Genomic DNA, 57,671 nt, shown 5'->3' on the forward strand with positions numbered 1-57,671 from the left:
CGGCGGTCACGGCCCGCTTCACCGCCAGCGCATCGGTGGTGGTGGTTGGTGGAATGGAGTTCAACGGCATGTCAACGATCGTGGCGATGCCCCCGTAGGCGGCCGCCTCGGTGGCCGACGCGAAGCCCTCCCAGGCGGTTCGGCCCGGTTCGTTGACGTGCACGTGGCAGTCGACGTTGGCGGGCAGCAGGATCGCCTCGTCGGGCACGTTCACCACCAAGGCACCCGTGCTGGCATGCCCCGGATCCATCTGCGCGGCCGCATCGCGGGCCAAGGCCGCGGCATATTCGACACCGGTGCGCACCGCGACGATCGTGCCGGTCTCGGTGTCGACCTCGACACCCGCCGGCACCAACTGCGAACCGACCAGGGTGCGCTCGGCGCGAAAGATCTTACGCATGGGGTCTCCGCTCGCCGGTCAGCACGCTGCGCACCGCCGCGGTGAACGCCTCCACCGCCAGCCGCACGTCCGACATCGTCACCGCTTCAGTCGGGGCGTGCGAGATGCCGTCCTCGCAGCGGACGAACAGCATGCCGATGTCGGTGAGGTCGGCCATCACCATCGCGTCGTGCCCGGCCCGGCTGTACAGGCTGGGCACCTCGCCTAACCGGTCGACCCGGGAGATCGCCGCCTCGACCGCCGCCATCAGGTCGGGCGCGCAGGTCACCGCACGTGCCCGGTGTTCCTCCACCCAACTGAACTGCAGGTTGCGCAGCCGGCAGTTGCTCGTGACGGTGTCGAGAATCTCTGCCCAGCCGTCGTCGCGCTCCCGGTCGGTCTCGGCCCGCAGGTCGAGGCTGAACTCGGCGCGTCCCGGCACCACGTTCACCGCTCCCGGGTAGGCGTGCATGGCTCCGACGGTGGCGATGATGCCGCGTCTCTTGGCGATCGACTCAATCGCGAGCACCGCCTGGCTGGCGCCCACCAGGGCGTCCTTTCGCCGGTCGTACGGTGTGCCACCGGAGTGCCTGGCCTCGCCGGTCACCGTGAGCGCGAACCGGCGGGCGCCGGCGATCGAGGTGACCACGCCCAACGGTCGGCCCATGGCCTCGAGCAGCGGACCCTGCTCGATGTGTGCCTCCAGGTAGGCCACCACCTGTTCGGGACGCAGTGCCGCCTCGGTGACCCGGTTGGGGTCGAGGCCGAAGTCGCGAAACGCCTGCCGCAGAGTGGTTCCGCGTTGATCGGTCTGGTCCAGCCATTCGGGCTTCCAGTTGCCGGCAACCGGGTTGCTGCCCAGCAACGCACTACCGAACCGGGTGCCCTCTTCGTCGCTGAACGCGTACACCTCCAGCGCGCAGGGCATCATCGGCATGACCTCGCGAAGCAGCTCGACGGTTTCGATGGCGATCATCACGCCGAGCGGGCCGTCGTAGCGGCCAGCGTCCGGCACCGTGTCGATGTGTGAACCCAGGACCACCGCTGGAAGCCGCGCCTCGCGACCCTCGATGCGGCCGACCAGGTTGCCGGCGGCATCGATGCGGGTGGCCAGGCCGGCACCCCGCATCCACTGCCCGACCAGATTATTGGCCATCCGATGCTGCGGCGTCAGGTGCAGTCGCTGGATGCGTCCCCGCACCTCGGTGATCGCGGCGAGTTCGTCGCAGCGGTCGTAGGCCCGTCGTCCGGCGGCCTCGAACACCGCTGCCTGCAGCCGAGCCGAGGTGGCACTGGGCCCGTACGCCTCTGACCTCACTGCGCGTACACCTCCTTGGCGGCGCCGACCCCGGCACCGGGCGTCGGGTTGGTGCCGGCGGCGCGGAGCACCTGCTCAAGCGCTGCCAAGGTGAGCAGCACCGTGTCGTGCCGGGCGTTGTACCCCATCACGCCGACGCGCCAGACCCGTCCGTGCAGGGGGCCGAACGAGGTGCCGATCTCGATCGCGAAGTCGTGGAGCAGCCCCGAGCGCACGGCGTCGCCGTTCACACCCTCGGGTATGTGCACGGCGATCACGTTGTGCATGCGGTGGCTCTGGTCGCCGAACAGGCGCAGGCCGAGCGCGACCAGGCCCTCGGTCATGGCGCGACCGTGCAGCGCGTGCCGGGCGACGGCGCCGGGCAGGCTCTCGTCGACCAGCAACCGGGCGCATTCGCGGGCCGCGTAGAGCATCGAGGTGGCCTCGGTGTGATGGTTCAGCCGGCGCGGCCCCCAGTAGTCGAGGATCATGCCCAGGTCGAAGTAGTTGGACGCGATCCGGGTGCCGTGCTCCTCGTCATCGCGTTCGCGAATGCCGGCCTCGATGTGCCGGCGGGCCTGAATCACGTCGACCGCGGCGTCCGACAGGCTGATCGGAGCGCTGCCGGACGGCCCGCCCAGGCACTTCTGCAGGCCGGCGGAGGCGGCGTCCAAGCCCCAGTCGTCCATGACGAATTCATTGCCGCCCAGCGAGGCGGTGACGTCGGAATAGAGCAGCACGCCGCGATCGGCGCACAGGGCACCCAGCTCGGCCAGCGGCTGGCACATCGTGGTGGAGGTATCGCCCTGCACCATGGCCAGCACCTTGGGCCGGACCGCATCGAGGGCGGCCTCGATCTCGTCGGCACCGAACACGGTGCCCCACTCACGTTCGATGGTGTGCACCTCGGCACCGGTGCGCGCGGCAATCTCAGCGAGCAGGTGGCCGAAGCGTCCGAACACCGGCACCAGCACCCGGTCGCCCGGTTCGAGCAGCGACACCAGCACTGCCTCGATACCGGCCCGCGAGGTGCCGTCAACGAGTAGCGTCGCCTCGTTGGCGGTGCGGAAGACGCCGCGGTACAGCCGCTGCGTCTCGGCCATGTAGTCGGTCATCGCCGGGTCGTACTGCCCGACCAACCCGGCCGACATGGCCCGCAGCACCCGCGGGTCGGCATTGATCGGGCCGGGGCCCATCAGCAGCCGGTGAGGCGGGTGGATCGGCAGTGCGGTGGCACGCCCAGGCGCTTCCGGCCCGGTTGCCGTCAGGGACGTCGGCACGACGCACCTCCTTCGCTCGCGGAAACCATCGTTCCGGCATCGTGGTGGCGCATCATTGCAGCCGTGTTACATGCCCGTTTCCGCTGCGCTGGCGCAGGCGTCGTCCGTCCACATCGGGGTGGGGACGGAGCGGCTGGGTACGCTATCGTGCAAGGCATTTGGTCCGACCAACCTACCAATCTGACGATGGTTGTGCCACTTGTCGGGCGGCCCGCGGCGGTTCGGAACAGAGAGGAGCCGACGATGCAGCTCACCGTGCAACGGCCGCGGACGATCAGCGGTGACGTGGCCGCCCGGCTCGAGAAGCACATCGCCGAAGACCTGGCTCCCGGCGACCGGCTGCCGCCCGAACGCGAACTCTGCACCGCCTTCGGCGTGTCACGGGCCACCCTGCGTGAGGCGCTGCGCGCACTGGAGGACCGCCGGCTGATCGAGCGCCGACCAGGGCGAGGCACAGTGGTTCTGGCAGCGTCCGAAACACCCCTGCAACTGAACTTCGCCGCATTCGGCGACCAGGTCGACGACCACGTGGGCCAGGTGTCCGAACTGCGGCGCATAGTCGAGCCGCAAGTGGCCGAACTGGCCGCCCGCCGGGCCACTGATCTCGATCTCGCTGCCCTCGACGCGATCCTGCGCGAAAGCCATGCCGGGCTGACCGCGGAGGAGTCCCTGCGGCTCGACGTCGAGTTTCACCGCAGGCTCGCGGTGGCCACCGGCAATCCGCTACTGGTCGGGGTGTGCGAGGCGATGAACAACCTGGTGCACGAGGTGCGACTGCGTTCGCACTGGGCACGCGAGGGCCGGCGCAACTCGATCGAGGGCCACCGGCGGCTGTACACGGCACTCGCCGCCCACGATCCGGCCGCTGCCCGCGCCGTCATGGACGCCCATCTTGCCGAGGTGGGCGAACTGATAGACAAGCTGGACGAATTGCCGCGTTCCGAACCGGAGACCCGATGACCACGTGCATGACCGGCCCCGTGCTGCAGCGCGGCGAGGGTGAGATCGAGGGCAACCACTACCTGCCCGCAACGGTGGACGAACTGTTCTGGGGCCACCTGCCCTGCGCGACGGACGCCCCGGTGCTCAGCGTGGCCTCCGGCGAGACGGTGACCGTCGACACCGTGTCGCACGAGGGCCTGCTGGCCGACCAGGGCCGAGACCCAGTGAGTTTCTTCGGAGGCCACGGGGTCGCTGCCGAGCAGGTGCTGGCCGAGGCGGTCGAGTTGACCGCCTCGGGGCGTCCGCACACGCTGGGCCCGGACGGCCCGCACGTGGTTACCGGGCCGGTCGAGGTGCGCGGCGCGCGACCCGGCGACCTGCTCGCGGTGACCGTGCAACGGCTCGATCGCCGGGTGCCCTACGGGGTGATCTCAAACCGGCACGGACGCGGCGCATTGCCCGGTGAGCTGCCGGCCGGCCCCGGCACGGTGAGTGTCTTCTGCCCGGTGCGCAGCGACGCCGGCGGCGACTTCGGTGTGCTACCGCTGGTCGAGGGCGGCCCGGACGCGGTGCGATTTCCGCTGTCGCCGTTCCTGGGCATCATGGGGGTCGCGGCAGCCGGTGCGCAGCGTCCGCATTCGGTGCCGCCGGGCCCGCACGGCGGCAACATCGACATCAATCTGCTGGTCGAGGGTTCGACGCTGTATCTGCCGGTGCAAGTGCCGGGGGCCGGTTTCTACACCGGCGACCCGCACTTCGCCCAGGGCGACGGCGAGGTATCGCTGACCGCCCTGGAGGCGTCGCTGCGGGCCACGCTGCGGCTGGAGGTGGTGCCGGCGGCCGAGGCGTCCGAGCGGTTCGGCGAGCTGGCCGGGCCGCTGGCCGAGACGTCGGAGTATCTGGTGCCGACCGGAATGGACCCCGACCTCGACGTGGCGATGGCGAACTGCGTACGGGCGGCACTGGCGCTGTTGCAGGCCCGCTACGGCATGGACCGACACCTGGCCTATGCGTACCTGAGCGCGGCCACCGACTTCGACATCTCTCAGGTAGTCGACCTGGTGAAGGGTGTGCACGCCAGGATCAGGAAGGCGGACTTCGGTGGCTGATCCGCAGGTCGAGCGTGTCGAGACCCCGCCAACCCCACCGCAGGTCGAGCGTGTCGAGACCCCGCCAACCCCACCGCAGGTCGAGCGTGTCGAGACCCCGCCAACCCCACCGCAGGTCGAGCGTGTCGAGACCCCGCCAACCCCACCGCAGGTCGAGCGTGTCGAGACCCCGCCAACCCCACCGCAGGTCGAGCGTGTCGAGACCCCGCCAACCCCACCGCTGGTCGAGCTTGTCGAGACCCTGCGCGGGATGGCTCCCGACGCACCGTCCGGACTGCTCGAAGCGTTCGCCGACTACGAGTTGGCCCTGGGATCCGACGACCTTGCGGCGATGGACGAGCTGTTCGTCGACTCGCCGTCGACCCTGCGCGGCGACCCGGGCGGGTTACTGGTCGGGCATGAGTCCATTCACGACTTTCGTGCGGTGCGACGCGGCGCCCCGCCGCGCACGCTGGCTGAGGTGCGGGTGTACCCCCTTGCCCCCGACGCCGCCGCCGTGGTGGCGGTGACTGCACCGGCGCGTGGCGGACGGGGGCTGCAGACCCAGGTGTGGCAGCGTGGCAGCGACGACGCGTGGCGGGTGCTGACCGCTCATGTCGCCCCTCCCCCGCCCACCTTCGACCGTGCGGTGTGGCGGGTGGCCGGCGACCCGCTGGCCGGGGCTTTGGGCTGTGGCCCGCTCGACGGCGAGACGGTTGCCGTCAAAGACCTGTTCGCCGTGGCCGGCTACCCGATTGGTGCCGGCGTGCCAGCATTTCTGGCCGAGGCGACACCCGAATCGGCCGACAGCGCGGCCGTTGCGCGGTTGCGGATGGCCGGGGCTGCCGTCGCGGGGATCGCCCGCACCGATCAGTTTGCCTACAGCCTGGCTGGCGACAATCCGCACTACGGCACCCCGGTGAACCCGGTGGTGCCGGGCGGGTTGCCAGGTGGGTCGTCCAGCGGCTCCGCGACCGCCGTGTCGCTGGGCGCCGCCTCGATCGGACTGGCTACTGACACCGGCGGCTCGGTTCGCGTACCGGCGAGCTATCAGAGCTTGTGGGGGTGGCGTTCCACGCACGGTTCGGTTTCTTCCCAGGGGCTGTTGCCGCTGGCGCCCGACTTCGACACCGTTGGGGTGCTGACGCGCACCCCGGCATTGCTGCGGCGGGCGGCGTCGGTGCTGCTGGCCGATGCGGCGGCTGGTGCGGTCGGCGGCCTCGCCGTGGCGTCCGTGCTGCCTGCACTACAGACCGGGGTGGCTGACGCGTTCGAGGGCTGGTGTGTGACCCGCGACGCCGATTTCGGCGTGGTGCAACTGCCAGACCTGTCGGCAGCCGCCGAGGCGTTCAGAGTGCACCAGGCCTTTCAGGCTTGGCAGGTGCACGGCGCCTGGGTACAGGCCCATCCGGGTGCCCTGAAGGGGGCGGCCGGCCAGCGCTTCGAGGCCGCCGCGGCGATAACCGCCGCCGACGACGCCCAGGCTCGCACCACGTTGCTGCGGCTGCGGGCCGCCCTCGACGCCGCGCTGGTCGACACGGTGCTAGTGCTGCCCTCGGCCGCCGGCCCGGCCCCGAAGCTGTGGGCCTCGCCGGCCGATGTGGACGCCCACCGCCAGGCCACTTTCCGGCTCACCTGCATCGCCGGCATCACCGGACGTCCTGCGGTCGCCGTGCCCGCCCTGACCCTGCCGGACGGCCCGGTCGGGGTCTGCCTGGTGGGCCCGCGAGGCTCGGACCTGGCCCTGATCGAGCTGGCCGCGTTGCTGGCCGGATAAGAGCTCCCGCCAGTAGGCCATGCCTGCTACGCGACGCCCCGGTGGCGCCTCGCAGCGTTGTCGTCGCTCGACCGGCCACCGGCCCGACTCCCTCCTCCGACTTGCGAAGCATCCACCGGATGCGCCGCCCGCGACGGCAGCGCCTACTGGCGGAATCTCTCAAGGAGCCTCGCTCCCCCGATCAGCGGCGTCGACACGTGATTCCATCCGTTGGGGAAGATCGATCGCCGGCCCTTTCTGGGCCCGCCGAGAAATGTGCGTATTGATCTGCGTCAGTGGTGCGGATCATCCCCGCCGCGCCGAAATGGGCGTTATGGCCTCCCACTGCGGGCTGTATAACGATCGTCTCGGCGCACGGGGCTGGGCCTGCGGCGCCGGCCGGCGCCATAACCCACGAATCGCCGCGGGCGCCCTGCCTGGCACGATCGACACCTGCCCGGTGCACCAGCGCCACCCCGGCCGGAACTGCCCTGCCCGCTGCGCCTCGGCTCGCGACAACCGACGGTGTCGGCATCACCGCCGATAGAACCCGCTCGCAGCCACCCGCCCGCTCGTGTTACCGACACGCATCCAACCCGCGGAGCCTCTCAGTATCGATTCATAGGTCGGCGCCTCGTTTGGGCAGCCATGCCCGCAACGCCTCTTGCTCAGAAGCCCAGCCGGTTGAGGTATTTGGCGTTGCGTTGCCAGTCTTTGAGCACCTTGACCTTGAGGTCGAGATGCACCGGGGTGCCCAGCAGGGCGGACAGTTGGGCGCGGGCGGCCGTCCCGATGTCGCGCAGCACCGAGCCCTTGTGGCCGATCACAATGCCCTTCTGCGAGTCGCGCTCCACCACCAGCGAGGCGAACACGTCGAGCAACGGACGGTCCTCGGGTCGTCCTTCGCGCAGCCCGAGCTCATCGATGGTGACCGTGATCGAGTGTGGCAGTTCGTCGCGCACCTTCTCGAGCGCCGCCTCACGGATCAGTTCGGCGATCAGGGTTTCGGTCGGCTCGTCGGTCGCATCTCCCTCAGGGTAGTAGGCGGGCCCCTCGGGCAACTGGGCGATCAGCACGTCGGCGACCAGGTCTACCTGGTCGTTGGTCAGCGCCGAGGTTGGCACGATCTCGGCCCAGGTGATGCCGTGCGTCTGCTCGAGCGAAGCGATCCGCAGCAGATGCTCGGCCATGCGTTCGCGGCTGACCAAGTCTGATTTGGTGGCCAGCGCCACCAGGGTCGGGCGCTTGGGCAGTTTCGCGATCTCGGCCACCAAATACTCATCGCCTGGGCCGATGCGCTGGTTGGACGGCAGGCACACACCGATCACATCCACCTCGGCCCAGGTGGCATAGACCAGGTCGTTGAGCCGCTCACCCAACAGCGTTCGCGGGCGGTGCAGGCCGGGGGTGTCGATGATCACCAACTGCGCGTCGGCACGGGTGACGATGCCGCGCACCGCGTGCCGGGTGGTCTGCGGCCGCGACGACGCGATCGCCACCTTCTGCCCGACGATGGCGTTGGTCAGGGTGGACTTGCCGGCGTTGGGGCGTCCGACGAAGCAGGCGAAGCCGGAACGATGCATCAACTGGCCCGCCTCGCCGAATCGGATGCCAGTTGCGTCGCGGCCTTCACCCCGGCATCTACCGGATCGGCCTCCGTCTCTTCGACCAGCGAGGCAAGCACGGTGAGAATGTTGTTGCGCCGACCGATGCCGCGTTCGGCCACCAACTGGATGCCTTCCCACTCGATTACCGAACCTGGAATCGGCACCTTGTTGAGTTCTTTGCCCATCAGGCCGAGCACCGTGTCGACGTCGTCGTCGTCGACCTTGAGCCCGAAAAGTTCGCCCAGGTCGTCCACACCCAGGCGCGCCGAGACCCGGAACCGGTTGGGGCCGATCTCGACCGCAGGCGGCAGTTCCTGGTCGTGCTCGTCGACGATCTCGCCGACGATCTCTTCGAGAATGTCCTCGATGGTGGCGAGGCCGGCGGTGCCGCCGAACTCGTCGACCACGATCACCACATGCGAGCGGGTGAGCTGCATTTCGCGCAGCAGCTCGTCGACCGGCTTGGAGTCGGGGCAGAACGTCGGCTTGCGCATCAGCGACTCGACGGTTTCAGTGGCCTGGGCACGCGGATTGTCGTACATGCGGCGGATCGCATCTTTGAGGTAGAGCACGCCGCAGATGTCGTCGAGGTCGTCGCCGATCACCGGAATACGGCTGAAACCCGACCGAAGCGCCAGCGAAACCGCTTGTCGCACGGTTTTGCTGTGTTCGATGTAGACCATCTGGGTGCGCGGCACCATCACCTCTTTGACGATCGTGTCGCCCAGGTCGAAGACCGAGTGAATCATCTTGCGTTCGCCGGCCTCAATCACGTCGGACGCCTCGGCGAAGTCGACCAGCTCACGCAACTCGGCCTCGGAGCTGAACGGTCCGTCGGCGAACCCCTTGCCGGGGGTGAGGGCGTTGCCGATCAGGATCATCACCTGCGGAATCGGGCCGAGCACCGTGGTCAGCATCGCCAGCGGGCGGGCATAGGCGAGCGCGACGGCGTCCGCGTTCTGGCGGCCCAAGGTGCGCGGGGCGACGCCGAGCAGGATGAACGAGACCAGCACCATGATGCCGACGGAGTAGAGCACGCGCTCCCAGGTGGCCTCGAAGCGTCCGAACACGAACAGGGTGACCATCACGATGGCCACGATCTCGGCGAGAATGCGCATGAACAACAGGGTGTTCAGCGTCGGAGCAGGATCTTGAGTGATCTGCACCAGGGTCTGGGCCCCGCCACGCCCCTCGTCGAGCAGGCGATGCGCCCGGCTCTTCGAGAACGATTGCAGGGCTGCTTCACCGGCCACCAGCAAGGCGGCCACCAGCGCAGAAGCGGTGGCGACGGCCAACTCGAACCATTCGATGTCGGTCAACAGGGTTTCATCACTCGTTTCACGCAACGGCTTGTCGAGCCTGCAGTCTACGGCAGCCACCTCGGCTGAACCACCGGGGACGGTTCTCGCTGGTTCAGGGGACGGTTCTCGCTGGTTCAGGGGACGCGGTTCAGGGGACGGTTCCCGCCGGTTCAGAGGACGCGGTTCAGGGGACGGTTCCCGCCGGTTCAGAGGACGCGGTTCAGGGGACGGTTCCCGCCGGTTCAGAGGACGCGGTTCAAGGAACGGTTCCCGCCGGTTCAAGGAACGGTTCCCGCCGGTTCAAGGAACCGTCCCGAGAACCATCCGGATGAACCGTTCGGAACCGTCCCCTGAACCGTCCGGAACCGTCCCCTGAACCGCGGAACCGTCCCCGATCGCGGGATCCTCATCGATCCGGACGGCCCGGGCGTGAGACGCCCGGGCCGTTATAGTCGACATGACTATAATTACCGAATGAATTCGACTTCTCCCTCGAAGAGGGCGGCAACAGCAGCGCTCTTCGCGCTTGCCATCGGCAGTTTCGGGATCGGCATGACGGAGTTCGTCGTGATGGGCCTGCTGCCCGACCTGGCCAGGAACCTGCTGCCCAACACCTGGGCGTCCAGCACCGAGGATGCGATCGCACAGGCCGGCACACTGATCTCGCTGTACGCCCTGGGCGTGGTCATCGGCGCACCCACGATCGCCGGCTCGGTGGCGAGGTTTCCGCGGCACCGGGTGATGATCGCGCTGGCCCTCGCCTTGACCGTCTTCAATGCACTCACCTTCGTGGCCCCGAGCTTCGAATGGGTGGCGGCCTCGCGGCTGCTGGCCGGGCTGCCGCACGGAGCCTACTTCGGCATTGGCGCACTGGTTGCCGCCGACATACTCGGCCCCGGACGCCGCGCGCAGGGCGTTGCCTACGTGCTCGTCGGGTTGACCGTCGCGAACGTCGTGGGCGTGCCGGTGGGCACCTTTCTGGGCCAGCACTACGGGTGGCGCACCACCTTCATGGTGGTGACCGGCATCTTCGCCATCGCAACCGCCTGCATTGCGGCCTTCGTGCCGCACCACGAGGGCAGCCCCGAGCGGACCCTGCGCGCCGAACTACAGGTCTTTCGCATCGGCCAGGTCTGGCTGACGCTGGCGATCGGCGCCATCGGCTTCGGCGGCTTCTTCGCCGTGAACAGCTACGTCGCCCCGATGATCACCGAGATCGCCCACGGCCCGAGCTGGGCAGTTCCGCTGCTGCTGGTGGTCAGCGGCATCGGCATGACCATCGGCAACCTGGCTGGCGGGCGCCTGGCCGATCGTGAACTGCGCCGCACCATGCTGGGGGCGTTCCTGGGCAGCGCCATGGTGCTGGCCTTGATCGGCCTGCTGGCCCAGTGGCTGATCATGCTGGCCGTGCTGCTCTTCGCGCTCAACTTCGTCGGCTCGATTCTGGCGCCCACGATTCAGACCCGGCTGATGGACGTGGCACAAGACAACCAGTCGATTGCCGCAGCTCTGAATCACTCGGCACTCAACATCGGCAACAGCCTCGGCGCCTTCTTCGGCGGTGCCGTGATCGCCGCCGGCTGGGGCTTCGTCGCACCGGCGTGGGTGGGGGTCGCAATGGCGCTGGTCGGACTGGCGCTGGGCGCGGTCGGGTTCGCAATCAACCGCCACGCGCCGGCGCTCGAGCCGGTGGCCTGCTGACTTCCCCGTCGCCGCGGTGCCGGCTCAACCCAGGACGTCGACGCGCCGCGCCTTCCAGCCGGCGATGATCCGGTCGTTGAGGTCGAACATGACCTTCTTCTCATCCGGCTCGGCATGATCATGGCCGAGCAGGTGCAGCAGCCCGTGAATCAGCAGATAGTCGGCCTCTTCGTCGGGGGTGCGGTTCGACGCGGCCGCCTGCGCGGCGGTCACCGAGGGGCACAGGACGATGTCGCCCAGCATGCCCAGCGGCGGCTCCTCGCCGTCTTTGGGCGGGCGCAGCTCGTCCATCGGGAAGCTGAGCACGTCGGTCGGGCCGGGCTCGTCCATGTACTTCTCGTGGTAAGCGGCCATGGTCGGCTCGTCGACCAGCAGCACCGACAGCTCGGCCTGCGGGTGAATGCGCAAGGCGTCCAGGGCGAACAGGGCAAGCGCCACCAGGCGCTGCTCGTCGACGGGGACACTCGACTCGTTGTTGATCTCGACGCTCAACTCAGCGGTCTTTCTTCTTGGGGTCGCGGTCGATGGACTCGAACCGGTCGTAGGCGGCCACGATGCGGCCGACCAGCTTGTGCCGCACCACGTCGTGGTTGGTCAGTTGACAAAAAGCGATGTCGTCGACGCCATCCAGGATGCCCTGCACCATGCGCAGCCCCGAGCGAGTGCCGGTGGGCAGGTCGACCTGCGTGACGTCGCCGGTGACCACGACCTTCGACCCAAAACCCAGCCGGGTCAGGAACATCTTCATCTGCTCCATCGAGGTGTTCTGAGCCTCGTCGAGAATGATGAACGCGTCGTTGAGCGTCCGGCCACGCATGTAGGCCAGCGGCGCCACCTCGATGGTGCCCGCCGTGAGCAGCCGGGGCACCGACTCGGGGTCGACCATGTCGTGCAGGGCGTCGTACAGCGGCCGCAGGTACGGGTCGATCTTGTCGGTCAGCGTGCCGGGCAGAAAGCCGAGCCGCTCGCCGGCCTCGATCGCCGGCCGAGTGAGAATGATCCGGTTCACCTCTTTGGCCTGCAGCGCCTGCACCGCCTTGGCCATGGCGAGGTAGGTCTTGCCGGTGCCGGCCGGGCCGATACCGAAGACCACCGTGTGGGCGTCGATGGCGTCGACGTAGCGCTTCTGGTTCAGCGTCTTGGGGCGAATGGTGCGCCCGCGGGTGCTGAGAATGTTCTGGGTGAGCACCTCGGCCGGACGCAGCGTCTCGGCTTGCAGGGCGGTCATGCCGACCACCCGCTCGACGGCGTCGGCGGTGAGCCCCTGGCCGGTGCGCACGATCGTGATCAGCTCGGTCAACACCTCGGAGGCCACCGTGACATCGGCGGGATCGCCAGTGAAGGTGACCTCGTTGCCCCGCACGTGCACATCGGCGGTGAGTTCGCGCTCGAGAATGCGCAGAAACTCATCGCCCGGGCCGAGCACGCTGACCATGTTCACCGACGCGGGTACGGTGATCCGGCGCACGCCTGTTGGCTGGGTCACCTCACTGTCGGCTTTTCGCATGGTCCTCCTCGAGTCGAACGTTCGAATCCTAGCCCGGTGTCGCGGCACCCCGCGCGCGGGGTGCCGCTCCCCCCTCGGCGCCCGCACCTACTCCGTCCAGGCGGTAGGCCGCGGCCGGGAGTCCTGCAGCGGTGCGGCGGCGACGCTCGGCTGCGACGGCCACGCCGACACGTGTCCGGCCCGGATTCGGCCAACCCGGGTGCTGCCCTGGGCAAGCGCTGAACTTTCGCTGGTCGAGCTTGCCGAGACCTCGAACGGACTGCTCTCACGAGGGGTTTCGATAAGCCCAATCAGTGGTGGACGCGTTGATCAGCGCTTCCGTAGGCTCGCGGTGTGAGCGCCACGCCCTCCCCGCTGCCCTCGACCATCGCAGCGCGGGTGGAACACGAAATCGTGATCAAGAAGTCCCGGTTCATCGCAACCCTGGTCCCGGTGCGCAGCGTGGCCGCGGCGGATGCCGAAATCGCCGCGCTGCGCAAACGGCACTGGGACGCCGGTCACAACTGCACGGCACTGGTGGTGGGCACACAGGCCGATCAGCAACGCTCCAGCGATGACGGCGAGCCCGCCGGCACCGCGGGCGTCCCAATGCTTGAGGTGCTGCGGCACCGCCACCTCACCGACCTGGTCGCCGTGGTCACCCGCTACTTCGGCGGCGTCCTGCTGGGCGCCGGCGGCCTGGTCCGGGCCTACTCCGGCGCGGTCGCCGAAGCGCTCGACCGGTCGCAGCTCGTCCGTCGCGAGAGGCTGACCGAGGTGACCCTGGACGTCCCCCACGCCGAGGCCGGACGGCTCGACAACTGGCTGCGGGAGTGGGCCGCAAGCCACGGGTCGGTCTGGCAGGAACCGGTCTGGACGACCATGGTGCGCTTCCAGTTGCTGGTTCCGCCGTCCGCACTGCAGGCCCTGATCGACGATGCCGCGGCCTTCTCCGCCGGCGGGCTGGTGCCGATCGCGGGGAACAGCCGCGTCACCGATGTTCCTGGGTGACAGTGGTCGACCCGCCCGCTGCTGATCGGGCTTGTCTCGATCGAACCGCTGCCCGCATGCTGGTCGGGTGCCGATACCGACCCTGACCGTCACCGACGCCGTAGCTCGCGCGGCAGACCTCGCGGCCGGCGGCGGGCGCCGGTTGCTGGGTCTGGCCGGCCCTCCCGGAGCGGGCAAGTCGACCCTGTCGGCGGCGCTGCAGCAGCAACTCGGCACTTCGATGGTGGTGGTCGGCATGGACGGTTTTCACCTCGCCAATGCCGAGCTGATCCGACTGGGTCGGCGCGACCGCAAGGGCGCACCCGACACCTTCGATGTCGACGGGTACGTCACCCTGCTGGCCAGACTGGCTGAGCAGCGCGCCCCGCTGTACGCGCCCTGGTTCGCCCGTGACCTGGAGGAATCGATCGGCTCTGCCGTCCTGGTCGACCCCGGCACTCCGCTCGTGGTCACCGAGGGCAACTACCTGCTGCACGACGCGTTCGGCTGGGGCGCGGTTCGTTCGCTGTTGCACGAGGTGTGGTACCTGCGGCTGGACGACGACGAACGCCGCCGGCGCCTGGTGCGGCGCCGGCTCGGCCATGGCGACACCGCCGAACACGCCCAGCACTGGGTGGAGAACGTGGACGAACCCAACGCCCGGCTAGTCGCCGCTGGCCTGGAGCGTGCCGACCGCATCGTGACCATGTCGTAGCGGGATCGTGCCGATGGCGTGGCTGATCATGGGGTTGAGGCGGCCCCATTCCAGTGCCACCAGCCTCCCTGTACCACTCGCAGTGGGCTCGGCAGGTGGTGAAATACCAACTTCCGCGCTCGGTTCCGACCTGAAACGGTTCGGTCGATCGGATCGCCGGAATGGGCGCGGAAATTTGTATTTCAACTCGAGATGAAGCACTGGCCTCGGCGATCAACCATCGGTGGGCCGAAACCTTTTGGGGAAGCGCCGACAACGCCACTACCGCTGGATGAGCTTGAAACCCAGGCACAGTGGCACATCAGAGGTCTCAAAACGCTCGACCAGCGACAATCAGCGCTTCGCGCGGCGTCGCCGCAGAGATCTCGACAGGCTCGATCAGCGGTGGTCGGCCCCTTGGACCAGTGCCGGCGTGCGGTCATGAACGAAGCCGGCCAGCACCACGATGGCGAGCCCACCGGCGACGATCACGCTCAGCGCCGCCCGCAGGCCGACCAGCTCGGCCAGTGCGCCGATCAACGGCGGTCCGAAAAGGAATGCCGGCCACTCCCCCAGGCTCATCAGCGCGACGGCCTTGGCCGAGGGCACAGTGGGCTGGTTGCCGGCCAGGGTCACTACCGTGGGCACGATGCAGCCGCTCCCGATGCCCACGCAGGCGAAGCCGATCAGGGCCGCAGGCACGGTGCCAACCAGCAGTGCGATGCCCAGCCCGGCCGCAACCACCCCGCCGGATAGCTGCAGGAACGTCCGGCGCCCCAGCACGCCGACCAGCCGATCGCCGACCAGCCGCACCGTGGCGATGGCCAGCGAATAGCAGACCAGGGTCAGTGAGCCCAGCGCGATGCCGCCGCCCAGCGACACGGTGTACTGGGCGCTCCACTGGGTCGCTCCGCCCTCGTTGATCGAGGTGAGCAGGCTCATCAGCGCCAGCACCAGCAGTTGCGGCGTCCACGAGCGGGTGGACGGCACCGGCTGGTCCGGCAGCGTGGTGGCCGGCTCGTGCAGGGCGGGTGGGTCTTCGACCGGAGTGCGGGTGTCGGGCAGCCGGCGCAGGCTTGCGAGATAGACCCCGGCCAGCAGCAGGCTCGAGGTCGCTAGTTGGATCGACGGGGCCACGTACAACAACCCGGCGAGCACACCGAGCAGGCCGCCGGCGAACTGCCCGGCACTGAACCAGGCGTGAAATGACGAGAGAATGCTGCGCCCGTAGCCACGTTCGACCTCAACCGCAAGGGCGTTCATCGGGCCGTACAGCAGACCCGCGGCGACGCCCAGGGCGAGCAGGCAGGTCACCATCGCCGACGTCGTGGTGGCCGCGGCGGCCAGCGGCGTGATCGCCAGCATGCCTGCTGCACCGCACACGGCCGGGCGGCGGGCACCGGTGCGGGTGATCACCCGCTGCAACACCAGCAGCGAGACCAATACCCCCAGCGGCAGGGCCATCACGATCAGGCCCCACTCGCCGTCGCCGACCCCGAGTTGACTGCGAACCGACGGGATTCGCCCCGACCAGCCGCCCATCACCGTGCCGGCCAGCACGAAAAGCACCGAAACAGCCACGCGTTGCCGTCGCACTGCAGTCGGCGGAACAAGAGTCACGACGTAGGCACCTCATGGTTGGTTCAGGCCCCGAGTGGACCGTCGATCACACTATCGCCGGATGATGGCTGGCACGGGTTTGCGCCCGGCAACTGGTCGAACTCGGCCGCGACCCCGTCCGCCGAGGACCACTGGGGAAGTACTGATCAATGCGCCTGCCGCTGATTGAGCGTCGAAACCCCTGGTGAGAGCACTCCGTTTGAGGTCTCGACAAGCTCGACCAGCGACTGAAAAGCCTCGACAAGCGAAAAATCAGCGTGTCCCAGATCACCTGTTCACTCGTCGAATGCCCCGGGCTGGGGTCAGTTGTCGTCGTCGTCCTCGTAGTCATCGATGATGTGCATGGCGGCCTCTTCGGCGCTCGCCGCGCCGCCGGCAATGCCCACTTCGTAGCCGACGCTCTCGGCCTCGTGATCGGGGAAGCCGTAACCGCCGTCGGCGTCGACCAGTCGTCCGGCCCGGTGGTGGCCGACCTGCCGGCTCTCGCTGGGGTCGTCCTTCCAGGGCGCGGTCACTCCAGCCAGGTCCGGCTCTTCTTGCAGGCAGCGCTGTTCGAGTGTCTCACCACGCCGCATCTCGGCGGGGGTGTTGCCGTAGCGCTGCGCCGGTGACCACTTCTCGGGTGCCGCGTACCCCTCGTCAAGCACGTCGGCGACACCGCGGTCGATCAGCGAATCGTCGGGCTGCAACTGATCCAGTTGCTCGGACTCGTCGGGCATCGTGGGGTCGAAGTCGGTCATAGGCCTAGCCTGCCACCTCAGCACGCGCTGGGCGAGAACCACCTGAAACCCATGGGATCTCGTTTGCGGCTACGGACGTTCCGGCTGCCCGACGAGACGCCGCCACAGCCGCTGCCAGAAACTCGGCTGCCCGGACGGGGGCCGCGACGTTGCGGAGGTCGGCAGGAACGACCCGGGCTGCGGTGGCGCCAGCAGCGCATCGCGCAGCACGGTGCGATCGTCGGGAATCGAGGCCGCCGGCCGCGGCGAGCCCACCTCGGGGGCGACCGGCGCCGACCCCTCCAGCGGCGCGCCGCAGCGGGCACAGCGCGGGGCCGCCAAGGTTTGCTGCAGTCGGCAGGCCGGACACCTCAGGGCAGTCATGCTCTCAGTCTCCTCCCGTGACTACGGCTGCGCCACGGGCATCGCCACCGCTGCGACATGGAATCGCGAGTGCCCCGCCCAGGGAAACGCTGATTTTTCGCTGGTCAAACTTGTCGAGACCTCAAACAGAGCGCCATCACTAAGGATTTCGACACGCTCAACCAACGGCAGACGCATTAATCAGCACGTCCCGAGCATTCGACCCGTGGCCGACGCTTCGGGTCACGATGCGGTGAAGACCAGCGCCTTGGACTCTGGAGTACTCAGCGTGAGGGTGTCACCGTCGATGGCATAGCCGGTGACCTGGCCCAGAATGCCGAGCACGGTGGTCTCTTGCTTGCCCTCGTTCACATCGGCGCAGGCCTTACTGGTGGCCGCGATCGGATCGACGGTGAGTGCGGCGTCTCTGATTGTCACCGCTGCGCGAAAAGTATTGCAGGCTCGCCCGCTCAGCGCGTCGTCGGTGAAACTCAGGCTGACGGTGCTGCCAGCCACCGGCGACGAGGTACCGCCACCGGTCACGATGCCCGAGAGCGTCCAGCCGGTGCCGACCAGCGGCTTGGCACTGGCTTCGGGCTTCGGCGCCAAGGTGAGCACAACAGTGCCGCCCTCATTGAGCAACTCGGCGTGCTCGGACGACCCGCGCACCTGTTTCACCTGCCCGAGTGCCTCGACGAACGCCGCCTCCTGAGCGGTCAGCTTGGCGTCGGTGCAGGCCATCAGGGTGGTCGCCGGCTGGGCGATGGTCAGCGCGGCACCCGACTGGCTGAAGCCGGCAGAGTAGCGGTTGCAGGTGGCCAGCCCCGACACTAGGCCCCCGGCGAAGCCCATGGTCGGCTGGCTGTCGGCCTGCGTGTCAGCCCCCTTGACCTGGGTCACCACCCACTGAGTGCCCTCCAACGTGGGTGCGCTCGCCGACGTGGCGGTCGCGCAGGCCGTAACCAGCAGGGTGAGCAACAACGCCGGTAGCCAATGTCTGCGCATCAGCGCGTCCTCCCCATCGAGTCAGCCATGATCTGGCTTCGCGGTGCAGTCATCGTAGTAGAGAGATTCCACAGGTCAGCGACGTCGGTTGCCCGCCGCCCCAGCACCCACCTCAGCACCTCAGCAGTTTCTGGACGTGACTCCACCACGCCTGGTGCATCGGCAGCGCTGAGGCACGCACCGGAACGAGGCCCAACCCGACAACCCGCCCTGCGGAACCCCAGGAACTTCAAAGGAAGCTCTGACCGGCCCAACCACCGCTGGTTGAGCCTGTCAGAGCGACTGAGGTTGACCGCCAAACCCAACCCGGGGGCACATATCCGAGGTCTCGACACGCTCGACCAACGAGAAGCCACGCTCCCCGAACGAAACCCAACCGCTGCTGGTTGAGCCTGTCGAAACACCTAGTCAGAACACGCCGAGTGAGGTCTCGACACGCTCGGCCAACGAAACGCGGCGCTCCCCACGAGCGGCAAGGTCGCGACCACCGACCCGAGCAGGGTGTTCGGCGGGCTCCGCCGGCGTTGGCGTCACCCCTTGTCGCGTGCCAGCAACGAGGCCAGATTCAACCGGGCCAGCGGACGTCGCCAACGCGGCAAGGCGCGCACCATCGCCTGGCGCGCCGCGGCCACGGCGGTCCAGTAGTCGGCCACCCGCTCCTCGCCGATGTCGCCGGCACCGAATACCGCGGCATTGGCCCGCAGCGCGAGCTCGTGCACGTCGTCGCGGCCCAGGACGGCACTCTGCTCCAGCCGGGTGGCTCTGGACGGCACCGGGTGGCCGGTGTCGCGGGCAGTGTCGAGTACCTCGTGCCAGCCGCCGGCGATGCGGGTCGACAGCGCACCACGGGTTCGACGGCGTCGGCTGCGCAGCGCCTTGACGCCCAGAATCGTGCCCACGATCAGCACGATCACCCCCAGCGGCGGCCCCACCCAGCGGGCGACGGCCCAGAAGGCGCGCCAGAATTGGTCGGCGATCGGCAACTCTGCCCGGGCCGAGGCCGGGTCGGTGTCTTGCATCTCTTCGTAAGTTCCCGGCGGCGGTATGGGGTTGGGCGGCGGCACATTCTGCACCGACTCCTGGTTGTTGTTCTGCCGCTGGTTGGGGTCGGGGTGCTTGCTGCGGTCGGGGGTGAACACCGACGTGGGCACGGTGACCCAGCCGTGGCCGTCCACCGACAGCTCGACCCAGGCCTGCACGTTCTTGCCGCGAATCTCACCACCGACCGGCACCTCAGCCCCGAACACGACCCGAGCCGGGTAGCCGAGCCGGCTGGCGATCAGCGCGAAGACGGCCGCATACTGCTCGTCGCTACCGACGAACTGCTGACCGGTGACGAACTGGTTCAGCCGGTACTGGCCGTGCCCCGGCAGGTACTGCTCCTCACCGGCCCGGGTGCCGTCGCTCCACGCCCCCAGCTTCAGCGCCCGGGCCACCGCGCCCAGCTGCGTCCACTGCTCGGCGTCACCTGCGGCGAGCCGCTGAGTGGTCGGGCCGAGAAAGGCCGACGTGGCGTCGTCCTGCCGATCGCCGTCACCGGGCGCCGGGTTGCCGGTCACCGACGCGTACTGCGGCAGCGGGGCGGATGCCACTCTCAGCACGTCGTCGGTGCGCAGCCGGTCGGGCACAAAACCCTGGTCGGTGGTCAGGTTGAACCGGTAGTGGTCGCGGTGATCCTGCGCGGAGGAACCCTCGAAGCCCACCCCGGCCACCTCCCCCAAGCTCGGCACCCAGGCGTTCAGGCCTGCGTTGTTCGCGTAGTCGGCCAGCACCCGCACCCGGGCGTCGACCACACCGGCCAGCGGCGGGTTGGGCACCCGGGCGCCCAACCGCTGAAAACCGCTGCCGTCGACGGTGCTCTCACCCAGGCCGCTCCAGGCGGCCGACGACCAGCGGTCCAGCACCGCGAACCGCAGCAGGCTGCCGGCCACGACACCGTCGACCTGCAGCAGCGGCTTGTCCCAGTAGAGCTTCAGGTCTTGGCTCGAGAACGTACGAAAGCCAACCAGCGGGGTCGGGTACTGCCGCACGTCGATCGGCGGCTCCAGTGCGGAGCGCAGCACGGTGCGGGTGCTGCCGGTGCCGGGCAGCACCGGCGCCAGCGCGAACCCGACGGCCAAGGCGGCAGCCAGCATGCCGGCACCGAGCGTCAATTGCACCCGCCCCGGACGACTCGAGCCCAGCACGGTGCGCCGGCGCGGAAAGCGGAGGGCCAGCCAGCCGATCGCCAGTGCTGCGAACCCGAGCCCCTGCGCCACCAGCAGCGGCGCATCGAGCGTGCCCAGTGCGATCACCAGAATGAACAACGCCACCGGCACGATCAGCGCCACCCAGGCGACCCGTGAGCGGCGGGCGATGCACAGCCCACCGCTACCGGCCAGCAGGGCCAGGATCAAGGGCAGGGCAAGAAATCCCCCGTCTGCGTCGACCGGCGGCAGGGTGGTGAGAAACTCCATCCACCCGGTGACCAGCGACTGGCCCAGAAAGGCCAGTGAGGCCCCTGTGGGCACGAACCCCGACAGCGTCAGCCGCGAAACCGCCAGCGGGCCGCCGAGCACGAAGTAGGCCAGGCCGGCAAGGCCCAGCGCCGCCGCCAGCGGCCAGCGGAAGACGTTCGCTGCGTGCCCGGCCAGCAGCCCCACCACCAGGCCGATGCCAGCCGCCAGCAGAAACCGCAGATCGTCGAAGCCGGTCACGAAACCGGCCAGGGCCAGTGCGCATAGTGCGACCAGAAAGCCCGCGTCGATCAGGTCGTGGACGCTGGGCCGCAGCAGTTTCAACCGGGCGGTCAGGGTTCGTCCGGTGAGGGTGCCGGGCGTCGCCTGGGCATGAATCACCCTCATTGCACGCTCACCCCCAGCAGTACCCTTGGCAGATCGTTCAGGGTGCTGACGGTCAGCACCGTCATGCCGGACGCCTGCCGCAACGCCATCGTGCCGCCGCGTACGACGGTGATTGCGAACGTGTGCACCTCGGGGGCCAGGTGTGCCCGCGCCCGGGCGAACGCCGCAAAGCCGGACCTGGAGCCCGACACCAGAATCGCCACCGACGCGTCGGGCGCCAGTTGGTTGAGCCGTCCGGTGGACTGTGCCAGGGTCCACGGCCCGTAACCCGCGCGTGAGTAGGTGTCGAGCGCCAGCGACGGAATCGGCTTCTGGGCGGCGTGGTCGCCGCACACGATGGTCAGGTCCATCTCGTCGGCCAGGGCCCGCACCGCGACCGAAGCGCCCACCGAGATGGCCAGCTCGAACTCGGACGGATCGGCGTAGGCGGCCTCGTCGGCGTCGGTCACCACGGCGATGTGCGATCGGCGGGTGTCGAGAAACTGCTTGACCAGAAAGGTGCCGTTGCCCTGCGCCGATGCGACCTTGGCCGACGAGCGCCAGTGAATGTAGCGGCGGTCGTCGCCCGGTGCGTACTCGCGCAGGGTGTGAAAGGCCAGGTCGCTCATCGAGGTGTCCTGCGTGGTGTGCCCCTCCAGATCGCGCAGCAGACCCGAGCCGAGCGGCTCCAGTGGCACCCGGCGCGGGTGCACGAAGAGTTCCAGCCGTTCGGTCCAGGTGACCTCGCGGCGCACCAGCCCGAACGGGTCGCCACGCTGGGTGACCACCGGGCCGAGATCGATCACGCCCCGATGCTGGGTCGGAATAATCACGACTTCGTCATGGGAGGCATCGGCGCCCAGCGGCGGCAAGGTGAACCGGCCCACCGCGGCGCCGACCGGAAACTCCAGCCCGATCGGCAGGGCCGGGGTGCGCGCCAGATTGGTCACCCGCACCCGTGCCGCGGACGATTCGCCCACCGTCACCCGCATCGGGTCGGCATCGAGCTCGACCCGCAGGTTCATCCGTCCAATGGTGAATGCGCAGCCGATCGCAAATGCCGCCAACAGCACCGCCGCCGCCAGGCCCAGTTCACCCCAGCCGAACAGTACGGCCGGCAGCCAGCACAGCCCGGCCAGCGCGAGCACCGTCCAGCCGAAACCGGTGACGGCCGCGAACACCCTGGCAACGGTGGCCACGACCGGACGCAGCGCGGCGCGCACCGGTGCGACGGCCGTCCAGAGTTGCCGGACAGGTCTCGACAAGCTCGACCAACGAACTGCAACAGGTCTCGACAAGCTCGACCAACGGGCACGTAGACGGGCGCCCAGGGCGTCCGGCCGGTTCGGCGGACGCTCGGACGGCGCGGGGCGCGCGCGGGTGTCGGTCATCTGCTGCTGCCTTACACCGTCCGGTCGGCCGGGGCGTTGACGGCGGCGAGCAAGTCGTCGATCACCTGCTCGACGGTGACGCCCGAGAACTGCGCCTCGGCGTTGAGAATCAGCCGGTGGCTCATCACCGGCACCGCCAGGTCTTTGATGTCGTCGGGAAGCACAAAGGCCCGGCCCTTGCTGATCGCCCAGGTCTTGGCCGCCCGCACATAGGCCAGGCAGCCGCGCATCGACAGGCCCAACTTCACCCGTGAGTGACTGCGCGACTGCTCGGCCAGCCGGCTGATGTAGCCCAGAATGGCCGGTTCGACATGCACCTCGTTGGCGAAGTTCGACATCTGCGCCACCGCGTGCGCGGCGATCACCGGGCTGACCTGCGCCGAGCGGTCGCGGTTGGCGGCCTGCGCCATCAGCTCGATCGCCACCTCGTGATCGGGGTAGCCGATCGAGCTCTTCATCAGAAACCGGTCGAGCTGAGCCTCGGGCAGCCGGTAGGTGCCGGCCTGCTCGATCGGGTTCTGGGTCGCGATCACCATGAACGGACGCCCCACCGTGTGCCGAATACCGTCCACGGTGACCTTCGACTCCTCCATCACCTCGAGCAGGGCCGACTGGGTCTTGGGCGAGGCCCGGTTGATCTCGTCGGCCAGCACCACGGTGGCGAAGATCGGCCCCTTGTGAAACTCGAAGACCTGCTTGGCCTGGTCGTAGACGGTGACACCGATCACGTCCGAGGGCAGCAGGTCCGGGGTGAACTGAATGCGACTGTTGGTGCCCTGCACGGTGTTGGCCAGCGCCTTGGCCAGCAGGGTCTTACCGGTGCCCGGATTGTCTTCGAGCAGCAGATGGCCCTCGCTGAGCATGCAGGTGAGCGCCAAGCGAATGATGTCGGACTTGCCCCGAATGGCCAGTTCGACGTTGGCCACCAACTGGTCGAAGGTCTGGTTGAACCAGGCGGCCTGGTCGTCGGTGATGCTCATGCTGTCGTCCTCACGTGCTAGTCGGGTCGGTCGCCGTACCAGCGGTCGGTGATGCCGCCGCAGGTCACGGCGACCCATTCGCTGTCGGAGTGGTAGCCCCAGTACGCCTGCGTGATCTGCTCGCCGTTGCCCTGGTTCCACCGGGTGCTGAAGTTGGTGCCCGCGTCGTCGTGCACGTAGCACGACAGCGTGCCGGTGGCGCCGCTGATCCGAGCGCCGACGTAGCGGCAGTGGTTGGAGTAGTTGCACCCCGCCGGGTTGCTGGTGGTGTAACCACCCCAGATCAACGTCACCTTCGGGTCGGGCGGATCCTCCGAAGTCAGGGTGATGCTGCGGGTCTGGCTGCGGCTGGCGTCACTGACCGTGACCGTGAACGTGTGGCTGCGGCTGTAGCCGCCCAGGTCACGGGTCACCGCCCGGCTCCAGGTGCCGTCGCGGTCGTCGGTGGTGGCGATGTTCGAGCCGTCGACACTCACCTGCAGGGCGCGTCCGTTCGGGTTGACGGTCACGTCGAAGCTCACCGACGTGCCGCTGGCGGAGTTACGGCTCAACGAGAAGCTCTGAACCGGGCCAAAGGCGGTGGCGCTCGCACCGGTAGAGGCCGACCCGCAGCGTTCTTCGTTGCACACCTGCAGCGTGATCGGGTACGAAACCCCGTCGGCCGGCACCGTGACGGTACGGTCGATCGACTGCCCCCGTGCCGACACCGCCATGGTGGCCACGGCCGACCCGTTCGCCAGAATGCGCAGCGTCGACTGCTTGCCGCGCGAGTCGGGCGCAGTGCCCTGCACCCTGATCGTCCGGTCTTTGCCGGTGGCGCTCACCTGGGGGGCACCCGGACGCTCGGGCACGCCAACGGCCTGCCAGCTCGCCCGCGCGGTAGACGTCTTGCCGGCCCCGTTCTTGGCGGTGACCAGGTAACTGTGGGTGGAGCCGTCGTAGGTCACCTTGTCGTCGGTGCAACTGGTGCCGGACGTGCCCGAGCAGATCGTCTTACTGCCGTCGCGGACCACCGAGAAGGTCAGGTCGGCCGGGCCGTTCTTATCGGGCAGGTTCCACGACACCCGCAGCGCGGTGGCCGCCCCGGTGGCGGTGGCGGCAGTGAAGCTGGGTGCGTTCAGCCCCAGCGGCTTGCCCGCCGACTGGCCCTGGATGCGTGCGCTGGGCCCCACCGCCAGCTCGTTCTCGGCGGCCAGGGCGATGGTGTAGATCGTGTTGTTGTCGAGCCCGGTGATCACCTTCGAGGTGGCGCTGCCCGCCACCGCGATCTCACGACCGTCGACCACGATGTGGAAGAGCTTCACCGCGGTGCCCTCGAACTTCACCGGGTTCCAACTGAGCGTCACCTGGTGGTCTTGGGGGTTCGACACCCTCAGCCCGGTGGGTGCCGGCGGCGGCTGATCGGGCCGGATCCGCCGGCTGGGTTCGCTCCACTCGCCCTCGCCGGCCTTGTTCACCGCGCGCACCTGAAAGGTGTACCACTGGCCGTTGGTCAGCCCGGTGATGCGGCAACTGGTCGCCGGGCAGGTGGTGATCTGGCCCCGGTTGTCTTTCACCTGGTAGCCGGTGATCGGTGAGCCGTTGGCCGAGGGTGCGGCCCAGGTGAGGGTCTCGGCCTTCGACTGCACCTTGGGGCCGGGACGCGGTGCCGACGGCTTGCCCGGCACGCCGTAGACCACCAGGGTGAACCGGGCCGTGACCTGACGGTCTTCGCGGCTCTTGTCGGCCACGTCGGTGCCGGTCACCTCGAAGACCACCTCGCCGTGGGCGTCCCGCGGCGGAGTGAAGGTAATGGTGGTGCCCGAGATCACGTACGGGGTGGACGGCCCGCTGAGTTGCGTCACTTTCACGATGCCCGGCACCGCGTCTACCAGCGGCGAGCTGATCCCGATCGGCACCCGCACCGGTGTGCCCTGCTCGATGTCGGCGTAGCTGCGGCCCTGCATGGTGGCCAGCGGGGCGCGGGTGACCTTCACCTTCAGGGTCTGCGGTTCGGCCCGGGTGCCGGCCACGCCGATGCGCAACTCGCCCGCGGCGCCGGGCACTGCGGCACCGGTAGCACTGAGCTGGACGGTGCGCCCGGCAGTCACCTCGACCCCGGTGATGGCGGTGGCCCAGTCGGCGGTGTAGCTGAAGGTGGATGCATCGGCGGAGTCGGCGGTCCAGACGTTGCACAGGGTGGCGATGTCGAGACTGCGGGTCGCGCCGCCGGCCGGCAGGTTGAGCTCGCCGGTCGGGCAGCGCAGCACCGGGGTGACCGGCCCGACCTGCACCGGAATGGTCACGAACGAACTCAGCACCCCTTCGTCGGTGGCTGACTCGCCGTCCATCACCTGCACGGTGACCGCGCCCGGCCCCACGTAGCCGTCGTGGCCGGTGACCCGCAGGTGAGTGTCGTCGCGAGCCTCGATGCTCAGCTTCTCAGCCGGCGAGGCCGACAAGGTGTCGGCGGTGGTCAGCCGCACGATGCGGCCGCGCGGCGACATCACGTAGTCGTCGAGGGCGACGGTGACACTCGAATCGGGGTCGAGGTTGATCAGGCCACCGGGCCGCAGCACCGGCGCTCCTGCGCCGGAGGGCGGCACGAAGATCAGCGCCGCGCTCTGGGCGCCCCGCTCGTCGGTGACCTGGTAGGCGATCACCTGTGGCTGGGTGGTCACCGCAACGGTCACCAGGCCGCCGTTGACGCTGATCGCCGGGTCGGGGCGCAGTACCGCGGCAGTCAGCCGCTCGTCGCGACCGTCGGGATCCCAGGCCCGTTTGAGCACGTCGACCGTCGCCACCTGGCCGTCGATCACGGCTACCTCGTCGAAGATCACCGGAGGGTTCTCGTACCCGGCCTGCGGGGTGATAGTGATGCCGGCGGCCGGGCCGGTGCCGCCGTTGCCCTGGAGCGCGTACTGCAGCAGCAGCGGCTGGCCGTTGTCGGGCGCCTGAGCGGTGATAAATCCCTCGGTGGTCACCTTGACACCGGCCGGCAGGGTGTCGTTGAGCGGCTCCAGCGGAGCGATGGCCACCTTGTCGTTGCGGGCGATCACGTCGTTGGCCCGGGCGTCCACCCGGATCATCGCGCCGGGTGCGGCTGTCACGTTGTCTTCGATCGCGATCGGCGGCTGCGGCGCGCCGGGCGGCGTGACCGCCACCCGCACCAGCGCCGCCGCCTGTTTGCCGTAGCGGTCGGTGACCATGATCGAGAAGGTGTCGGTACCCACGTTGTCGACGGCCGGGTACGCCTCGTAGGTGACCGATGTCGGGCTGCTGCCCACCACCCGTCCCAAGCTGGGCGGGGAGCCGATGCCGGCGACCGTCACCGAATCGCCGTCCGGGTCTTGCGACGAGCTGGGCAGTGAGATCTTGATCCGCTGGCCGGCGCTGGCCCGAGCCTCCAGGTCGCCGGGACGGGGGGCGTGGTTGTCGTCGTCACTCTCGGGCTGTGGCTTGATCGTGACGCTGACCTCACCCTTGGCGCGCTGCCCGGTGGGGGTCGCGGCGTAGTACTCGATGGTGACCTCGCGGGTGTCGGCAACGCCGCTGGGTGCCACGTAGCGAATCTGGTCGTTGTGCACCCAGGCCTGGCCGACGTCGAGCGATTGGATGCTGCTGCTGGAGGCGTCGTAGAGCTGTAACTGGCCCACCGGCAGCGCCGGGTCGAGGTTGGTCACCAGCGACAGCCGCGAGCCGGCGGGGCTGGTGTCATTGCTCAGCGCGTTGATCAGCACCGTGTCGCCGTCGCGCACCACCGCCCGGTCTTTGCGGGTGAGCGGCGTGTCGGCCCCCACCGCCTGCAACTGCGCCACGGTGACGTCGCCGGCGGCGCTCTGGTAGCCGTTGCTCACCGTGTAGTGCACGGTGAACGGGTTGGGCGATACCTGTTCGGCACGCGGGGTGATCATCAGCCAGCGGCCGCCGATCACCGACACGTCGACCGCGGCGTCGGTCTGGGCCGATTGCACGGTCAGCAGGCCGCCCTGCGGGTCGGCGTCGTTGGCCAGCACGTCGACCCGAACCGGGTTGTTGCCCCTGATCGCGGCCTGGTCGGGCATGGTCTGGGGCACGAAGCCGGCAGCGTCCTTGGCCACGTCGATGCGAATCTGGCTCCGGTCGACCCGCGCCGAGCCGTAGGCGGCCACGTAGTCGAGAAAGTACGGCCCCGGGCGGCTGGCGATCACCGTGACCAAGCCGGAGCGCTGATCGGTGGTCACCTTCAGGTTCGCCTTGGCGGTGATGTCACCGCCAAGGGTGAGTCGGGTGTCGGCTGCGCGCGGGTCTGAGCCGGGCAGGTCATTGGCCAGCGGACGAATCACGATCGGCTTGCCCACCTCGCCGCGGGCGGTGTCGGGGTTGGCCACCGGACGTCCGCCGGTGAGGGCCTTCTCGCCGAGCACGGTCAACGTCACCTCGCCGGTCACCTCGTTGCCCGGCACGTCGGTCACCCGGTAGGTCAGCTTCGTGCGGGTGTCGCTGGCGTAACCGGCGGCGGTGTACTCCAGCCGCCCGTCCGGGGTGACGGGAACGATCTCGCCGTCGCTGGTGGCGTCGACCAGCAACACCGGGTCGCTCTCGGGGTCGCGCCAGTCGCCCAGCGGCGCCACGTTCAGGGTGCCGAACGACGGCACGCTGAAGCTGGGCTTGGTGGCTCCCTCGCGCAATTCCGGCTGGTCGTTATCGCTCGGCGCTTTGATGTTGATCTGCACGGTGGCCTCGTCGTCGTGGTAACCGTTCCCGGCCACGTAGCGAAAGGCGAAGTCGCGGGCCTCGGCCGGAATAGTCACCTTGAGCGCCTGGCCGTCGGGGGTGATCTCGACCCGGTACCCGTCGGGCACGCCGCGCACGGCGTTGATCATCAGAATGCTGCTGATCGAGTCGGTGTCGTTGTCGAGCGGGTGCACGAGCTGGGTGCGGCCCGCACGGGCGCCGAACCGGTCGTCGTTGGCGTGCGGTTCGGCGTCCTTCAGCGCCGGCTTGTCGGAGTTCTCGGGGTCGTTGGGGTTCTGGTTCGGCTTGGGTTTGATCTTCTCCCAGTTGTCGAGCCGCAGTTGCTGGTCGAGGTCGAACACTCGGCCGTCCGCCGCGTCGTTGAGCACCAGGCTGTTGCGGTTGACCCGAAAGATCGGACGCACCAGCGGCTGCGCCCGGCTGGTCACACCCATCGGCTCGGCGGCACCCTCGCCGCAGGCCCGCACGACCGTGGTCGGAGTGCCCGCCCAGGCGCCGAAGTCACAGCCGGCCAGCCGCACCGGCGCGGCCGGGGTGGAGCCGATGCCCTGGGCCACCTGGGTGCTGATGCCGTCGTCGAGACCGATGCGCAGCAACCCTTCAGGCAGAGCGAGCAGCACTCCCGGGGCGTCCGGACCGCTGAGCTGCAGCCGTCCCGAGACGGCGGCGGTGACCTGCTTGGTGCGTCCGTCGGGCAAGATCACCAAACCCAGCGTCTCGTCGTAGAGCACGGCGCGGGCGCCGACCGCGGCCAATTGCACCGACCGGATCGTGGTGCCGATGAAGCCTTTCACCGGCTGGGCGAAGCCGCCGCCGTCCGCGGCGATGGTGAGGGTGTCGCCACTGACCGACACCACGTGCACCGTGCCGTCCGCCCCGACCGCGAGCGCCACCGTCGGCCCGGACGTCCCCGCCGGCGCGGGGCCGACCTCGGCCAGGGCAGGCAGTGCCGGGTCGAGCGCCTTGATGTCGACGGTGCGCTGCTCGGGGTCGTAACGGCCGGCCCAGACCTTGCCGGTGGCCGGGTCGACGGCCGCGATGGTGCCGCCGCGCAGGTCGACCACACTGCCCGGCTTCAGGTTGATCGCCTGGTCGGCGTTGTTGGTCACCGCCGAGGTGTCGATCGGCACCAGCGAGCCCCCGGTGGCGTCGTGCTCGACCACGGCGCCGCCGTCCTGCAGCACGTCCAACTCCTGCGGGCCGGCGGCCCCGGGCAGGTCGAGAAAGGCGTCCAGGCCGACGGCGGATTTGTTGATCCGGCCGTAGGACTGCTCGGCGTCATTGGTCACCCAGATGCCCGAATCGTGCAGGTCGAGCTTGTTCACCGGGTAGCCGACGGAGCTGATCGCCAGGGTGGCGATCACGCCCAGCACCAGGGTGGCGACCAGGCCCGGCAGCAGCCGGACGATCGACCTGCCGCGCATGCTCTACTGACTCCCCTGACCGGACGGCAACCGACCGAGCATCGCAACCACGACACCCGGCGACGAAATTTGCTTCCCAGCAGGGTAACCGCTGGCCGGTGCAGGGCCGAATGGGCAGCACTGCCCTGCCCGCGTGCCGGACTCGGCCCTCAGCTCCCCACGCCTGCTGATCATGCCGCATCAGTTCCCAGCGGGGCTCAGGGACTCAGGCCGCGGGAGTCGATTTGCTCACGAGCGAGCCTGTCTGATTAACGGTGGGCGGCTTGTGGCGTTTACTGGTTGGTCCCTGCCGGGTTGAGCCGGTCGGGGAACGTGATGGCCAACGCGTTGAGTGCCGGCTTCCACCTACAATCGCAAGCGCTTCGAGCTCAGAGCTGCGGTCTCGACAAGCTCGACCAACGGCCTGAGCGCTCGACCAACGGGGAAATCAGGGCAGCAGGTCGAGGTCTTCGACAGTGACGATCCGGGCCGCCATCGCGTACTCGACCAGCCGCGCCTTGCGGCTGCTGGCCAGTTTGGTCGGGCCGCCACGTAGCCCCCGCACCCCGAGGTCGGACAGCTTCTCGCACACGTTGTCGAGCTTGCGGTTGAATTTGGTGATCGTCCAGCCCAACCGCTGCGCCGCCGCCCCCGACTGCGGCACGTGCCCGGCACCCCGGTCGCCGCGGCGCAGCACGTTCTCGCACAGTGCCACGATCAGCAGCTTCTGGTCGGGGGTGAGCTGCACCCGTCCGATCGTCACGGTGCCGTCGGAGGCCGGGACCGCCTCGACCGGCTCGTAGCTGGAATCGTCCAGAAACACGTCGAACTCGTAGGTGGTCGAACCGGCGGTGAACCACACCACGGTGTGTGCGAACACCAGCGGCAAAGCGCCTCCGGGCGCCAGCCAGGCCTGCAGTCCGCCCTTACCGTCCGAGACCGTGGCGGTGAGCTGCGACCCGACGTTGCTGAGCCACCACAGCCCCTGGCGCTCGGCCACCATCAAGAACACCCGGTGCAGAAACGGGTTCTCGTCGTCGACCACCACATCGGCCTCGCGGCCGACAGTCAACTGCTCCCCCGGCCCGCGTCGGTACAGCTCGCCCAGAAAGTCGAGCGTGATCGTGCTCATGCCACACATCCCTTCTCGAAGCTGCGCGCGGCGTCGGCCCCGCTGGCGCGGTGCACCCGCACCCAGATGCACACTTGCTGATCGGTCGGCTGGCCGGTCAGCTTCAGCCAAGGTTCGGCTACCGTGCGGGCCTGTTCGTTCGGCGACAGCCGGTAGTAGAACGTGTCGCTGGGCAGCGCGTTGGCGTAGGTCCAGGTGAACGTGACGCTGGCGCCGTCCCGCACCCCCTTGATGCTCGGACGCCCCGGCGGCGCCGCCGTGTTGCCCGGGTCTGGGGGCGGCTCGCTGAACGACGGCAAGGCGGTGGGCCGGGCCTGTGGACGGATGCCCCCGGCCAGCGCCCAGACCACGCCACCGGCCAGCAGCACGACCAGCAGCAGCGCCGTCCAGGCGACCCAGCGACGTGCCCCGGAAGCCTCGCCGTCATCGAGCCCCGGGTGCTCCAACGAGGTCGCCGGACGGTGCACGGTCGCATCCTCGGGGGCGTTCACGCCACGAACTGCCGGTGTGCGCCGCCTGGTGCGCAGATTCTCGGTGGGTGGGGTGTCACCCGAGACCCCCTGCGCAGCCAGCAACTGCGGGCCCTGCATGCGGGTCTCGTCACCGCGGGCAGAACCCGATGGGGCAGCCACCTCCTCGGCGACGACGATCTCGGTGCGCGGCATCCGCAACTCCTGCTCGATCACCTGTAACGAGCGGGCGAAGTCCATGGCCGAGGCTGGGCGCAAGCCGGGGTCCTTCGCCAGGCCCGCCTTCAGCAGCCGATCCAGCGACGCGGGAACGTCCGGACGGCCGGTGTCGGGCACCGGCGTATCGCGGATGCGCTTCATCAGGGCGTAGTGGGAGTTGTCACCGCCCGGTTGCTCGAACGGGGAGCGTCCAACCAGCAGATGCCACAGCGTGGCGGCCAGCGAGTACACATCAGAGCGGGCCGAGGCCGGCTGGGTGACGTAGAGCACCTCGGGCGGGGACCACGGAACCGACACCCCGGCGTCGTCGTCGTCAGCCTGCGCGACATCTGCGGCGATGCCGAAGTCGGTCAGCCCGGGCGTGCCGTACTGGCTGGTCAGCACATTGGCGGGCTTGATGTCGCGGTGCAGCAGCCCCGCCCGATGCGCGGTCTCGACCGCGCTGGCGAGCTGAATGCCGACCCGCAGCGCCTCGGCCACGCTCAGCCGCTCGGCCTTCACCCGTTCGGCCAGACTGGCCCGCGGGTAGTACATCATCACCAGGTAGGGACGACCGTCGACGGTGCTGCCGGTGGCGTACACCGGCACGATGTGCGGGTGCTCCAGCAGCGCCATCGCGTTGGCCTCGCTGCGAAACCGCTGCGCCACTCCTCGGCCCCGGTTCGAATCGCGCAGAACCTTCACCGCCACCCGCCGGGCGGGCAGCGCCTGCTCGTACAGGTACACGTCGGCGTAGCCGCCGGCGCCGAGCTTACGCACGAAGCTGAGGCCGGGAATGCTGGGGGCGGGTGTCTCGGTCATCGCGTCTGGGGTCAGCTCGGTCTCATGGCGTCACCTCGAAGGTGAAGCTGAACACCCCGGCCAGAATCACCTTGGTGCCGGGCTCGATCATCATCGGGTCGTTGGGACGCAGCGTGACAGGGTTCTCCCCCGGCAACACCACCTGGGTGCCGTTGGTCGAACCCAGGTCTTTCACCGCCACATGCCAGTACTCCAGGCGCACCTCGAGGTGCTGCCCCGAGATGTCCTTGTCGGGGTCGACCAGCTTGACCAGGTTGGGCTGCTCGCCGGTGTGCGGGGTGGGCAGCCGCGGGTTGCGGCCCAGAATGCACCCGCGGTCGAGCAGCACCACATCGCCGTTGCTGAGCCGCAGCACGCCCAGCGGCGGTCGCGGAATCTCGACCGGCTGCTGTGGCGGCAACGCCCGTCCGCACACCCGGCAGGTGCCCGCGTAGGCGGGGCTCAGATGCCCGGCCGGGCAGCGCGCCGCTACCACCGTCTGCTCGGCCTCGCGGGGCAACGAGTCGCGACTGATCGTGTGATCGGACGCCGGCTCGGACGGTCCGGCCGGCACCACCTGGGTGGGTGCCCCAGGAGCGAGATCATCGTCGAAGCTCCAGGGCAACGAATCGATGAACGTGGGCTGGTCGGACGGTACCGGCGCGGAGGACGCCGCCGGCGGCGACGGCAGCCCGGCAATCGGGCTGGTGAACGGCGTGGGCAGGGTGTGACCCGTGCTGATGCCCTCGTCGGGGCTGGGGTCGGGGGTCGGGGCTGCAGGCGATCCGGCCGGTGAGCCGACGGCGTCAGTGGGGGGCGCGAACGGTGAAGCGACCGACGGCGTGGCTGCGAACGGTGCGCCAACTGCCGGTGCCGCGACGGGCGCGACCGACGCGTCCTCGGCGGCGATCGGGGCAGGCACCGGCTGCGGCGTTCCGGCCGCCGGCGCGGCCGGAACGTCCGGACGTGCCGGTCCGATTGAGGAGCCGAACGACCTGGACACCCGTCCGGCCAGCACCACCCCGGCGGGCAACGGAAGCGCGAGCCGCCCCTCGCCCGACTGAGGGTCGACCAGGCAGTACCGGTCGGCGGCCACGATCCGGTCGGTCCACAGCCCCTTCCCCTCGATCACCTGCCCACCGGCCTCGACCCGGTAGCCGCCGCGCACCAGCACCCGCAGGCCCTCGTCGGTGGGTTCGGCCAGCGCAAACTGCTGCACGGCTCGCAGGCCGGGCGTGACCAGCAGTTCGAGCACCTCGTCGAGGGTGCCCTCCGGGCTGCTGACCAACTCGTACAGGCCGGGCACCAATCCCGCTTCGGCAGGCAGGTCGACCAGCGCCGCCACCCGGGGACCACAAACCGCGAGCGCGCCACCGGGGGCGTAGCTGTAGGTCGCACCGATCATCACCGTTCTCCTTCCTGCACGGCCTGCGTCGGCACCATGCGCCGAACCGTCAGCTCGTCGCCGGCGGCCGCCTCGGCACCGACCACGTCCACCACAAGCACGCTCACATTGTCGCGGGCATCGGTGGCCAACACCGCATCCACCAGGGCGGACGCCGCCGCGTCGGCATCGGGGTGCTCGGCCAGCACGGCCGCGATGCGTTCGTCGGACAGTTCTGAGTTGAGCCCGTCGGAGCACAGCACGAAGCGCTCACCCGGAGTCTGCGGCAACAGCCACAGATCGACCGTGGGCGGCGGACGCATGCCCACGGAGCGGGTGATGATGTGCCGCGCGGGGTGGATGCGAGCCTCGGCGGCGTCGATCAGGCCCCGAGTCAGTAGTTCTTCGACCTCGGAGTGGTCGACGGTCACCCGGCGCAGGGCACCGCCGGCGTAGCGGTACACCCGGGAATCGCCCACGTTGAACACCGCCCAGTGCCACTCCCCGCCGACCCTCACCTCGGCCAGTCCTGTGACGGTGGTGCCCATGCCGCGCGCCTCGGGGTGTTGGCGACCGTGCTCGACGAGCGCGGCATTGGCCCGGTCGACCGCTTCGGTGATGGTGGCGGGGGCCAGGTCGTCGCCGGCGTCGAGTTCGCGCAGCGACTGCACAGCCAGGCTGCTGGCCACGTCACCGGCCGCGTGACCGCCCATGCCGTCGGCTACCACCCAGACCCGCTCACCAACCAGCAGCGCGTCTTCATTGAGCGAGCGGTGACGACCCACGTCGGTGCGGGCGCCGACCACGACCTGCGGCATGGGCTCCCCCTGATCGGCGGTGGTCGACGAGTCGAGATCCGGGCATCTCCCGGTGCAGGGCGAGAGTACCAACCCAACCCTCAACGGCTACCGCTGTTCGACTCGACGGGACGGCCTCCATGGCCGTCCGGCCTCACAGACATCGCACAGCGAACCCAAAGAGACCTGCCGGGTCGGCCGCTTAGCGTGAGGTCATCGACACGACAACCAACCAAGAGAAATGACCTGACATGGATCTCACCAGCCTCGGCATCGACATCGTCGCCATCGTGCTTTTGGCCTTCGGCATCTACTTTCAGCGGTACCGCCGCCGCGAGGTGATGGTGGCCATGATCGGCCTCAACGTCGCGGTGGTCGCGGTAAGCGCGGCCCTGGCCAGCGCCTCTGTCGGCCTCGGGCTCGGCCTCGGCCTGTTCGGAGTGCTGTCGATCATCCGGCTGCGCTCCTCGGAACTCAGCCACAGCGAAGTCGCCTACTACTTCGTCTCGCTCGCCATGGGCCTGCTCGCCGGCCTCGCCTTCACCCCGACCTGGCTCGGGCAGATGCTCATCGGCCTGCTGGTTGTCGTGATGTTCCTGGTCGACCACCCCGCCCTGTTCCGCGGCTACCGCCACCAGGTGCTGACCCTCGACCGGGCGATCACTGACGAACTCGAACTACAGACCGAACTCACCGCCCTGCTGGGTGCAGAGATCAAGCAGTTCACCGTACAACGGGTCGACCAGGTGCGCGACACCACGGTGGTGGACGTCCGGTACCGGGTGCGCACCCCCGCCCCACTGGCCCGCGACATCGCGAACGACAACACGTCCGACCAAGCCCTCACCCACTGACCCCCCACCACAACGAGAGAAATCGACATGAACGCACTGAAGAACGTGAAGACCTGGATCGCCGGCGGACTCGCCGCCGTGGTGCTGGCGGTGGGTGGCTGCACGGCCGGGGCGGTGGCCGCATCGAGCACCACCACGACCAGCACCACCACGACCAGCACCAGCTCGGCCACGCTGGCCCTGACCGCCGATCACGACACTGACTCCGACCACACCTGGGACACCAGCGCCGAGGTGACCATCGACCTGTCGAACCCCACCGCGACCGACGGGGTCACCGTGTCGGACGGCGTGATCACCATCACCGCTGCCGGCGCCTACCGGCTGAGCGGCACCCTGGCCGACGGGCAGGTGGTGGTCGACACAGAAGACTCCGGCAATGTGTACCTGATTCTCGATAACGCCTCGATCACCAACAGCGACGGCTCGGCGATCGTGATCGACAAGGCCGACCTGGCCCTGATCGTGCTGGCCGACGGCACCACCAACACCGTGACCGACGGATCGACCTACGCGGCGACCGGCGACGATGACCCGAACGCGGCAATCTGGAGCGACCCCGACCTGACGATTCTGGGCGAGGGCACGTTGAACGTGACCGGCAACTACAACGACGGCATCGGTGGTTCTGACGGGCTGGTGATCGTGTCGGGCACGATCAACGTGACCGCGAAAGACGACGGCATCAAGGGCAAGGACTACTTGGTCGTGAAGGGCGGCACCATCACGGTGACCAGCGGCGGCGACTCGCTGAAGTCGAGCAACGAGGACGATTCTGGCCTCGGCTACGTGAGCATCGTCGACGGTACGGTGACCTTGAAGTCGGGCGACGACGGCATCGACGCCTGGACCGCCGCGTTGGTCAGCGGCGGCACCCTGACCGTGGCCGAATCGGTGGAGGGCCTGGAGGCGAAGGTGGTCAGCATCAGCGGCGGCACGGTCGACGTCACCTCCAGCGACGACGGACTGAACGCCGACGACTCGGCGTCGACCGCCGGCGACATGGAGGCCCAAGACGGCACCCTGATCAGCATCTCCGGTGGTGAACTGACGGTCACCGCCGACGGTGACGGGCTGGACTCCAACGGCGACATGACGATCAGCGGCGGCACGACCATCGTCTACGGCCCGACCAACGACGGCAACGGCGCGCTCGACACCAACGGCACGTTCACCATCACCGGTGGCACCCTGCTGGCCGGCGGCTCGTCAGGAATGGCCGAAGCGCCCAGCACCGACTCGTCGCAGAAGTCGCTCAAGTTCACCGTCAGCGCGGCGGCGGGAGCGACCGTCGAGGTGAAGGATTCCTCGGGCAACACGATCGCCACCTACACCTCGCCCCGGCAGATCGCTTCGCTCGTCGTGTCGACCGATCAGGTCAAAGAGGGCGAGACCTACACCGTCTACGTCAACGGTACGGCCTCAGGCACCACCGACACCTCGCAGGCGACCAGCGCCGGCATGGGTGGCGGCATGGGTGGCGGCCCCGGCGGTGGCGGTGGCGGTGGCGGCCAGCGCCCCTGACCCCTGGTCACCAACCGCACGATCGGGCACCCCACTGGTGCCCGATCGTGCCGCGTCCCCCGCCCCCATCCGCGCGTCCCCCCGTCCCCCCGTCCCCGCGTCCCCCAGGACGACGGGGGCGGACGTTGCTCAGGTTTGGGTTCGTTGCCGAGGTTTGAACCTGGGTAACGAACCCAAACCTGAGCAACGTCCATTTGAGGGGGTGGACGGGGGGACGGGGGCGGCTGGGAGGGGTGCGGGGGGTGGGTCAGGGGTGGGGGTAGAAGCGGGTGAGGAAGTCGTTGCGGAAGGCGTCGAAGTTGCCCGCCTCGATGGAGGCTCGGATCTCGTCGACCAGCCGGACGGTGAACCGCTCGTTGTGAATCGTGGCCAGGGTCGAGGCCAGCATCTCTTTGGCCTTGAAGAGGTGGTGCAGGTAGGCCCGGGTGTAATGCGCACAGGTGTAGCAGTCGCAGTCGTCCTCGATCGGCTCGAAGGCGCGGCGGTGTGCGGCGGTGTTCACGTTGAAGCGTCCGTCCCGGGTGTATAGGGCGGCGTTGCGGGCCACACGCGAGGGCATCACACAGTCGAAAGTGTCGGCCCCGGCCGCGACGGCGGCGAAGAAGTCGTCCGGCTCTGAGATGCCCAACAGGTGTCTGGGCTTGTCGAAGGGTAGTTCGTCGGCGACCCAGCCGACGATCGTGCCCAGGTTCTCCTTCTCCAGTGCACCGCCGATGCCGAAACCGTCGAAGCTGGCGCCATCCACCTCGAGGGCGGCCAGGTCGCGCGCGGCCTGCCGCCGCAAGTCTTCGTACTGGGCGCCCTGGACGACACCGAACAGCGCCTGGTACGGCTTGCCGACCCGGCTGCGGGTGAGTTCGGCATGCGCCGCCAGGCACCGGACGGCCCAGGCCTGGGTGCGCGCCACCGACTGCTCCTGGTAGCCGCGGGTGTTCATCAGGGTGGTCAGCTCGTCGAAGGCGAACATGATGTCGGCACCGAGTTCGTGCTGAATGCGCATGCTCACCTCAGGGGTGAACCGGTGCCGGTCGCCGTTGAGGTGGCTGGTGAACGTGACCCCGTCGTCGTCGACCTTCGCCAACCGGGTCTTGCCCTCGGCGATCACGTCGTCGTCGGTGACCCCAACGCTGCTCATCGCCAACACCTTCTTGAAGCCCGCACCGAGGCTCATCACCTGAAACCCGCCCGAATCGGTAAATGTCGGCCCGGGCCAGTTCATGAAGGCACCGAGGCCGCCCGCGGCGTCCACGATGTCGGAACCGGGCTGCAAGAACAGGTGGTACGCGTTGGCCAGCACGGCCTGGGCGCCGAGTTGCGCCACCGACTCGGGCAGGACGGCCTTGACCGTCGCCTTGGTGCCGACAGCCACGAAAGCCGGGGTGCGAATGTCGCCGTGGGGGGTGTGGATCACCCCGGTGCGTCCCCGGCCCCCCGGCAGTACGGCCCCGACCTCGAACCCGAACTCAGTCATGGTGCGCTCGCCACGGCAGGGGTCTCGACAAGCTCGACCGGCGAAGAGGGCTCAGGCACGCGCCAGGGCCTGCAGTTGCGCCAAGGCCACCGTGCCGGCCGTCGAGGTGCGCAGCACTCCGTCGGCGATCAGCACCTGCCGCGCCCCGGCCTGGGCGAACGTGGCCAACTCCTCGGCCGTCAGGCCGCCCTCGGGGCCGACGATCAGCATGACCTCGCCTTCGACCGGTACCTGCACCGACGAGATCCAGTCGATGGCCGCCTCGTGCAGCACCAGGGTGAGTGCCGGCTCGGCGATCCGCAACGCGAGTTCGGCGGTGGTGAGCGGCGGGCTGACCCGCGGCACCCGGAACCGGCGCGACTGCTTGGTGGACTCGCGCACGATACTGCGCCACCGGGCCAGCGCCCGCTCCATGCGGTCGGGAGCCCACTTGACCACCGAGCGCGCCGACTGCCACGGCACCACCTCGTCGACGCCCAGTTCGGTGAGCATCTCGAGGGCCAGTTCAGACCGGTCGCCCTTGGCCAGCGCCTGCACCACGGTGAACCGCAGCGGACGCGCGTCTTCGGCCAGCACCTCGGCCACCTCGACGACGAGCCCGTTGACGTCGGACGACAGCACCGGCCCCTTGATCGCGGCGCCGATGCCGTTGCTGACCAGCACCACCTCGCCCTTGCGAATGCGCCGCACGATGGCCGCATGGCGACCCTCGTCACCGGTGACGGCGACCTGGTCGCCGACGCGCGGATCGTCCAGGTCTGCCAGGAACATCGCCTCGGTCATTGTGTGAATGCGTCCTTCAGCCAGCCGAAAACACCCTTGTGGTGCTTCTCCACCGCCACCTCGTGGCTGTTCTCACCGCGGGCCTCGGCCAGTTGGCGCAGCAGGTCGCGTTGGTAGTCGTCAAGGCGGCTGGGGGTCTGCACCAGCAGCGTAACGCCGAGATCGCCCCGTCCGGAGCCACGCAGCCGCGGAACCCCGCGGCCGTTCACGGCGATTCGGGTGCCCGACTGGGTGCCGGTGGGCACGTTGACTCGCACCGTGGCCAGATCGGCGTCCAGATCGTCACGCTCTGCCTCGAGCGTGGGCAACACCACCTCGGTGCCCAGCGCGGCGGCGGTCATCGGAATCCGGACGACCACCTCGAGGTCGTCGCCGTTGCGCTTGAACGTCTCGTGCGGTTCGACGCTCAGCTCCACGTACAGGTCGCCGGCCGGGCCGCCGCCTGGGCCGACCTCGCCCTGGCTGTCGAGGTGAATGCGGTTGCCGGCGTTGACCCCGGCGGGAATCTTCACGTTGATCGTGCGGGACGACCGCACCCGGCCCTCGCCGGAGCACTCGCCACACGGCAGCGGAATGATCGTGCCGTAGCCGCGGCAGGCCGGGCAGGGCTGGGTGGTGCGAATGTCGCCCAGAAACGACCGCTGAATCTGGGTGATGTCGCCCTGCCCGTGGCAGGTGGTGCAGGTGACTGGCTCGGAGCCCGCCTTCGCGCCGGTGCCGTTGCACGAGCCGCAGATCACTGCGGTGTCGACCCGCAGCGGCTTGGTGATGCCGAAGGCCGCCTCGGCCAGAGTGAGCGAGAGCCGCACCAGAGCGTCCTGGCCGCGGCGTACCCGCGACCGGGGGCCGCGCCCGCCGGCTTGGCCGAACATGGCGTCGACCAGGTTGGTGAAGTCGAACCCGGCGGCGTTGCCGCCCGGAAAGCCAAAGCCCTGGGCGCCGTTGAAGCCATTGCCCATCGGGTCGCCGCCACGGTCGTACATGGCCCGCTTGTTGGTGTCGTGCAACACCTCGTAGGCCTCGCCGATCTCTTTGAACTTCTCGGCGGCATCGGGGGTGCCGGCCACGTCCGGGTGGTACTGCATGGCCAGCTTGCGGTAGGCCTTCTTGATCTGGTCGGCGCTGGCGTCGCGATCGACGCCGAGCGTGGCGTAGTAGTCCTTAGTCACGTCATCCTTCTGCCAAGATGCGGCCCACGTACCGGGCGACCGCCCGTACCGAGGCCATGGTGCTCGGGTAATCCATCCGGGTGGGGCCGACGATGCCCATGCTCGCCCACACGTCGACGCCCTGGCTGTACGCGCTGGCGACGACCGACGTGGACTGTAGCGGCTGGTAGGGGTTCTCGCTGCCGATGCGCACGGTGACGTCGGCGGACCCACCCGCCTCGCCTAACAACCGCAACAGCACGACTTGTTCCTCAAGGGCCTCAAGCACGGGCTTCACGGTGGTCTCGAATTGGTCGCCGAACCGGGTCAGGTTGGGCACCCCGCCGACCACGACCCTGGTGGCCGGGTCGGCCGACACGATGTCGATCAAGGCAGCGCTGACCACTGCCGCCACCGGACGCAGGTCGGGCGCCAGTTCGTCCAGCAGGTCGGTGAGCAGATCGGGCACCCGTGTGGTCGACTGGCTCACCAGTGCGGCATTGAGTCGTCCGCGCAACTCGCTCACCTGATCGTCGGATGCCGTCCCCAGGTCTAGTTGGCGTTGGTCGACCCGCCCCGCGGAGTTGACCACGATGGCCAGGCCCCGCCCGGGCGCCAGGGTGAGCACCTCGATCAGCCGGATGGTGGCCGAACTGAGCACCGGGTATTGCACGATCGCCACTTGCTGGGTGATCTGCGCCAGAAGCCGGACGGTGCGCCGCACGACGTCGTCGACGTCGAGTGCCCCGGCCATGAACGTCGCTATCGCCCGACGTTCGGCCAGCGACAGCGGCTTGACCGTGCCCAGTCGGTCGACGAACAGCCGGTAGCCCTTGTCGGTCGGAATCCGGCCGGCGCTGGTGTGCGGCTGGGTGATGTACCCCTCCTCTTCGAGCACCGCCATGTCGTTGCGCACGGTGGCCGGAGACACGCCCAGGTTGTGCCGGTCGACCAGGGCTCGTGAACCCACCGGCTCCTGTGACGACACGTAGTCGGTGACGATGGCCCGCAGAATGTCGAGCTTGCGGTCGTCGAGCATCGGGCCCCCTTCATCTGCTGGCACTCTCGTTCTGGCACTCTCGATGAGCGAGTGCCAGTCTAGACGAAGCCCTCCGGCCAGGGCGCACCGACTCGTCGATGGGCAGCGGTGCCGAGTGACGTCCATCGCTGAGAGAAGAAGCTGCTCAGCTTCGGGCCGGGACAGCGGGCCACCGCCTTCGCCGAACCGCACGAACTCCCAACCTCGACCCACCGCTGGGCGGCCACAGCGCGGCCCCAGCCACTCGCTCCGCCGCCCTTCGGTGGATCAGGTCGTAAACTGTGCCCACCCACCACTGGTGGGGCCGCGAAAGGCCGATCGAATCGAGGCACCATGCGTTTGATCACCGTGGTCCTTGCGGCGGGTGCGGCCCTCATGCACGTCTTCATCTTCTGGCTGGAGTCGCTGCGCTGGGAGGACGCCAGAACCCGCAAGGTTTTCGGAACGACACCCGAGCAGGCGGCGACCACTCGGCAATTGGCGTTCAACCAGGGCTTCTACAACCTGTTCCTCGCCCTTACGGCAGGAGCCGGGGTGGTGCTGTTCTGGTGGCCGGTGGTGTCGGCGACACTGCTGATCGTCGGCCTGGGCTCGATGGTGCTGGCCGCGCTGGTGTTGGTGGCCAGTGACCACAGCAAGGTCCGCGCCGCACTCGTGCAGGGCCTGGCTCCGGCGCTCGCCCTGATCTTTCTCGCGCTCTCGACCCACGACTGAGCCGCGCCCAAGCTCCACCATGGTGGACGTCCGTGACCCAGGCGCGGGGGTGGCTGCCGCACGAGACGAAGCACGACTACCGCACCAGTAACAAGCTCATCGCCCTCGACGACGGCAGCGCGGGCATCGGCTCCGTGACGCGGCCGTCGCACCCGGGGGTCTTGGACGCCTCCAGAGAAGAGCCGATTCTTCGCCGGTCGAGCCTGTCGAGACCCCAACTTCAGTACCCTCACGACGGGTTTCGACAAGCTCAACCAGCGGCAAGCACACCGATCAGCCCCTCCCCGCAAAAACGCCGACTCTTCGCCGGTCGAGCTTGTCGAGACCCCGATCTGAGTGCCCTCACGAAGGGTTTCGACGTAGCTCAACCAGCGGTAAGCACACCGACCAGCCCTTCCCTAAGCTGTCGCTGTGCAGTTCTCTGAAGGCCGGTTCGAGCAACTCCGCGACGGCATCTGGCGGGCGGTACTACAGCCGGCCGCGGTCAACGTCGGCCTGGTGGCCGGCTCGACGGGGGCCCTGCTGATCGACACCGGCTCGTCCCCGGCGCAGGGCGCCCGACTACGGGCCGCCGCCGAACAACGCGCCGGCGTGCCGCTGCTCGGGGCGGTGGTCACCCACGCGCATTTTGACCACTACTACGGGCTGGCGGCGTTCGACGACCTGCCCACCCACGGTCACGAGAGCCTCGCGACGGCGCTACGGGCCGATCGGGTGCCGGTCGAGGCTGCCGAGTTGGGCTTCGCGCCGGACGACCTGCGAGCGCCGAACCGTCCGTTGACCCTGGCACGCCTGATCGACCTGGGCGGACGGCACGTCGAGATCGTGCACTTCGGCCCGGGCCACACCGCCGGCGATCTGGTGGTGATCGTGCCCGACGCCCAGGTGATCTTCACCGGCGACCTGCTGGAACAATCCGCTCCCCCGGCCATGGGCCCCGACTGCCACCTGAAGCAGTGGCCGGCCGCACTCGACGGCATTCTCGGCCTGGTCAACGAGCACACCCTGCTGGTGCCCGGGCACGGCGAACCGTTCGACCGAGTGCTGGCCTTCACCCAACGGGCCGAAATCTCGGCCGTCTACGGCCAGGTCGAGTTCCTGATCGGCCAGGGCGTGAAACTCGAGGACGCGCTGGCCGCCGGTCAGTGGCAATATGACGACGCGACGATCGCCGCCGTCCTGCCGATCGCCTACGCCCAGTTGGCGTCCGAGGGCAAGGTACCGCGGCCCACCCTGCGCCTGCTCTGAGCTGAGGAGGCGCTGATCAACGCCAGCACCGCTGCTTGAGCCCAGCGAAACCCTCCACCAGAGCAGGCACCTCCGAGGTCTCGACAAGCTCGACCAGCGAAAATCAGCACAGGCCCAGCCCAGCGAAAACCCTCCACCAAAGCAGGCACCTCCGAGGTCTCGACAAGCTCGACCAGCGAAAATCAGCACAGGCCCAGCCCAGCTTGTCCGAGCCCTGTCGCCCCAAGGTGACATACTCCAACAGCAATGGAAACCACCCGGCTGCTGCGTCCGCTCGCCCTGGAAGTTTCGGACGCCGGCGCGGCCGACCGCCTCTACGATTCGTTCTCCGCCTACGCCGGGCGGCTCGGGCTCAGTCTGTACCCGCATCAAGACGAGGCAATCATCGAACTGCTCGGCGGTTCGCACGTCGTGCTCACCACCCCCACCGGGTCGGGCAAGTCGCTGGTTGCCACCGCCGCGATCCACGCGGCACTGTCGACCGATCGGGTGTCGTTCTACACCGCTCCGGTGAAGGCCCTGGTCAGCGAGAAGTTCTTCGAGCTGGTCGCCATCTTCGGCGCCGACAACGTCGGCATGCTCACCGGTGACGCAGCGGTGAACGCCGGCGCCCCGATCATCGTCTGCACCGCCGAAGTGCTGGCCAACATCGCGCTGCGCGAAGGCCCCGCCGCCGATGTCGGCCTGGTGGTGATGGACGAATTCCACTACTACGGCGAGTTCGACCGGGGCTGGGCCTGGCAGGTGCCGCTGATCGAGCTCACCGGCGCCCAATTCGTGCTGATGTCGGCCACGCTGGGCGACATGACCGGCATCGCCGCCGATCTGGAGGCCCGCACCGGGCGCGACGTGGCCATCGTCGCCGAGGCCGAGCGTCCGGTTCCGCTCACCTTCCGCTACGCGATGACGCCACTGGAGGAGACTCTCGACGAACTCGTCCAGACCCACCAGGCGCCCGTCTACGTGGTTCACTTCACCCAGGCCGCCGCGGTCGAACACGCCCTGTCACTGCTGACCAAGGGCGTGGTGCAGAAGGCCCACCGCGCCGGCCCGGGGACGCGGGCCGGGCTGGCCGACGACCCGTTGCACGGCTTCCGGTTCGCCGCCGGCTTCGGCAAGACGCTGTCGAAGCTGCTGAAGGCGGGCATCGGCGTGCATCACGCCGGCATGCTGCCCAAGTACCGGCGGCTGGTCGAGCAACTCGCCCAGCAGGGCAGGCTCAGCGTGATCTGCGGCACCGACACCCTCGGCGTGGGCATCAACGTGCCGATTCGCACCGTGCTGTTCACCGGCCTGGCCAAGTTCGACGGCTCGCGGCAGCGGGTGCTGCGCACCCGCGAGTTTCTGCAGATCGCCGGACGCGCCGGCCGGGCCGGCTTCGACACCGCCGGCTACGTGGTGGTGCAAGCCCCTGAGCACGTCATCGACAACGAGCGCGCCAAGGCGAAAGCGGCGGCCAAGAACGCCGCGATGAGCGAGGCGAAGCTGGCCAAACGCAAATCGAAGGCACAGCTGAAGAAGGCGCCTGAGGGTGCGGTGGTGTGGAGCGAACAGACCTTTGACCGGCTGGTCGCCGGCCAGCCGGAGCGACTGCTCAGCCGCATGAAGGTCGACGACGCGATGCTGATCAACGTGCTCAGCCGCGACGATGACGCCTTCGTGGTGCTGCGCCGGTTGCTCACCGACAACCATGAAGACCGCCGCTCGCAGCTTCGCCTGGTGCGGCGGGCTCTCCGGCTGGTCCGCTCGCTGGTGCGCTCCGGGGTGTTGACCCGCCTGGAGGTCCCCGACGAGTTCGGTCGCCGCTACGTGCTGACCGTCGAGCTACCGTCCGATTTCGCGCTCAATCAGCCGCTGGCCTCGTTTGCGCTGGCCGCGCTCGACCTGCTGGACGCCGAATCGCCCAACTACTCCCTCGACGTCACCTCGGTGATCGAGGCGGTGCTCGACGCGCCGATGCCAGTGCTGTTCGCCCAACAGCACGCCGCCCGCGGCGACGAGATCGGGCGGCTCAAGGCCGACGGCGTCGACTACGAGGAGCGGATGGCGATCGTCGAGTCGATCACCTGGCCCAAACCGCTGGCCCAGCTTCTCGACGCCGCCTACGAGACCTACCGGCAGACCCATCCGTGGCTGCCGCCCGACGCACTGCAGCCCAAGTCGATCGTGCGCGAGATGTGGGAGCAGGCGATGAGCTTCACCGACCTCGTCCGCCGCTACCAGGTGGCCCGCAGCGAGGGCCTGGTGCTGCGCTACCTGACCGACGCTTACCGCACGCTGCAGCGCACCGTGCCCGACGCCCACCGCAGCCCCGAACTGGAGGACGTCATCGACTGGCTGGGCGAGACGATCAGGCAGACCGACTCCTCACTGCTGGACGAGTGGCAGGCGCTGACCGACCCGGAACACCCGCCGCGCGACGTCGTCGATCACGCCGCTCCCCCACCGCCCCGGCCGCTGTCGAAACAGGGCCGTCCCTTCGAGGTGCTGATTCGCAACGCGATGTGGGCACGGGTGACGGCGTTCGCCCACGACGACCCGGACGCCCTGTCCCGGCTCGAGCGCGAAGCCGCGGGTCGGGTTGAGCCGGAGCGCGAGGTGCTGATGACACGGCGCCGCTGGGACGCCGCCCTCGACGACTACTACGCCGAACACGACGAGGTGCTGCTCGACGCCGAGGCGCGCGGGCCGTCCTATCTGGCGCAGGGCCCGGAGCAGACCGGTGAACCCGTCGGGACCACGGGCGTGACGGCGCGGATCAGGCCGGTGCGGCAGACCCTGCGCGACCCCGACGACAACCGCGACTGGGTGCTGGACGCCGTGGTGGACTGCGACGCGACCGACGAGGCCGGTGAACTGGTGCTGGCGGTGAGTGCTCTGCACCGCCTGGACGGCTGACGTCGCCAAGGGTCGTTGGTCGAGCTTGTCGAGACCCTGGGCGAAGCTTGTCGAGACCTTAGTCGAAGCTTGTCGAGACGTTGGTCGAGCTTGTCGAGACCTTAGTCGAATCTTGTCGAGACCTTAGTCGACCTGGCGCTGGCAAGGGGTTTCGACGTAGCTCAACCAGCGAGGGTCGGATTGGCCAGCACTTCCCTGGCGCGCGAGCTCAGAGAGCGAACTGTTCCCTGACCAGCCCGGCAGCCAGTTCCCATAGCTGGTCCGACGCCGCGGCGAGCAGGTACCGTCCGGTCACCCCGGCGGCGTAGTCGCGGCCGTCGATGGTGGCCAGCCGTCCGCCGGCCTCGGTCACCATCAGGCCCCCGGGCAGATGGTCCCACGGATGCATCGACCAGTAGCCAAGAAAGGCCCGCTCACGCTCGACCACGAGCGGGTAGTCAACACCGCAGCAACCAGCCAGCCTGGTCAGGGTTACGGTATCGGGCATGCGGGCGCGCGGGTGCCCGTAGCGCCCGTGCAACGCCCCGACCAGCCGTTCGCCGATCGGCGACACGGCGACCCGCACATCGTTGAGATAGACCCCCGCGCCCTTCTCGGCCACGTACATGCGGTCGTGCACCGGCTGCCAGATCCAACTGCGGGTGGTCTCGCCCGCGCGCACCTCGGCCACCATCACTGCGAAGTCGGCGCTGCCCTCGGTGAAGTTGCGGGTGCCGTCGACGGGGTCGATCACCCAGGCCCGCTCGGCGTGCGGCAGCACCTTCAACCCCGAAGGATCGGCGTAGACACCCTCTTCGCCCACCACGAGGCAGCCCGGGTCGGCAGCGGTGAAGATCGCGGCGAGCTCCTGCTCGGCGAGCCGGTCGGCCACCGTCACCACGTCGCCGGGCCGCTTCTCGATGATCTCGTCATCGGCCAGCGACCGAAACCGCGGCATGATCTCGGCATCGCACACCTGCCGGATCGCGGCCGTGACGGCATCGGTCTGCATCACGGCTCCAGCGTGTCGGCGTGGTCGGCGGTGACGAAATCGATCAGCTTCTCCACCTCGGTGAGCAGCGCCGGGTCGAGATCGCGCCACGAGGTGACCTTCGAGCGAATGTGCCGCCAGGCGTCCGCGATATCGGTCTGGGTGCGGGCCGGCCAGCCCAACTGGCGGCACAGCCCGGTCTTGTAGTCCTGCCCCTTGGGCACCTCGGGCCACGCCTGCAGCCCGAGCACCGACGGCTTGACCGCCGCCCAGATGTCGATGAACCGGTGCCCGGTGACGAACACCCACGGGCTGGTCACCTGCTCGACGATCCGCGACTCCTTCGAGCCCGGCACCAGATGGTCGACCAGCACCCCGAGCCGGCGGCCCTGCTGCGGGGCGAAGTCGGCGACGATGGCGGGCAGGTCGTCGATGCCGCCCAGGTATTCGACCACCACCCCGACGTGCCGAAGGTCCTCACCCCACACCTTCTCGACCAACTCGGCATCGTGCCGTCCCTCGACGTAGATTCGGCTGGGCAGTGCCACCTTCGCCGGGCTACGGGTCGCGCCGGCCCGCGAGCCGGACGCCGTGTGAGTCGGGCGTCCGTTGGGCTGCCGCTTGGGCGCTGTCACCGCCACCGGCTTGCCGTCGAGCCAGAACCCCGGGCCGAGCGGAAAGCTGCGGCGCTTGCCGCGGCGGTCTTCGAGCACGAGCAGCCCGTTCTCGACCCGGACGACGGCTCCGACGAACCCGGAGGTCGGGTCTTCCAGCACCATGCCAGGCTGGGCTGGGATCTCTTTGCTGACGGGCTTGCCGGCCTGTTGCCAGCCGGGTGCCAGAACGTCGCGTGGGTATCGGCTCACGCCGTCAGATTAACGCCACGTCGTGAGCGCCCGACCGCAGACGCGCTGCGCGCCGCGTCAGCACGTGCCTTGAGTCCCCGCACTGTGCGGACGGCCCACGATCCGGCCCGGCGACCCGCAACGGCTCGGACGCAGGCAAGTACTGATCAAAGCGCACACCGCCGGTTGAGCTTGTCACAACCCCTCGCCCCAGCGTGATGACCGAGGTCTCGACAAGCTCGACCAGCGAAGAATCAGCACTTTCCTGACACGCCAGATCAGGCACCCACGGGTGATATTCGATCCAGCCCACTATTTGTCGGGCATCGGGCCCGTTCCCGGCTCGGAGCCGCTGAGGCGCCGACCGGCCCGCCTGAGGTATTCTGAACCGGTGACTTTCCGACTTCTGCTTCGACAGCCGCGCTGACTACTTCGTCACCGCGGCGCCCCTCCATGTGCGAGGGGCTTTTTCATGTCCACAAGCAGAGCGACAAGAAGGATGAGATGAGCGAGACGCCGTACCGCTACACCGCCGAGCTGGCCGGGCAGATCGAAATCGCCTGGCAAGACCGCTGGGAGGCCGAGGGCACCTTCCACGCCCCCAACCCGACCGGGGTCTGGGCCGAGCCGGAGAAGGTCGGCGGCCGGGAAAAGCTGTTCGTGCTGGACATGTTCCCCTACCCCAGCGGCGCCGGCCTGCACGTCGGGCACCCGCTGGGCTACATCGGCACCGACACCTGGGCGCGCTACCAGCGGATGCGGGGCCGCAACGTGCTGCACGCCCTGGGCTACGACGCGTTCGGCCTGCCGGCCGAGCAGTACGCGGTGCAGACCGGGCAGCATCCGCGGGTCACCACCGAGGCCAACATCGCCAACATGCGCCGCCAGCTGCGCCGGCTGGGCCTCGCCCACGACGACCGGCGCAGCGTCGCCACCACCGACGTCGAGTTCTACCGCTGGACCCAGTGGATCTTCCTGCAGGTGTTCAACTCCTGGTACGACACCGACGCCGACAAGGCGCGTCCGATCGACGAACTGATCGCCGAGTTCGAGTCCGGCGAGCGCGCCGTCCCGTCCGACCGTCCGTGGGCCGACCTGGACGCCGCTGAGCGCGCCACCATCGTCGACTCCTACCGGCTGGCCTACGTCTCCGAGGCGCCGGTGAACTGGTGCCCGGGCCTGGGCACCGTGCTGGCCAACGAGGAGGTCACCGCCGAGGGCCGCTCCGACATCGGCAACTTCCCGGTCTTCAAGCGCAGCATGAAGCAGTGGATGATGCGGATCACCGCCTACTCCGACCGGCTGCTGGCCGACCTGGACCGGCTGGACTGGCCCGACAAGGTCAAGGCCATGCAGCGCAACTGGATCGGACGTTCCAGCGGCGCGTCGGTGACCTTCGGCGTCGAGGGCCACGAGGCCGCGATCGCGGTGTTCACCACCCGGCCCGACACCTTGTTCGGCGCCACCTTCATGGTGCTGGCCCCCGAGCATCCGATCGTGGACGCCATCACGCCCGGCGAAAACGCCTGGCCGGAAGGCACCAACCAGGCCTGGACGGGCGGCGCGGCGTCGCCGTCCGAGGCGGTCACCGGCTACCGCGAGGCCGCAGCCCGCAAGACCGACCTGGAACGTCAGGAGAACAAGGACAAGTCCGGCGTCTTCACCGGCGCGTTCGCGATCAACCCGGTGGACGGCCGGCGCATCCCGATCTTCATCGCCGACTACGTGCTGATGGGCTACGGCACCGGCGCCATCATGGCGGTGCCGGCCGAGGACGAGCGCGACTGGGACTTCGCCAAGGCCTACGACCTGCCGATCATCCGGACCGTGCAGCCGTGGGAGGGCCACGACGAGAACACCGCGTTCACCGGCGACGGACCGACGATCAACTCGGCCAACGACGAAATCTCGCTGAACGGCCTGGACATGGCCGACGCCAAGCGGACCATGATCGACTGGCTGACTGCGAACGGCCACGGCGTCGAAACCGTCACCTACAAGCTGCGGGACTGGCTGTTCAGCCGGCAGCGCTACTGGGGCGAACCGTTCCCGATCGTCTACGACGAGGCCGGCCACCCGATCGCGCTGCCCGAGTCCATGCTGCCGGTCGAACTGCCCGAGATCGACGACTACAGCCCGCAGGCGCTGGAGCCGGACGACTCGACGTCCGAGCCGGTGCCGCCGCTGGGCAGGGTCACCGACTGGGCGAGCGTAGTGCTGGACCTGGGCGACGGCCCGAAGACCTACCGTCGCGAACTGAACGTGATGCCGCAGTGGGCCGGCTCCTGCTGGTACGAGATCCGCTACCTGGATCCGGCCAACCACGACCGGTTCGTGGATGCGGACGTGGAGCGCTACTGGATGGGCCCGCGGGAGGTCTCGTCGGTCGAGCCTGTCGAGACCCCGTCGGTCGAGCCTGTCGAGACCCCGGTTTCGACAAGCTCAACCACCGGTGGCACGGTTTCGACAAGCTCAACCAGCGAGGGTGGGGACGTCGGCGGCGTCGACCTGTACGTCGGCGGCGTCGAGCACGCCGTGCTGCACCTGTTGTACGCCCGGTTCTGGCACAAGGTGCTGTTCGACCTGGGCCAGGTCAGTTCCGCCGAGCCTTTCCGCCGGCTGTACAACCAGGGCTACATCCAGGCCTACGCCTACCGCGACGCCCGCGGCCAGACGGTCCCGGCCGACGAGGTCGAGGAGGTCCCTGGCGCGGACGGCGAGCTGGGCTACGCCTGGCACGGCGAGGAGGTCTTCCGGGAGTACGGCAAGATGGGCAAATCGCTGAAGAACATCGTCACTCCCGACGACATGTACGACACCTACGGCGCCGACACCTTCCGGATCTACGAGATGGGCATGGGTCCGCTGGATCAGTCGAAGCCGTGGGAGACCCGGGCCGTGGTCGGCTCGCAGCGGTTCCTGCAGCGGCTGTGGCGCAACGCGATCGACGAGGTCACCGGCGAGGTGCGCATCGTCGACGCGCCGCTGGACGACGCCACCACGCGCGCGCTGCACAAGACCATCGACGCGGTGACCAGGGACTACGAGGGCCTGTCGTTCAACACCGCGATCGCCCGGCTGACCGAGTACAACAACGTGCTGACCAAACTGGGTGCCGTCCCGCGGGACGCGATCGAGCCGATGCTGCTGATGGTGGCCCCGCTGACCCCGCACATCGCCGAGGAACTGTGGTCGCGGCTGGGGCATGCCGAGTCGCTGGCGTTCGAGCCGTTCCCGGTCGCTGATCCGGCGTTGATCGCCGACGACACGGTCACCTGTGTGGTGCAGGTGAAGGGCAAGGTCCGAGCCCGGCTCGAGGTGCCGGCAGATATCAGCGAGGACGCTCTGCGCAGCCAAGCCCTGGCGCTGCCACGGGTGGTCGACGAGACGCCCAACGGTGTGCGGACGGTGATCGTGCGGGCCCCAAAGCTGGTGAACGTGGTCCCTGCCTGAGCCACGGGTCACCCGACCCGCCGGTCGTACCCTGTGGCCGGGTGCACCGATCGACCTCGCCGGCCGAGTGTTCGTCGACACCCTGGACGCGCTCGGTTGTCGTGGTCGGGTTGGGTTTCGATGGCGGGGGTGGCCCCGCAGAGCGCGATCGCTGACAGGTCGGCGTCCCGGCACTTGAGCACGCCGAGTTGGCGATCTGTGGCGGCATCGCTTATCGTCCTCTCAGCTTGATCTCAGGCGATACTCACCTGGCTCTCAGCGAGAGCCACCTCGGCCACACGCTCGGGAGGACTCAACCGATGCCCGCACGCACATACGCAATCAGCGCCGCGCTCGCCATCAGCGCGTCGCTCGTCTTTTCACTGGCACCCGTCGCACTTCCGGCCGCGGCGGACGAGGTCACCCCGCCCGCCGCAACCGAACCCACCCCGACACCCACGGCCACAGAGACCGCCACACCGACGCCGACGCCGACGCCGACCGAAACCGCAACGTCGCCGACGACGACCACCCCCAAGAAGGCCAAGACCAGCAAAGCCAAAGCCAAGGCGATGAAGGTGGTCAAGGCCGCCAAGGCCAAGGTCAAGCACGGCCAGTACGTCCGCGGCCGCTCGGGCCCCAATTCGTTCGACTGCTCCGGCCTGGCGCTGTACGCCTACCGAAAGATCGGCGTCAAACTGCCGCACTCGTCGCGCACTCTGTCGACCCGGGGCAAGAAGATCAGCAAGAAGAACCTGAAGGTGGGCGATCTGGTGTTCTTCTACACCCCGGTGCATCACGTGGCTATCTACATCGGCGGCGGGAAGATCGTGCACGCCCGCAACCCCAAGGACGATCTTGAGATCACCAAGCTGAGCAAGTACCCGCACTACCGCTGGGCGCGCCGCATCATCAAATGGTGAGTTGGGCTTCGGCGACGACTTCGCCGACAAGACGCTGAGCGTCCAGACACCCCCACGGGCGGGGCGAGAGCATGACTCTCGCCCCGCCCGACTTTTGTTGTTCCTGAACCTAGCCTAGACTTTCTCTCAGGTTTATCTCAGGTTATTTCCCTAGCGATGCGGCGGCAGAGCCACACCCTGTACAGAAGGAACACCCGGATGCGTGCTCGTCCCCTCGCACTACCCACCTCAATCGCGGCCTGCGCGGCGCTGGTCTTGTCGCTGGGCCCGTGCGATCTGCCTGCCAACGCGTTCGCAACACCGCCTTCTGCCGGTGCGTCCGTCGTGACCACGCCCGAAGCCCCCGCCACACCGCGGGTCGCCGGGTCGGCTGCCCACCGTGGCGCGCCGGTCGAGCACGACAACACCACCCACACGGCACAGGGTGCACTCACCCGGGTGTGGTCGCGCTCCGAGCTGAAGGCGGCCACCGTCGTCCGAGCGGCCCTGTCAAAGGTGCACAACAGCCGCTACGTCTGGGGGGCCTCCAGCGGACACTCCTTCGATTGCTCCGGCCTGATGCTCTTCGCCTACCGGCAGATCGGAATCACCCTGCCGCACTCATCACAGGCACAGTCACGACTCGGCACCGCCGTCGCCAAGGACGCGCTGCGGCCGGGCGACCTGCTGTTCTTCTACTCACCCGTGCACCACGTCGGCATGTACATCGGCGGCGGCAAATTCGTGCATGCCCGGAGCCCGCGGAATGGCCTCGCGGTGACCACGCTCAGCAGCTACCCCAACTATCGCTGGGCGCGTCGCATCATTGCCGGCTGAGGCCCGACGTTGCTCAGCGCGGCCACCGCTGGTTGAGCTTGTCGAAACGCTTTACCGAAGCGACATGGCCGAGGGTCTCGACACGCTCGACCAACGAAACTCAGGGTCTCGACACGCTCGACCAACGAAACTCAGGGTCTCGACACGCTCGACCAACGAAACTCAGGGTCTCGACACGCTCGACCAACGAAACTCAGGGTCTTGAGGTTGACCCCGTAACCCGGACACCGTCTTGGCGGGTTCCCTTGTCGGAGACCGCCGGAGAGGATGTCCTTGATGGGAACTTCGAAGAAGCGGAAGAGTTACACCCCGGAGTATCGGCGTGAGGCTGCGCATCTGGTGATCGACACCGGCCGCACGATCGCGGCGGTCGCGGCCGAGATCAACGTGGGTGCGCAGCTGTTGGGCCGTTGGGTCCAGGCCGAGCGGGACCGGATCGGTGCGCCGCCGGAGGCGCCGTTGGACGTGTCGGAGCGGGCCGAGCTGGAACGGCTGCGGCACGAGAACACCGAACTGCGGATGGACAACGAGTTCCTGGGAAAAGCCGCAGCCTTCTTCGCGGCGAAGAACACTCCCGGCAGGAGTGCTTCGAGGTGATCGACGCGGAGAAGGCGAACTACACGATCAGCCGGATGTGCCGGCTGATCGGGGTTGACCGGCGCCGCTACTACGAGTGGTGCAAGCGTCGTCGCGGCGGCCCGACTCGCGCCGAGCAGCGGCGGGCCGAGCTGACCGGCAAGATCGTCGAGTTCCACAAGGCTTCCGATCACACGTATGGGGCGCCGAGGATCCGCGCCGACTTGCAGGAGGCTGGGGAGACGGTGTCGCGCAAGACGGTCGCGAAGCTCATGCGGCAAGCCAAGATAGCCGGGATCAGTCCCCGGACCTGGCATCCGCCGACCACGGTGCCCGGCCCGAACCCCGACCCGGCACCGGACCTGGTCAAGCGCCACTTCGACAAGGGACACCGCGATGTCGCCTGGTTCTCCGATATCACCTACCTGTCCACTGGCGAGGGCTGGGCCTACCTGTGCGCGGTCCGTGACGGCCACACCCGCCGGGTCCTGGGCCGTGTCATCGCCGACCACCTGCGGGCCGATCTCGTCGAGGACGCGCTGCGTCAGGCCGTCGCTCTGCGCGGTGAGCTGCCCGGGAAGGTGATCTTCCACGCCGATAGGGGCTGTCAGTACACCAGCCAGCAGATCGCCGAGGTGGCCGGCCAGCTCGACCTGCTGCGCTCGATGGGACGCACCGGGGTGTGCTGGGACAACGCGGCAGCCGAGTCGTTCTGGTCGACGCTGAAGAACGAGTACTACCACCGGCACGTGTTCGCCACGATCGTCGAGGCCCGCCGCGGCGTCTATGCCTGGATCGACGGGTTCTACAACGCCCGCCGGCGCCACTCCAAGACCGGCTACCTCAGCCCACTACAGTACGAACACCACCTGGCCCGACAGACCGACCAGCCGGCCCTCCAGGCCGCCTGACCAAACAACCACCTGTCCGGATTTTGGGGTCAACCTCAGTCTCGACACGCTCGACCAACGAAACTCAGGGTCTCGACACGCTCGACCAACCAAATTCAGGGTCTCGACACGCTCGACCAACGAAACTCGCTGTTTCGCTAGTCCAGCAGGTCGCGCACCACCGCGTCGGCCAGCAGCCTTCCGCGGCGAGTGAGCGTCAGTCGATCACCGTCAGTCAGCACCAGGGCGGTTCCGGCCAGGGCAGGCACCCGGGCTCGTTCCGACGCCGTCAGCACGTCGAGCGGCAGTCCGTCGGCCAGTCGCGACTCGAGCAACACCCGCTCGACCCGTCGGTCGTCGGAGCCCAGCACCTCGCGAGCCGCGGCCGGGCTGCGTCCCTCGGCCAGCGCGGCCGAGTAGCGGCGCGGATGCTTCACGTTCCACCACCGGACGCCGGCCACGTGCGAGTGCGCACCGGGCCCCACACCCCACCACGCCGCCCCACGCCAGTAGGCCAGGTTGTGCCGGCACTCGTGCCCCGGGCGGCTCCAGTTGCTCAACTCGTACCAGGTCAGCCCGGCCTCGCTGAGCACCTGGTCGGCGACCTCGTAGAAATCGGCCTGGTCGTCGTCGACTGGCGCGGGTACCCCGCCGCGCCTGATCTGGGCCGCCAGCCGGGTGCCGTCCTCGACGATCAGGGCGTAGGCCGACAGGTGATCAGGACGGTTGCTCAGCGCCGCGTCGAGTGAGGCCCGCCAGTCGTCCAAGGACTCCCCCGGCGTGCCGTAGATCAGGTCGAGGCTGATCGAACCGAAACCGGCGGCGCGCGCCCAGCGCACCACGTCAGTAACCCGGCCCGGGGTGTGTCGGCGTTCCAGCACGCGCAACACGTGCGGCCGGGCCGATTGCATGCCGAACGAGATGCGGTTGAAGCCGCCCGCAACAAGGTGGTTCAGGTAGCGCTCGTCCACCGATTCGGGGTTGCACTCGGTGGTCACCTCGGCACCGGGCGCCAGGGCGAAGTGATCCCGCACCGCGGCGAGCAGGCCGACCAGTTCATCGGCCGCCAACAGGGTCGGCGTGCCGCCGCCCACAAAGACCGTGCCGACCCGACGCTCCCCCAGCACCCCGGCCGCCAGCGCGAGTTCAGCGCGGGCGGCGGCCAGGTAGGCGTCGCGCGAACTCCCCGGTGCCGACCCCAGCTCGTCGGCGGTGTAGGTGTTGAAGTCGCAGTAGCCACAGCGTGTGGCGCAGAACGGCACGTGCAGGTACAGCGAGATCGGCCCGTCGCCGAGTTCGGCCAGGGCGGGAGCCGGCAACGAGCCGTCGCTGGGCACGGGTCGTCCGGTCGGCAGTGCCGAGGGCATCAGGGCAGCTCGAACGGCAGCGGCAGACCGTCCAGCACCCGGCGACAGGGACAAACGGCGGTCTCATCGGGCTCGGCTTCGGGCAGGGTGCCGATCACCGTGAGCAACATCGCCTTGAGCCGCTCGATGTTGCCCGCGAACACCTCGAGCACCTCGGCGTGCGAGACGCCCGGCCCCTCGACCCCCGCGTCGGCGTCGGTGACCATGCAAACCGTCGAGAAGCACATCGCCAGCTCGCGGGCGACGGACGCCTCGGGCATGCCGGTCATGCCCACCACCGACCACCCGGCAGCGGCATGCCAGCGGGACTCGGCCCGGGTCGAGAACCGCGGGCCGTTGATCACCACCAGGGTGCCGCCGTCGACCGCGTCGGCATTGGCTGCCAGCAGCGCCGTCCGTCCGCGCGCACAGTACGGGTCGGCGAACGACGTGTGCACCACGGGGGCGGTGACGTCCCACACGGTGTGCTCGCGTCCCCAGGTGCGGTCGACGACCTGATCGGGAACCACAAACGTGCCCGGAGCCAGCTCGGCCTTCAGCCCGCCCACAGCGCACGGGGCGAGCACCTGCCGTACCCCCACCGATCGCAGCGCCCACAGGTTGGCCCGGTAGTTCACCCGGTGCGGCGCAAACTGATGGCGCTCCCCGTGCCGCGGCACGAAAGCCACCGTGCGGCCGTTGACGTCACCGACCGCCAGTGGCGCGCTCGGCTCGCCGAAGGGCGTGGTGACCTCGAGGCGCTGTGGGTCTGCCAGAAACGAATAGAAGCCGGAGCCGCCGATGATGCCGATGTCTGCCTGCACGGCGCCGATTCTAGAGTGTGGCCGTCGGTTGTCCGGGGCCCGGGTGGGGGCTACGAACCGGCCGCCTTGTTCGCTGCGGCCTGCGCCTTCAGCAGCCCCTCGGCCACCTCAGTACGGCCCAGGAAGATCTCGTCGAAGATCGGCTTCCACGCCCCGTAGGCAGCACCGTAGTTCTCACCGGCGGGTGCCGAGATAGCCGGCATCGCTCCCTGCTTGGCGAACTGCGATGGGTCGACGTTCTGGCTCTTCCAGTACTCGTTGAACGCTGCCTGGGCGCCGGTCACCGCCGGCAAAGCGGCACCGGAAGACCCGATGAACGAGGCGCCCTGCGTCGATCCGAGCCACTGCAGCACCTTGGTGGTCGCCTCGGGGCTCTTGCTCTTGGCGTTGCCGCACACGACCACCGAGTTGACCACCGACACCGCGCCCTTGGGCCCTGCGGGCAGCGGCGCGATGCCCCACTCGAATTTGGCGCCGTCCGCCACGTTCTTGAGGTTGTAGACGCCCGACTGGAACAGCGCGATCTTGCCCTGCAGAAACTGGTCGCGGGTGAAATCGCCGTTGTCGTTGGTGTTGGACGCCGCCGGCGACACCTTGTAGGTGTTGATCAGGTCGACGATGTACTGAAAGGCCTCAACCGATTCGGCGCCGGCGAAGACGAATTTGCCGGTCTCGTCTTGAAACTGGCCGCCGTTGGAGCCGATGAAATTGTAGTAGATGCCCTGGAGGTCTTGAGCCGCGGAATAGCCCCACTGCTTGGGCTTGGAGCCGTTGAAGCCACTCTCGTCGCCGCGCTTGCCGGAGCTGTCTACGGTGAGCTTCTGCAGAATCGGCAACAGGGTGTCGTCGCTGCCGCCACCCGGGGCCCAGACCAGGCCGGTGAGCTGCTCAGGGGTGATGCCCGCGTCGTTCAGCAGCTTCTTGTTGTAGTAGAGGGCGATCCCGCCGTCGGTGAGCTGCGGCACCCCCCACAGCTTGCCGTCAAGGGTGTACTGCTCCACCGCCGGCTGCGCCCAGCCAGACTTCAGGGCGTCGAAATCGCTGCCGA

The 57,671-nt window shown here is 68.8% G+C and carries 44 protein-coding genes (2 of these 44 cut by a window edge); 15 read left to right on the plus strand and 29 right to left on the minus strand.

The window, feature by feature from the left end; translation table 11 throughout:
* The 3 genes in view from allB to QM721_RS06970 are tightly spaced (each overlapping or abutting the next) and all read right to left on the minus strand, a layout consistent with a single transcriptional unit that may run on beyond the window.
* Positions 1-400 carry the 5' end (the start) of an allantoinase AllB gene (allB, locus tag QM721_RS06960; RefSeq protein WP_415120363.1) on the minus strand. Its footprint begins 995 nt before the window's first position, so the window shows 400 of its 1,395 coding nt (coding positions 1-400); the start codon lies at positions 398-400; its stop codon lies beyond the left edge, outside the window.
* Positions 393-1,697, minus strand: a complete 1,305-nt coding sequence (locus QM721_RS06965) for an allantoate amidohydrolase (protein WP_415120365.1) — start codon at positions 1,695-1,697, stop codon at positions 393-395. The genes allB and QM721_RS06965 overlap by 8 nt, the downstream gene beginning before the upstream one ends.
* Entirely contained in the window at positions 1,694-2,956 is a 1,263-nt protein-coding gene (locus QM721_RS06970) for a pyridoxal-phosphate-dependent aminotransferase family protein (RefSeq protein ID WP_415120367.1), read from the minus strand. The genes QM721_RS06965 and QM721_RS06970 overlap by 4 nt, the downstream gene beginning before the upstream one ends.
* Positions 2,957-3,199: 243 nt before the next feature.
* On the opposite strand from QM721_RS06970, the gene QM721_RS06975 reads away from it, so the two are divergent.
* The 3 genes from QM721_RS06975 to QM721_RS06985 are packed head-to-tail and all read left to right on the plus strand — an operon-like array spanning position 3,200 to position 6,763.
* Entirely contained in the window at positions 3,200-3,916 is a 717-nt protein-coding gene (locus QM721_RS06975) for a FadR/GntR family transcriptional regulator (protein ID WP_415120369.1), read from the plus strand.
* Positions 3,913-5,007 (plus strand): acetamidase/formamidase family protein, encoded by a 1,095-nt coding sequence (locus tag QM721_RS06980; protein ID WP_415120371.1) that lies wholly within the window; start codon positions 3,913-3,915, stop codon positions 5,005-5,007. The genes QM721_RS06975 and QM721_RS06980 overlap by 4 nt, the downstream gene beginning before the upstream one ends.
* Positions 5,000-6,763, plus strand: coding sequence for an AtzH-like domain-containing protein (locus QM721_RS06985; RefSeq protein ID WP_415120373.1), 1,764 nt, complete (start codon positions 5,000-5,002; stop codon positions 6,761-6,763). The genes QM721_RS06980 and QM721_RS06985 overlap by 8 nt, the downstream gene beginning before the upstream one ends.
* 647 nt (positions 6,764-7,410) lie before the next feature.
* Here QM721_RS06985 and era read toward each other — a convergent pair.
* Together era and QM721_RS06995 are read right to left on the minus strand one after the other, a co-directional pair.
* On the minus strand, positions 7,411-8,325 hold the full coding sequence (gene era, locus QM721_RS06990) for a GTPase Era (protein WP_415120374.1): 915 nt from the start codon (positions 8,323-8,325) through the stop codon (positions 7,411-7,413).
* Positions 8,325-9,668 (minus strand): hemolysin family protein, encoded by a 1,344-nt coding sequence (locus QM721_RS06995; protein WP_415120375.1) that lies wholly within the window; start codon positions 9,666-9,668, stop codon positions 8,325-8,327. Before QM721_RS06995 ends, era begins: the two co-directional genes overlap by 1 nt.
* A gap of 456 nt (positions 9,669-10,124) precedes the next feature.
* On the opposite strand from QM721_RS06995, the gene QM721_RS07000 reads away from it, so the two are divergent.
* Positions 10,125-11,351 carry an MFS transporter gene (locus QM721_RS07000; RefSeq protein ID WP_415120377.1) on the plus strand — a complete coding sequence of 409 codons (1,227 nt, stop codon included), beginning with the start codon at positions 10,125-10,127 and terminating at the stop codon, positions 11,349-11,351.
* Between the two features lie 24 nt (positions 11,352-11,375).
* Here the strand turns inward: QM721_RS07000 and ybeY are convergent, their stop codons facing one another.
* The gene (gene ybeY / locus QM721_RS07005; RefSeq protein WP_415120379.1) at positions 11,376-11,843 is read right to left on the minus strand and encodes an rRNA maturation RNase YbeY; all 468 of its coding nucleotides are present in this window, start codon (positions 11,841-11,843) and stop codon (positions 11,376-11,378) included.
* Between the two features lies 1 nt (position 11,844).
* Complete coding sequence (locus QM721_RS07010; RefSeq protein ID WP_415121028.1) at positions 11,845-12,786, minus strand: PhoH family protein; 942 nt, start codon at positions 12,784-12,786, stop codon at positions 11,845-11,847.
* Positions 12,787-13,191: 405 nt separating this feature from the next.
* Here QM721_RS07010 and QM721_RS07015 point away from each other — a divergent pair, with 405 nt between their 5' ends.
* The gene (locus QM721_RS07015; RefSeq protein WP_415120381.1) at positions 13,192-13,848 is read left to right on the plus strand and encodes a YigZ family protein; all 657 of its coding nucleotides are present in this window, start codon (positions 13,192-13,194) and stop codon (positions 13,846-13,848) included.
* A 67-nt stretch (positions 13,849-13,915) separates the two neighbouring features.
* The gene (locus QM721_RS07020; RefSeq protein WP_415120383.1) at positions 13,916-14,542 is read left to right on the plus strand and encodes a nucleoside/nucleotide kinase family protein; all 627 of its coding nucleotides are present in this window, start codon (positions 13,916-13,918) and stop codon (positions 14,540-14,542) included.
* 378 nt (positions 14,543-14,920) lie between these two features.
* On the opposite strand, the gene QM721_RS07025 is transcribed toward QM721_RS07020, so the two are convergent.
* The 12 genes from QM721_RS07025 to QM721_RS07080 all read right to left on the minus strand — a co-directional run bounded on the left by QM721_RS07025 (position 14,921) and on the right by QM721_RS07080 (position 34,343).
* A complete protein-coding gene (locus QM721_RS07025) occupies positions 14,921-16,141 on the minus strand; it encodes an MFS transporter (RefSeq protein ID WP_415120385.1) in 1,221 nt (406 codons plus the stop codon).
* 302 nt (positions 16,142-16,443) lie between these two features.
* Positions 16,444-16,881, minus strand: coding sequence for a DUF5709 domain-containing protein (locus QM721_RS07030; protein WP_415120387.1), 438 nt, complete (start codon positions 16,879-16,881; stop codon positions 16,444-16,446).
* A 69-nt stretch (positions 16,882-16,950) separates the two neighbouring features.
* Positions 16,951-17,244 carry a hypothetical protein gene (locus QM721_RS07035; protein WP_415120389.1) on the minus strand — a complete coding sequence of 98 codons (294 nt, stop codon included), beginning with the start codon at positions 17,242-17,244 and terminating at the stop codon, positions 16,951-16,953.
* A 222-nt stretch (positions 17,245-17,466) separates the two neighbouring features.
* Positions 17,467-18,228, minus strand: a complete 762-nt coding sequence (locus tag QM721_RS07040) for an META domain-containing protein (RefSeq protein WP_415120391.1) — start codon at positions 18,226-18,228, stop codon at positions 17,467-17,469.
* A gap of 530 nt (positions 18,229-18,758) precedes the next feature.
* Positions 18,759-21,071: a transglutaminase domain-containing protein gene (locus tag QM721_RS07045; protein ID WP_415120393.1), complete on the minus strand. Its 2,313-nt coding sequence runs from the start codon at positions 21,069-21,071 to the stop codon at positions 18,759-18,761.
* On the minus strand, positions 21,068-22,441 hold the full coding sequence (locus QM721_RS07050) for a DUF58 domain-containing protein (RefSeq protein ID WP_415120395.1): 1,374 nt from the start codon (positions 22,439-22,441) through the stop codon (positions 21,068-21,070). Before QM721_RS07050 ends, QM721_RS07045 begins: the two co-directional genes overlap by 4 nt.
* 11 nt (positions 22,442-22,452) lie before the next feature.
* Complete coding sequence (locus QM721_RS07055; RefSeq protein ID WP_415120397.1) at positions 22,453-23,421, minus strand: AAA family ATPase; 969 nt, start codon at positions 23,419-23,421, stop codon at positions 22,453-22,455.
* A 17-nt stretch (positions 23,422-23,438) separates the two neighbouring features.
* Complete coding sequence (locus QM721_RS07060) at positions 23,439-29,561, minus strand: Ig-like domain-containing protein (RefSeq protein WP_415120399.1); 6,123 nt, start codon at positions 29,559-29,561, stop codon at positions 23,439-23,441.
* A gap of 427 nt (positions 29,562-29,988) precedes the next feature.
* The gene (locus QM721_RS07065; protein WP_415120400.1) at positions 29,989-30,672 is read right to left on the minus strand and encodes a hypothetical protein; all 684 of its coding nucleotides are present in this window, start codon (positions 30,670-30,672) and stop codon (positions 29,989-29,991) included.
* Complete coding sequence (locus QM721_RS07070) at positions 30,669-32,162, minus strand: serine/threonine-protein kinase (RefSeq protein WP_415120402.1); 1,494 nt, start codon at positions 32,160-32,162, stop codon at positions 30,669-30,671. The genes QM721_RS07065 and QM721_RS07070 overlap by 4 nt, the downstream gene beginning before the upstream one ends.
* Positions 32,163-32,184: 22 nt before the next feature.
* Entirely contained in the window at positions 32,185-33,546 is a 1,362-nt protein-coding gene (locus QM721_RS07075; RefSeq protein WP_415120404.1) for an FHA domain-containing protein, read from the minus strand.
* Positions 33,546-34,343: a PP2C family protein-serine/threonine phosphatase gene (locus QM721_RS07080; RefSeq protein ID WP_415120406.1), complete on the minus strand. Its 798-nt coding sequence runs from the start codon at positions 34,341-34,343 to the stop codon at positions 33,546-33,548. Before QM721_RS07080 ends, QM721_RS07075 begins: the two co-directional genes overlap by 1 nt.
* Before the next feature lie 230 nt (positions 34,344-34,573).
* On the opposite strand from QM721_RS07080, the gene QM721_RS07085 reads away from it, so the two are divergent.
* Together QM721_RS07085 and QM721_RS07090 are read left to right on the plus strand one after the other, a co-directional pair.
* Positions 34,574-35,176: a DUF4956 domain-containing protein gene (locus QM721_RS07085; RefSeq protein WP_415120408.1), complete on the plus strand. Its 603-nt coding sequence runs from the start codon at positions 34,574-34,576 to the stop codon at positions 35,174-35,176.
* A 27-nt stretch (positions 35,177-35,203) separates the two neighbouring features.
* Positions 35,204-36,700, plus strand: coding sequence for a carbohydrate-binding domain-containing protein (locus QM721_RS07090; RefSeq protein WP_415120410.1), 1,497 nt, complete (start codon positions 35,204-35,206; stop codon positions 36,698-36,700).
* Between the two features lie 247 nt (positions 36,701-36,947).
* Here the strand turns inward: QM721_RS07090 and tgt are convergent, their stop codons facing one another.
* The 4 genes from tgt to hrcA are packed head-to-tail and all read right to left on the minus strand — an operon-like array spanning position 36,948 to position 41,141.
* Complete coding sequence (gene tgt / locus QM721_RS07095) at positions 36,948-38,171, minus strand: tRNA guanosine(34) transglycosylase Tgt (protein WP_415120412.1); 1,224 nt, start codon at positions 38,169-38,171, stop codon at positions 36,948-36,950.
* Between the two features lie 51 nt (positions 38,172-38,222).
* Entirely contained in the window at positions 38,223-38,954 is a 732-nt protein-coding gene (locus tag QM721_RS07100; RefSeq protein WP_415120414.1) for a 16S rRNA (uracil(1498)-N(3))-methyltransferase, read from the minus strand.
* On the minus strand, positions 38,951-40,123 hold the full coding sequence (gene dnaJ, locus QM721_RS07105) for a molecular chaperone DnaJ (RefSeq protein ID WP_415120416.1): 1,173 nt from the start codon (positions 40,121-40,123) through the stop codon (positions 38,951-38,953). The genes QM721_RS07100 and dnaJ overlap by 4 nt, the downstream gene beginning before the upstream one ends.
* Before the next feature lies 1 nt (position 40,124).
* On the minus strand, positions 40,125-41,141 hold the full coding sequence (gene hrcA / locus QM721_RS07110; RefSeq protein ID WP_415120418.1) for a heat-inducible transcriptional repressor HrcA: 1,017 nt from the start codon (positions 41,139-41,141) through the stop codon (positions 40,125-40,127).
* Between the two features lie 333 nt (positions 41,142-41,474).
* Here hrcA and QM721_RS07115 point away from each other — a divergent pair, with 333 nt between their 5' ends.
* From QM721_RS07115 to QM721_RS07125, 3 genes are all read left to right on the plus strand, one after another.
* Positions 41,475-41,855 (plus strand): DUF1304 domain-containing protein, encoded by a 381-nt coding sequence (locus QM721_RS07115; protein WP_415120420.1) that lies wholly within the window; start codon positions 41,475-41,477, stop codon positions 41,853-41,855.
* A gap of 411 nt (positions 41,856-42,266) precedes the next feature.
* Positions 42,267-43,103 (plus strand): MBL fold metallo-hydrolase, encoded by an 837-nt coding sequence (locus tag QM721_RS07120; RefSeq protein WP_415120422.1) that lies wholly within the window; start codon positions 42,267-42,269, stop codon positions 43,101-43,103.
* Between the two features lie 246 nt (positions 43,104-43,349).
* The gene (locus tag QM721_RS07125; RefSeq protein WP_415120424.1) at positions 43,350-46,001 is read left to right on the plus strand and encodes a DEAD/DEAH box helicase; all 2,652 of its coding nucleotides are present in this window, start codon (positions 43,350-43,352) and stop codon (positions 45,999-46,001) included.
* 208 nt (positions 46,002-46,209) lie between these two features.
* Here the strand turns inward: QM721_RS07125 and QM721_RS07130 are convergent, their stop codons facing one another.
* Both QM721_RS07130 and QM721_RS07135 read right to left on the minus strand, forming a co-directional pair.
* Positions 46,210-46,992 (minus strand): inositol monophosphatase family protein, encoded by a 783-nt coding sequence (locus QM721_RS07130; protein WP_415121031.1) that lies wholly within the window; start codon positions 46,990-46,992, stop codon positions 46,210-46,212.
* Complete coding sequence (locus tag QM721_RS07135) at positions 46,992-47,837, minus strand: DUF3097 domain-containing protein (protein ID WP_415120426.1); 846 nt, start codon at positions 47,835-47,837, stop codon at positions 46,992-46,994. Before QM721_RS07135 ends, QM721_RS07130 begins: the two co-directional genes overlap by 1 nt.
* A gap of 483 nt (positions 47,838-48,320) precedes the next feature.
* Between QM721_RS07135 and QM721_RS07140 the strand changes: the two genes are divergently transcribed.
* Positions 48,321-51,269 carry a leucine--tRNA ligase gene (locus QM721_RS07140; RefSeq protein ID WP_415120428.1) on the plus strand — a complete coding sequence of 983 codons (2,949 nt, stop codon included), beginning with the start codon at positions 48,321-48,323 and terminating at the stop codon, positions 51,267-51,269.
* Positions 51,270-51,561: 292 nt separating this feature from the next.
* Here the strand turns inward: QM721_RS07140 and QM721_RS07145 are convergent, their stop codons facing one another.
* Positions 51,562-51,834 (minus strand): hypothetical protein, encoded by a 273-nt coding sequence (locus QM721_RS07145; protein WP_415120430.1) that lies wholly within the window; start codon positions 51,832-51,834, stop codon positions 51,562-51,564.
* Between QM721_RS07145 and QM721_RS07150 the strand changes: the two genes are divergently transcribed.
* The 3 genes from QM721_RS07150 to QM721_RS07160 all read left to right on the plus strand — a co-directional run bounded on the left by QM721_RS07150 (position 51,821) and on the right by QM721_RS07160 (position 54,474).
* A complete protein-coding gene (locus QM721_RS07150) occupies positions 51,821-52,171 on the plus strand; it encodes a C40 family peptidase (RefSeq protein WP_415120432.1) in 351 nt (116 codons plus the stop codon). The genes QM721_RS07145 and QM721_RS07150 overlap by 14 nt on opposite strands.
* Positions 52,172-52,369: 198 nt before the next feature.
* Complete coding sequence (locus QM721_RS07155; protein ID WP_415120434.1) at positions 52,370-52,987, plus strand: C40 family peptidase; 618 nt, start codon at positions 52,370-52,372, stop codon at positions 52,985-52,987.
* Between the two features lie 273 nt (positions 52,988-53,260).
* A protein-coding gene (locus QM721_RS07160; RefSeq protein ID WP_415119878.1) for an IS3 family transposase occupies positions 53,261-54,474 on the plus strand; the annotation gives its coding sequence in 2 pieces (ribosomal slippage) (positions 53,261-53,533 and positions 53,536-54,474; 1,212 coding nt in all).
* Positions 54,475-54,611: 137 nt separating this feature from the next.
* On the opposite strand, the gene hemW is transcribed toward QM721_RS07160, so the two are convergent.
* The 3 genes in view from hemW to QM721_RS07175 are tightly spaced (at most 50 nt apart) and all read right to left on the minus strand, a layout consistent with a single transcriptional unit that may run on beyond the window.
* On the minus strand, positions 54,612-55,820 hold the full coding sequence (gene hemW / locus QM721_RS07165; RefSeq protein WP_415120436.1) for a radical SAM family heme chaperone HemW: 1,209 nt from the start codon (positions 55,818-55,820) through the stop codon (positions 54,612-54,614).
* Positions 55,820-56,623 (minus strand): S-methyl-5'-thioadenosine phosphorylase, encoded by an 804-nt coding sequence (locus tag QM721_RS07170; protein ID WP_415120438.1) that lies wholly within the window; start codon positions 56,621-56,623, stop codon positions 55,820-55,822. The genes hemW and QM721_RS07170 overlap by 1 nt, the downstream gene beginning before the upstream one ends.
* Before the next feature lie 50 nt (positions 56,624-56,673).
* Positions 56,674-57,671, minus strand: partial view of an ABC transporter substrate-binding protein gene (locus QM721_RS07175; protein WP_415120440.1) — the 3' portion only. The gene runs 367 nt beyond the window's last position; only the last 998 of its 1,365 coding nucleotides appear in the window; its start codon lies off the right edge, out of view; the stop codon is at positions 56,674-56,676.

It is taken from the genome of Micropruina sp. (genome assembly GCF_047602085.1).
GTDB lineage: Bacteria > Actinomycetota > Actinomycetes > Propionibacteriales > Propionibacteriaceae > Micropruina.

Bases quoted from the DNA above. Each gene is read 5' to 3' on its own strand.
- QM721_RS07155 (WP_415120434.1), top strand. From the start codon at position 52,370: ATGCGTGCTCGTCCCCTCGCACTACCCACCTCAATCGCGGCCTGCGCG.
- QM721_RS06980 (WP_415120371.1), top strand. From the start codon at position 3,913: ATGACCACGTGCATGACCGGCCCCGTGCTGCAGCGCGGCGAGGGTGAG.
- QM721_RS07080 (WP_415120406.1), bottom strand. From the start codon at position 34,343: ATGCCGCAGGTCGTGGTCGGCGCCCGCACCGACGTGGGTCGTCACCGC.
- QM721_RS07060 (WP_415120399.1), bottom strand. From the start codon at position 29,561: ATGCGCGGCAGGTCGATCGTCCGGCTGCTGCCGGGCCTGGTCGCCACC.
- QM721_RS07090 (WP_415120410.1), top strand. From the start codon at position 35,204: ATGAACGCACTGAAGAACGTGAAGACCTGGATCGCCGGCGGACTCGCC.
- QM721_RS07030 (WP_415120387.1), bottom strand. From the start codon at position 16,881: ATGACCGACTTCGACCCCACGATGCCCGACGAGTCCGAGCAACTGGAT.
- QM721_RS07040 (WP_415120391.1), bottom strand. From the start codon at position 18,228: ATGCGCAGACATTGGCTACCGGCGTTGTTGCTCACCCTGCTGGTTACG.
- QM721_RS07100 (WP_415120414.1), bottom strand. From the start codon at position 38,954: ATGACCGAGGCGATGTTCCTGGCAGACCTGGACGATCCGCGCGTCGGC.
- QM721_RS07010 (WP_415121028.1), bottom strand. From the start codon at position 12,786: ATGGTCAGCGTGCTCGGCCCGGGCGATGAGTTTCTGCGCATTCTCGAG.
- QM721_RS07055 (WP_415120397.1), bottom strand. From the start codon at position 23,421: ATGAGCATCACCGACGACCAGGCCGCCTGGTTCAACCAGACCTTCGAC.
- QM721_RS07045 (WP_415120393.1), bottom strand. From the start codon at position 21,071: ATGAGGGTGATTCATGCCCAGGCGACGCCCGGCACCCTCACCGGACGA.
- QM721_RS07150 (WP_415120432.1), top strand. From the start codon at position 51,821: ATGAAGGTGGTCAAGGCCGCCAAGGCCAAGGTCAAGCACGGCCAGTAC.
- hemW (WP_415120436.1), bottom strand. From the start codon at position 55,820: ATGCCCTCGGCACTGCCGACCGGACGACCCGTGCCCAGCGACGGCTCG.
- QM721_RS07070 (WP_415120402.1), bottom strand. From the start codon at position 32,162: ATGACCGAGACACCCGCCCCCAGCATTCCCGGCCTCAGCTTCGTGCGT.
- QM721_RS07065 (WP_415120400.1), bottom strand. From the start codon at position 30,672: ATGAGCACGATCACGCTCGACTTTCTGGGCGAGCTGTACCGACGCGGG.
- QM721_RS07085 (WP_415120408.1), top strand. From the start codon at position 34,574: ATGGATCTCACCAGCCTCGGCATCGACATCGTCGCCATCGTGCTTTTG.
- QM721_RS06975 (WP_415120369.1), top strand. From the start codon at position 3,200: ATGCAGCTCACCGTGCAACGGCCGCGGACGATCAGCGGTGACGTGGCC.
- hrcA (WP_415120418.1), bottom strand. From the start codon at position 41,141: ATGCTCGACGACCGCAAGCTCGACATTCTGCGGGCCATCGTCACCGAC.
- tgt (WP_415120412.1), bottom strand. From the start codon at position 38,171: ATGACTGAGTTCGGGTTCGAGGTCGGGGCCGTACTGCCGGGGGGCCGG.
- QM721_RS07035 (WP_415120389.1), bottom strand. From the start codon at position 17,244: ATGACTGCCCTGAGGTGTCCGGCCTGCCGACTGCAGCAAACCTTGGCG.
- QM721_RS07115 (WP_415120420.1), top strand. From the start codon at position 41,475: ATGCGTTTGATCACCGTGGTCCTTGCGGCGGGTGCGGCCCTCATGCAC.
- QM721_RS07140 (WP_415120428.1), top strand. From the start codon at position 48,321: ATGAGCGAGACGCCGTACCGCTACACCGCCGAGCTGGCCGGGCAGATC.
- era (WP_415120374.1), bottom strand. From the start codon at position 8,325: ATGCATCGTTCCGGCTTCGCCTGCTTCGTCGGACGCCCCAACGCCGGC.
- QM721_RS07000 (WP_415120377.1), top strand. From the start codon at position 10,125: ATGAATTCGACTTCTCCCTCGAAGAGGGCGGCAACAGCAGCGCTCTTC.
- QM721_RS07125 (WP_415120424.1), top strand. From the start codon at position 43,350: ATGGAAACCACCCGGCTGCTGCGTCCGCTCGCCCTGGAAGTTTCGGAC.
- QM721_RS07130 (WP_415121031.1), bottom strand. From the start codon at position 46,992: ATGCAGACCGATGCCGTCACGGCCGCGATCCGGCAGGTGTGCGATGCC.
- QM721_RS07050 (WP_415120395.1), bottom strand. From the start codon at position 22,441: ATGACCGACACCCGCGCGCGCCCCGCGCCGTCCGAGCGTCCGCCGAAC.
- QM721_RS07075 (WP_415120404.1), bottom strand. From the start codon at position 33,546: ATGATCGGTGCGACCTACAGCTACGCCCCCGGTGGCGCGCTCGCGGTT.